The following is a 57671-nucleotide window of genomic DNA, read 5'->3' as shown; positions in this document are numbered from 1 at the left end:
CGTCGCCGGGCGACGGCTCAGGCTGGAGCGGCTCGGTGAGCGGCAGGCCGGCCGGGTGAAGCTCATCCAGGGCTCCCTCGCGTACACCGACAAGCGGCTGACGGGTTACGACGCGGCGGTGCTCAGCGAGGTCATCGAGCATCTCGACCTGCCGCGGCTGCCCGCGCTCGAGTACGCGGTGTTCGGCTCGGCCCGCCCCCGCACGGTCCTCGTCACCACGCCCAACGTCGAGTACAACGTCCGCTGGGACTCCCTCCCGGCCGGGCACGTCCGGCACGGCGACCACCGTTTCGAGTGGACCCGTGAGGAGTTCCGCGGCTGGGCGGCGCGCGTCGCCGAACAGTACGGATACGGCGTCGAGTTCACTCCGATCGGCCCCGACGACCCCGAGGTCGGCCCGCCCACCCAGATGGCCGTCTTCACTCAGAACGCCCCGACCGCGAAGGAGGGCACGGCATGACCGACACGACCCGCAAGCTGCCCGTCACCGACCTGTCCCTCGTCGTCCTGATCGGTGCGAGCGGCTCCGGCAAGTCCACCTTCGCCCGGCGCCACTTCAAGCCGACCGAGGTCATCTCCTCCGACTTCTGCCGCGGCCTCGTCGCCGACGACGAGAACGACCAGAGCGCCAGCCGGGACGCCTTCGACGTGCTGCACTACATCGCCGGCAAGCGCCTGGAGGCGGGCCGGCTGACCGTCGTCGACGCCACCAATGTGCAGCAGGAGGCCCGGCGCCAGCTGGTCCGGCTCGCCCGCGAGTACGACGTCCTGCCCATCGCGATCGTCCTCGACCTGCCGGAGCAGGTGTGCCAGGAGCGCAACGCCGCCCGACCCGACCGGGCGGACCTGCCCCGCCACGTCGTCCAGCGCCACCGCCGCGAACTGCGCCGCTCGCTGCGCGGCCTGGAGCGCGAGGGCTTCCGCAAGGTGCATGTGCTGCGCAGCGTCGAGGAGGTGGACGCGGCCGAGGTCGTCCTGGAGAAGCGGTTCAACGACCTGCGTCACCTCACCGGACCCTTCGACATCATCGGTGACATCCACGGCTGCCGCTCCGAGCTGGAGACCCTGCTCGCCAAGCTGGGCTATGTGGACGGCCACCACCCCGAGGGCCGTACGGCGGTCTTCGTCGGCGACCTCGTCGACCGGGGCCCCGACAGCCCGGGCGTCCTGCGCCGTGTGATGGGCATGGTCGCGGCCGGCGACGCGCTCTGCGTGCCCGGGAACCACGAGAACAAGCTCGGCCGCTGGCTCAAGGGCCGCAAGGTCCAGGAGACCCACGGGCTCGCCGAGACCATCGAACAGTTGGGGCACGAGAGCGAGGAGTTCCGCGCGGAGGTGAGCCGGTTCATCGACGGGCTCGTCAGCCACTACGTCCTCGACGAGGGCAAGCTGGTGGTCTGCCACGCCGGTCTGCCGGAGAAGTACCACGGCCGGACCTCCGGCCGGGTGCGTTCGCACGCGCTGTACGGCGACACCACCGGCGAGACCGACGAGTTCGGGCTGCCGGTGCGCTACCCCTGGGCCGAGGAGTACCGGGGCCGGGCGACCGTCGTCTACGGACACACGCCCGTACCGAACACCTCCTGGATCAACAACACCATCTGCCTCGACACCGGTGCCGTCTTCGGCGGGAAGATGACCGCTCTGCGCTGGCCGGAGCGTGAACTCGTCGACGTGCCGGCGGAGAAGGTCTGGTACGAGCCGGCCCGGCCGCTGGCGACCGAGGCGCCCGGCGGGCACCAGGGACGGCCGCTGGACCTCGCCGACGTGCACGGCCGCCGGGTCGTGGAGACCCGTCGGATGGGCAATGTCAGCGTGCGGGAGGAGAACGCGGCGGCGGCCCTGGAGGTCATGAGCCGGTTCGCGATCGACCCGCGCCTGCTCGCCTATCTGCCGCCGACGATGGCACCGACGGCGACCTCGAAGGTCGAGGGCTATCTGGAACACCCGGCCGAGGCGTTCGCCCAGTACGCGGCCGACGGCGTCGGGCAGGTCGTGTGCGAGGAGAAGCACATGGGCTCGCGGGCCGTCGCCCTCGTCTGCCGTGACGAGGGCGCGGCGCGCGAGCGGTTCGGCGTGGCGGGCCCGACGGGCTCACTGCACACCCGTACGGGACGGCCCTTCTTCGACGATTCCGCCGTCACCGAGCAGGTACTGGAGCGGCTGCGGACGGCGATCACGGCCGCCGGACTGTGGGAGGAGCTCGACACGGACTGGGTGCTGCTCGACGGCGAGCTGATGCCGTGGTCGCTGAAGTCGGCCGGGCTGCTGCGCTCGCAGTACGCGGCGGTCGGCGCCGCCTCCAGGGCCGTCTTCCCCGGTGCGCTCGGCGCGCTGGAGCGCGCGGCGGCGCGGGGCGTGGGCGGTGGTGTCGACGCGCTCCTCACCAAGCAGCGGGAACGGGCGGCGGACGCGGCCGCGTTCACGGAGGCCTACCGGCGCTACTGCTGGCCGACGGAGGGCCTTGAGGGCGTGCGGTTCGCGCCGTTCCAGGTCCTCGCGGCCCGGGGCCGCTCGCTGGCGGCCGTACCGCACGACGAGCAGCTCGCATGGCTGGACCGGCTGGTCGAACACGATCCGACGGGGCTGCTTCAGGTCACGCGCCGGCTGGTCGTCGACACGGGCGACGAGGCGTCGGTGCGGGCCGGTGTCGACTGGTGGCTGGAGCTGACGGCGGCCGGTGGCGAGGGCATGGTCGTGAAGCCGCTGGCGGCGCTGGTCCGCGGCGGCGACGGCCGGCTCGTCCAGCCCGGTGTGAAGGTCCGGGGCCGCGAGTACCTGCGGATCATCTACGGTCCGGAGTACACCCGCCCGGAGAACCTGGAGCGCCTGCGGGGCCGCTTCCTCGGCCACAAGCGCTCACTGGCCCTGCGGGAGTACGCCCTCGGCCTGGAGGCGCTGGACCGGCTGGCGGAGGGGGAGCCGCTGTGGCGGGTGCACGAGGCGGTCTTCGCCGTACTCGCCCTGGAGTCGGAGCCGGTGGATCCGCGGTTGTGAGAGGGCCGGGGCCCGGCGGGGGGAACCGGGGGCCGGCCTGGCCTGGGGTTGCTCCCGCCGGGGGTCCCGGTCAGGCCCGCCGGACACGTCCCGCCCGGGGGACCGGCCCCGCCCCGGGAATCGGACACGCCCCGCCCACGGCGACCGGACACGCCCCGCCCACGGCGACCGGACACGCCCCGCCCACGGCGACCGGACACGCCCCGTTCCCGGGGACGGGCCAGGCCCCGTCCCCGGGGCGGGCCGGTTCACCGGTCAGGGGCGTCATCTCGTCGCGGAGCACGGCACGCGGCGCTCCGCTCCGTCAGGATGGGCGCATGGGATTCCATGTCGACTCCGAGACCGGGCGGCTGCGCCGCGTCATACTGCACCGGCCCGATCTGGAACTGAAGCGGCTCACACCCACCAACAAGGACGCTCTGCTCTTCGACGACGTGCTCTGGGTACGCCGGGCGCGGCAGGAGCACGACGGTTTCGCGGACGTGCTGCGCGACCGCGGCGTCGAGGTCCATCTCTTCGGAGACCTGCTGCGAGAGTCCCTGGAGCTGCCCGCGGCCCGCGCGCTCGTGCTCGACCGGGTCTTCCACGAGAAGGAGTACGGGCCGCTCGCCGCCGACCACCTGCGCGCCGCCTTCGACTCCCTGGACGCCGCCACGCTCGCCGAGGCGCTGGTCGGCGGAATGACCAAGCGGGAATTCCTGGCCTCGCACCGGGAGCCGACCTCGGTGCGTTTCCACGTGATGGATCTGGACGACTTCGTCCTCAGGCCGCTGCCGAACCATCTCTTCACCCGGGACACCTCCGCCTGGATCTACGACGGCGTCTGCATCAACGCCATGCGGTGGCCCGCCCGCCAGCGCGAGACGGTCCACTTCGAGGCGATCTACAAGCACCACCCGGTCTTCACGGGCCCCGAGGCCGGGGCCTTCCACCACTGGTCGGAAGGGCAGTCGGACTACCCGTCGACGATCGAGGGCGGGGACGTCCTCGTCATCGGCAACGGTGCCGTCCTGATCGGGATGAGCGAGCGGACCACCCCGCAGGCGGTGGAGATGCTGGCACGCGGGCTCTTCGCGGCCGGCTCGGCGCGGACGATCATCGCCCTCGACATGCCGAAGCGGCGCGCGTTCATGCACCTCGACACGGTGATGACGATGGTCGACCACGACACCTTCACGCAGTACGCGGGGCTCGGCATGCTCCGCTCGTACACGATCGAGCCGGGTGACGCGGGCCAGTCGCTCCGGGTCACCGACCATCCGCCGGAGCACATGCACAGCGCGATCGCCGCGGCGCTCGGGCTGCAGGACATCCGAGTCCTGACGGCGACGCAGGACGTCCACGCGGCGGAGCGCGAGCAGTGGGACGACGGCTGCAACGTCCTCGCGGTGGAGCCAGGCGTGGTGGTGGCGTACGAGCGCAATGTCACCACCAACACGCATCTGCGCAAGCAGGGCATCGAGGTGATCGAGATCCCGGGCAGCGAGCTCGGCCGGGGGAGGGGCGGCCCACGCTGCATGAGCTGTCCGGTGGAGCGCGACGCGGTCTGACGGGTCCCGGGCGCCGGGCGCTCACCCACCTCCGGGCCCGGGGTCCCGGCCGCGCCCGGGACCCCGGCCCGCCAGGGCTCCGACGGCCTCAGTGGTCCGTATCACCGTATAGGAATACTGATCTACGTATAGACTTCCAGTGTTCATCGCCGTCGTCCCCTCATCCGCGAATACAGGAGCGCCCCATGGCCACTGACCTCATCGGCCGCCACTTCCTCAAGGAGCTGGACTTCACCGCCGAGGAGTTCCGCGGTCTGATCGACCTGGCCGCCGAGCTCAAGGCGGCCAAGAAGGCCGGTACCGAGGTCCAGCGGCTGCGCGGCAAGAACATCGCGCTCATCTTCGAGAAGACCTCGACCAGGACCCGCTGCGCCTTCGAGGTCGCCGCCGCCGACCAGGGCGCCTCCACCACCTACCTCGACCCGTCCGGTTCGCAGATCGGGCACAAGGAGTCGGTCAAGGACACCGCCCGCGTGCTGGGCCGGATGTTCGACGGCATCGAGTACCGGGGCGACAGTCAGGCGAGCGTCGAGGAGCTCGCGGCCTTCGCCGGGGTTCCCGTCTTCAACGGGCTGACGGACGACTGGCACCCGACCCAGATGCTCGCCGACGTCCTCACCATGACCGAGCACACGGACAAGCCCCTGGAGGAGCTGGCCTTCGCCTACCTCGGCGACGCCCGCTTCAACATGGGCAACTCGTACCTGATCACCGGCGCCCTGCTCGGGATGGACGTCCGGATCGTGGCGCCCGAGTCCTATTGGCCGGCCAAGGAGATCGTCGCCCGCGCCCGCGAGCTCGCCGAGACGAGCGGTGCCACGGTCACCCTCACCGAGGACGTCACCGAGGGCGTCCGCGGCGCCGACTTCGTCGCCACCGACGTCTGGGTCTCCATGGGTGAGCCCAAGGAGGTCTGGGACGAGCGGATCGAGGCCCTCTCCCCGTACTCCGTCACCATGGACGTGCTGCGCGCCACCGCCAACCCGGACGTGAAGTTCCTGCACTGCCTGCCCGCCTTCCACGACCTCGGCACGGCCGTCGGGCGGGACATCCACGCCCGTCACGGTCTGACCGAGCTCGAGGTCTCCGACGAGGTCTTCGAGTCCGCCCACTCCGTCGTCTTCGACGAGGCCGAGAACCGGATGCACACCATCAAGGCCCTGCTCGTCGCCACGATGGCGGGTTCCGCCGCGTAGGCGTTGTGGGGCCGTGGAGCGTGGGGCGTAGGGGTGTGAGGGCCGTTACGCCTCGTGGGGGCGGCGCTGCCGGGGCACCGCGGGGAGCGTGAACCAGACCGCCTTGCCCCGCGCGGTGGGACGGTGGCCGCAGTCGCTGCTGAGGGCCCGGATCAGCAGCAGTCCGCGGCCGTGCTCCTGCCAGGGGTCCGGCTCCTCGCCCGGTCCCGGACAGTCCAGCTCTCCGGGGCTCGGCGGACGGCGGTCGTGCACCTCGACCTGGCAGCCGCCCGGCCCCATCTCCACGAGCAGCTCGATGGGGTCCTCGCCGTCGGTGTGCTCGACGGCGTTGGCGACGAGTTCCGCTGTCAGGAGTTCCGCCGTGTCGCTGTCGGCAGGCGTGTCGAGGTCCGCCAGCGCGGTACGGATCAGCGCGCGGGCGATCGGTACGGCCGCGGTGGTGTGCGGCAGCCGCACGTGCCAGGAGGCGGGGCCGGGGCCGGGGACTTCGAACACGGCAGGTCCGTTCGGGCTCGGATGTGGGGCGAAGGCGGATGCGGGGCGAAGGGCGAAGGCGGAGCCGGCGGCGGCCGGACGGGTCCGCCGCAGGCCATGGAGTCTATAACGTCCTACTTTCAACCTTACGGAGTCAAAAAAGCATGGACAGGGCCGGGCGGCCCGGGTTCGGGCGGACCTGTGTCGGGGTGCCCGGGACCTTTGCCGGCTGCCGGGACCTTCGCGGGGTCGGTCATGGCGAACGCGAGGCTTATCGCGTCCTCGTGACGATGGTCACGTATCAGTGATAAGCTGCCCCCAGGTGATGCCGTGTACACGCACGCTGAGGGAGGCCGTCCCGCATGAGCCCCTTTACCGGCTCCGCGCCCCGCACCGAGCAATGGCGGCATCTGCGCCTGGATGTCGACGACGGTGTCGCCACCGTCACCCTCGCCCGCCCCGAGAAACTCAACGCGCTCACCTTCGGTGCCTACGCCGACCTGCGCGATCTCCTCGCCGAACTCTCGCGGGAGCGTGCCGTACGGGCGCTCGTCCTCGGCGGTGAAGGGCGAGGTTTCTGCTCGGGCGGCGACGTGGACGAGATCATCGGCGCGACGCTCTCCATGGACACGGCCCAGCTCCTCGACTTCAACCGGATGACCGGGCAGGTCGTCCGCGCGATCCGCGAATGCCCCTTCCCCGTGATCGCGGCCGTTCACGGCGTCGCGGCGGGTGCGGGCGCCGTCCTCGCCCTCGCGGCCGACTTCCGGATCGCCGACCCCAGCGCCCGCTTCTCCTTCCTCTTCACCCGTGTCGGGCTCTCCGGCGGCGACATGGGCGCGGCGTATCTGCTGCCCCGGGTCGTCGGCCTCGGCCACGCGACCCGGCTGCTCATGCTCGGCGATCCCGTCCGCGCGCCCGAGGCCGAACGGATCGGCCTGCTCAGCGAGGTCACCGAGGAGGGCGGCGCCGACGCCCGGGCCGCCGAACTCGCCCGGCGCCTCGCCGACGGCCCGGCCCTGGCCCACGCCCAGACGAAGGCCCTGCTCACGGCCGAGCTGGACATGCCTCTCGCCGCCTCCGTCGAACTCGACGCGGCCACCCAGGCGCTGCTCATGAACGGCGAGGACTACGCCGAGTTCCACGCGGCCTTCACCGAGAAGCGCCCGCCGAAGTGGCAGGGGCGCTGACCGTGGCCACCCCCACCCCACCGCCGGCCCCCCGGGGCGCGCCCGCCCACCCCGCGCCCCAGGACGCCGGCCCGCCGTCATCGGGCCAGGGCCCCGACCCCGGGGGCCCCGACCCCCGCACCGCGCCGGGCGGCAACGGCGCGGTGCGGGCGCGGGGCGGCCGGGGCCGCCCGCTCCGTATCGCCGTCATCGGCGGCGGACCCGGCGGGCTCTACGCCGCCGCGCTCCTCAAGCGGCTCGACCCGGCCCGCGAGATCACCGTCTGGGAGCGGAACGCCCCCGACGACACCTTCGGCTTCGGCGTCGTCCTCTCCGACGAGACCCTCGGCGGCATCGAACACGCCGACCCCACCGTCTACCGGGCCCTGCAGAACGAGTTCGTCCGGTGGGACGACATCGACATCGCCCACCGAGGGCACCTGCTCACCTCCTCCGGCCACGGCTTCGCCGCGCTCGGCCGCCGACGGCTCCTGGAGATCCTGCACGCGCGCTGCGCCGAGCTGGGCGTACGCCTCCGGTTCCGCACCCAGGCCCCTCCCGCCGCCGAACTCGCGGCCACCCATGACCTGGTCGTGGCCGCCGACGGAGTCCACAGCGCGACCCGCGACGCCCACGCGGACGTCTTCCGGCCCCGGCTCACCACCCACCGCTGCCGCTACATCTGGCTCGCCGCCGACTTCGCCTTCGACGCCTTCCGCTTCGAGATCGCCGAGACCGAGTACGGCGTGATGCAGCTCCACGGCTACCCGTACTCCCGCCCCTCGCCCGACCACCAACCCGCGCCCGACCTCCACGCCGACGCTTCCGGCGCCTCCACCGTCATCGTCGAGATGCGCGAGGAGGTCTGGCGGGCCGCCGGGTTCGACGAGCTCGACGAGACGGAGTCCGTCGCCCGCTGCGCCAAGATCTTCGCCGAGACGCTCGGCGGCCGGGCCCTGCGCTCCAACAACTCCTCCTGGACCGCCTTCCGTACCGTCGTCAACGCGCGCTGGTCCCACGGCAACACCGTGCTGCTCGGCGACGCCGCCCACACCGCGCACTTCTCGATCGGTTCCGGCACCAAACTCGCCGTCGAGGACGCCCTCGCGCTCGCCGCCTGCGTCGAGGAACAGCCCACCCTGACGGAGGCGCTCGCGGCGTACGAGAGCGAGCGCCGGCCCGTCGTCGAGTCCACCCAGCGCGCGGCCGCCGCCAGCCTGCGCTGGTTCGAGGAGGTCGACCGGTACCTCGACCAGCCGCCCCGGCAGTTCGCCTTCAACCTGCTCACCCGCAGCCGCCGCGTCACCCACGACAACCTGCGGCTGCGCGACCCCGGATTCACCGACTCCGTGGAGCGCGAGTTCGGCTGCCCGCCCGGCGCACCGCCGATGTTCACCCCTTTCCGGTTGCGCGGACTGACCCTGCGCAACCGCGTCGTCGTCTCACCCATGGACCTGTACGTCGCCGAGGACGGCGTCCCCGGCGACTTCCACCTCGTCCACCTCGGAGCCAGGGCCCTCGGCGGCGCCGGGCTCGTCATGACCGAGATGGTCTGCGTCAGCGCGCAGGGCCGCATCACCCCTGCCTGCACCGGCCTCTGGACCGACGAGCAGGCCGAAGCCTGGCGCCGGATCAACGACTTCGTGCACACGGCGGCGCCCGGCACCGCGATCGGCGTCCAGCTCGGCCACTCCGGCCGCAAGGGCTCCACCCGCCGGATGTGGGAGGGCATCGACCAACCGCTCCCCGAAGGCAACTGGCCCCTGACGGCCGCCTCTCCGCTCCCCTACCGCCCCGGTGTCAACCAGGTCCCGCACGCCTTGGACCGGGCCGGGATGAGAGCCGTACGGGAGGAGTTCACGGCGGCCGCCCGGCGGGCGGCGCGGTGCGACTTCGACCTGCTCGAACTCCACTGCGGCCACGGTTACCTGCTCTCCGGCTTCCTCTCCCCGCTGACCAACACCCGTGAGGACGCCTACGGCGGACCGCTCGCGAACCGGCTGCGCTTCCCCCTCGAAGTCTTCGACGCCGTACGGGAGGTGTGGCCCGAGGAGCGCCCGATGACGGTCCGGATCTCCGCCACCGACTGGGCGGACGGCGGCACGACCGACGAGGACGCGGTCGGCATCGCCCGGGCCTTCGCCGACCACGGAGCCGACGCGATCGACGTCTCGACCGGCCAGGTCGTCCCCGACCAGCAGCCCGAGTACGGGCGCTCCTACCAGACCCCCTACGCCGACCGGATCCGTGGCGCCGTCGGCGTCCCGGTCATCGCCGTCGGCGCGATCTCCTCCTGGGACGACGTCAACTCCCTGCTCCTGGCCGGCCGTGCCGACCTCTGCGCGCTCGCCCGCCCGCACCTGTACGACCCCCACTGGACCCTGCACGCGGCCGTCGAACAGAACTACCAGGGCCCGGCGGCCCCGTGGCCGGACCCGTACCGCGCGGGCAGCCGCAAACCCCCGACGGGCCGCACCGACGCGCCGAAACCCCGGCTCAGCCTGCTCCCTCGCGCGTGAGTCGGACGTGGCGCGTACACGCGTCGGGGCGCGAGCACCCTCGACACCGAGACGGCGAGGCGCGCTGGGATCAGCCGGACCGGCCGGAGCCGTTCCTCACCCGGTCGCGCCCTTGGCCACGAACTCCGCCCCCAGGTCCCGCAGGAGCTCGTGCAGCGCCGCGAACACCTCCGCCGAGCGGCCCCCCGGCCAGTCCTCCGGCAGCAGCTCGGGCGGAAGGCCCGGGTCCGCGTACGGGAGGCGACGCCAGGAGTCGAGGGCGAAGAGGTAGTCCCGGTAGGCGTCCTCCGGAGTCCCCGGGGAGGCCGTCCAGGCCCGCAGGACCGGCTCGTGGGCGGCCAGGAACTCCTCGTGCAGCCGGGCGATCGACGCCAGGTCCCACCAGCGGGCCACCGCCTCCGCCGTCGCCGCGTACCCCAGGTGCTCGCCGCGGAAGAGGTCCACGTACGGCGAGAGCTCCAGCCGTTCCAGGGTGTGCCGGGTCTCCTCGTGGAGCCGTGCCGGGGCGATCCAGACGCCCGGCGCCGCCGTGCCGAAGCCCAGCCGGGCCAGCCGGGAGCGGAGCAGATGGCGCTTGTGGCGCTCGGCCTCGGGGACCGAGAAGACGGCGAGGACCCAGCCCTCGGACAGCTTGGGTTCCGTACGGGAGTAGATCCGGCGGTCGCCGTCGTCCAGGAGCTGGCGCGCGTCGTCCGAGAGGGCGTATCCGGCCGAGCCGTCCGCCGTCCGCCGCGGCAGCAGCAGACCGCGCCGCTTCAGCCGTGACACGGACGACCGTACCGACGGCGCGTCCACGCCCAGCGCCGCGAGGAGGCGGATGAGTTCGGCCACCGGCGTCGGCGCCCCGCCGCGCGCGGGGCCGCGGCCGTACGCGCCGTACAGCGAGACGATCAGGGACCGGGGAGTGTGCTGCTCGACCACGTGATCACTCTAGGGGGTGGCTGTGGGGTCCTGACCGCGTGCCGCCGGGCCCGGCCCTGCCGCCGCCTCCTCGGCGCGCAGCCGGAAGCGCTGCAGCTTCCCCGTCGCCGTCCGCGGCAGGGCGTCCAGGAAGACGATCTTCCGGGGGCACTTGTACGGCACGAGACGGGCCCGGACGAAGGCGCGCAGCGCGGCCGCCGTGTCCGCGTCGCGCGGTACGCCGTCGCGTACCACCGTGTACGCGACCGCGATCTGGCCGCGCAGTTCGTCCGGATGGCCGACCACCGCCGCCTCCAGCACGTCCGGGTGGGCGAGGAGCGCCTCCTCGACCTGGGGGCCGGCGATGTTGTAGCCGGCCGAGATGATCATGTCGTCGGCGCGGGCGACGTAACGGAAATAGCCGTCCGCGTCGCGTACGTAGGTGTCGCCGGTGACGTTCCACCCGTCGAGGACGTACTCGCTCTGGCGCGGATCGGCCAGATACCGGCAGCCCACCGGGCCGCGCACGGCGAGCAGGCCCTCCTCGCCGTCCGGGACCTCGGCGCCCGTGCGGTCCACCACTCGCGCCTGCCAGCCCGGGACGGGCCGCCCGGTCGTGCCCGGCCGGATGTCGCCGTCCGCCGCGGAGATGAAGATGTGGAGCAGCTCGGTCGCGCCGATGCCGTTGATCAGCTTCAGGCCGGTGCGCGCGTGCCAGGCCTCCCAGGTGGCTGCCGGCAGGTTCTCGCCGGCGGAGACGCACCGGCGCAGCGAGGCGGTGGCATGGCGGCCTTGACCGTCCAGCTCGTCCAGCATCAGCCGGTACGCGGTCGGCGCCGTGAACAGCACCGACACCCGGTGTTCGGCGACGGCCGCGAGGAGCTGGGCGGGGCCGGCCTGTTCCAGGAGGAGGGCGCTCGCCCCCGCCCGCAGCGGGAAGACGACCAGGCCGCCGAGGCCGAAGGTGAAGCCGAGCGGCGGGGAGCCGGCGAAGACGTCATCCGGTTCCGGGCGCAGGACGTGGGCGGAGAAGGTGTCGGCGACGGCCAGCACGTCGCGGTGGAAGTGCATGCATCCCTTGGGCCGTCCGGTGGTGCCGGAGGTGAAGGCGATCAGGGCCACGTCGTCGGCGGCCGTGTCCACGGCCTCGTAGACGGCCGGCTTGCCGATGGCGAGCGAAAGCAGGTCGTCGGGGGAGTCCCCGCCGTACGTAGTGATCCGCAGGCCGGTGACCTCGGCCTTGACCAGGTCGTCGGCCGACCGGATGTCGCAGAGCGCGTGTGTGCACCTGGCCATCTCGCACATCACGGCGAGTTCCTGGGCACGCTGCTGGGCCAGTACGGTGACGGCGACCGCGCCCGCCTTCATCACGGCGAGCCAGCAGGCGGCCAGCCAGGGGGTCGTGGGGCCGCGCAGGAGGACCCGGTGGCCGGGCCGTACTCCCAGGTCGGATGTCAGGACATGCGCGATCCGGTTCACCCGTTCGCGAAGTTGTCCATATGTCCAGACATGACCCTCGCCGTTACGGAACGCCGGCCGTCCCGCGCCGAATCGTTCCACCGTACGGTCGAGCAGTTCCGCCCCGCAGTTGAGTCGCTCCGGGTAGCGCAAGCCGGGCAGATCGAAGAGCAACTGCGGCCACTGCTCGGCGGGCGGCAGATGGTCGCGCGCGAAGGTGTCGTGGTGGGCCGAGGGGGTCAGCTCCATGAGTTCGTCCCCTTGTCGTGGTGGGGTCGCGCATCGAGCGTATCGTGATGGTGACGACAGTCAACGGTGCGCGATAGAACGGTTCGACGGCCACGAGGCGGCATCCCCGCCGCGCAGGACGATGGACGACGACGACGAACGGCCAAGACGAACGACGACGAACGGCGACGACGAACGGCCACGAACGGCGACGACGGAGGCAGGAGTCCGAATGTCCGCATTCTCGCTCGATCCCGCGCAGACCGCCCGGTGTGCGGAGCTCCGCACCCTCGCGGCCGAACACCTGCGGCCCCTCGCCGACAAGGGCGAACCCGGCCGCGTCAACCGCCCCCTCGTCGCGGCGCTCGGCGAACTCGGCCTCCTCGCCCGCCTCTTCCGGGCGGGAGCCCTCGACCTCTGCCTGATGCGCGAATCCCTCGCCCACTCCTGCACCGAGGCCGAGACCGCGCTCGCCCTCCAAGGGCTCGGCGCCCACCCCGTCGCCGCCGCCGGCACCCCCGAGCAGCGCGACCGCTGGCTCCCGGAGGTCATGGCCGGACGGGCGGTCGCCGCCTTCGCGCTCAGCGAGCCGGACGCGGGATCCGACGCCGCCGCCCTCGCCCTCCAAGCCCGGCCCGACGGCGCCGGAGGCTGGCTGCTGTACGGCGAGAAGCGCTGGATCTCCAACGCCCCCGAGGCCGACTTCGCCACCGTCTTCGCCCGGACCACCCCGGGCGCCGGCGCCCGCGGCGTCACCGCCTTCCTCGTCCCCGCCGACCGGCCCGGTCTCACCGGAAAGCCCCTGGACATGCTCTCCCCGCACGCCATCGGCACCCTCGTCTTCGACGGGGTCCCCGTCGGCGCGGCCGATGTCCTCGACGAGGTCGACCGCGGCTTCCGTGTCGCCATGAACACCCTCAACCTGTTCCGGCCCAGCGTCGGCGCCTTCGCCGTCGGCATGGCCCAGGCGGCCCTCGACGCCACCCTCGCGCACACCGCCGCCCGCCCCGCCTTCGGCGGTGTCCTGCGCGACCTCCAGGCCGTCGCCCACCAGGTCGCCGAGATGGCCACCCGCACCGAGGCCGCCCGGCTGCTCGTCTACGCGGCGGCGGCGGCGTACGACGCGGGGGCGGCGGACGTCCCCAAACGCGCGGCGATGGCGAAACTCCTCGCCACCGAGACCGCGCAGTACGTCGTCGACGCCGCCGTCCAGCTCCACGGCGCACGGGCCCTGCAACGCGGCCATCTGCTCGAACACCTCTACCGCGAGGTGCGTGCGCCGCGCATCTACGAAGGGGCCACGGAGGTCCAGCGCACGATCATCGCGAAGGAGCTGTACGGATGACCAGGGAACGGATCACGAAGGAACGGATCACGACCGAACGGATGGCCAAGGAGCTGTACGGATGACGCCTCTCCACCGGCACAACCCGGCCGAACTGTCCCCACCCACCGGCTTCTCCCACGCCGTCACCGCCACCGGCACCCGCCTCGTCTTCCTGGCCGGCCAGACGAGCCTCGACCGCGACGGCAAGGTGGTGGGGGAGACCCTGCCCGAGCAGTTCGAGACCGCGCTCGCCAACCTCCTCGCCGCCCTCCGCCACGCCGGCGGTTCCCCCGCCGACCTGGCGCGCGTCACCGTGTACGCCACCGACGTCGCCGACTACCGCCGTCACGCCCATGAACTCGGGCGGATCTGGCGGCGGTTGGCCGGCCGCGACTATCCGGCGATGGCCGTGATCGGTGTCGTACGGCTGTGGGACGATCAGGCCCGGGTGGAGCTGGACGGCTTCGCGGTACTGGATTGACGGGAACGGCCTGAGCAGGGGGGAGTCATGCCGGAGATCGAGCTGACGGCCGGGACGCTCGCGTACGAGGACACCGGCGGTCCCGGCCCCGTGGTCGTACTCCTGCACGGTCTCGTCCACGACGCCACCGTGTGGCGCAAGGTCACCGCCCGGCTCGCCGCCGACCACCGGGTCCTCGCGCCGACCCTTCCGTACGGCTCCCACCGCACCCCGATGAAGCCGGACGTGCCGCTCTCGCCCGACACCGTCGTCGAGCTGATCGCGGAGTTCCTCGACCGGCTCGGCCTCACCGACGTCACCCTCGTAGAGAGCGACTGCGGGCGCGCCCAGAGCGTCGCCGTGCGCCACCCCGAGCGGCTCGCCCGGCTCGTCCTCATCTCCTGCGAGGCCTTCGACAACTACCCGCCCGGGGCGCCCGGCAAGATGATCGCCCTGGCCTGCCGTACGCCCGGCGGCGTCGCCCTGATGGCCCGCGTCCTCGGCCTGAAGCCGCTGCGCCGCCTCCCCGTCGGCATCGGGGCGCTCACCAAGCGGCCCGTCCCCGACGAGATCGTGGACGGCTGGCTGCGTCCGCTCCGCACCGATCCCGCCGTCCGCCACGACTTCCGCCGCTACAACCTGGCCGTACGACGGGAGGAACTCCTCCAAGCGGCCGAAGGACTACGGAAGTTCGACCGGCCGGCACTCGTCGTCTGGGCCGTCGACGACCTGATGATGCCGCGGGAGCACGGCCGCCGCCTCGCCGAACTCCTGCCGCAGGGGCGTCTTGTCGAGATCGAGGACAGCCGTACGCTCGTCAGCGAGGACCAGCCCGAGCGGCTGGTGGAGGCCCTGCGGACGTTCATCGCCAGGATGCCGGACACCGGTACTCCCGGGACCGCTTGATCAATTGGTCTCCCGCCGGAGGCGGGCTTACGGTCGAAAGGTGGACTGACCGGCCCACGGCTCCCTCACCACGCGAGGGCGCGATGCGCCATGAGTACCCCCAAGCCGACGACGCCAGCACGAACCGCCGCCCCCAAGCGCCGGGGCGACGGCAACGGGATCGCTCTCCTCGTCATCGCATCCTGCCAGCTGATGGTCGTCCTCGACATCACGATCGTGAACATCGCGCTGCCGCAGATCCAGCGCTCCCTGGAGTTCTCCACGACCACCCTGTCCTGGGTGGTCAACGCCTACACGCTGACCTTCGGCGGTCTGCTGCTGCTCGGCGGCCGGGCCGGTGACATCCTCGGCCGCCGCCGGGTCTTCGTCTTCGGCGTGCTGCTCTTCGGACTCGCCTCCCTGCTCGGCGGCCTGGCCCAGAACTCCTGGCAGCTCCTCGCCGCCCGCGCCCTGCAGGGTGTCGGCGGCGCCATCGCCTCCCCGACCTCGCTCGCCCTGATCTCCACGACCTTCACCGAAGGCCCGGCACGCAACCGGGCGTTCGGCGTCTTCGCGGCCGTCTCGGCCGGCGGCGGCGCGATCGGTCTGCTCGCGGGCGGTGTGCTGGTCGAATGGCTCGACTGGCGCTGGGTGTTCTTCGTCAACGTCCCGATCGCCGTGCTCATCGCGTTCGCCGCGCCCCGCCACATCAAGGAGTCCGAGCGGCACGCGGGCCACTTCGACCTCGCCGGAGCGCTCACCGCCACCGTCGGCATGGTGGCGCTGGTGTACGGGTTCATCCGTGCCGCCCAGGAGGGCTGGCGCGACCCGCTCACCCTCGCCTCCTTCGGCGCCGCGATCGTGCTGCTCGGCGTGTTCATCCTGGTGGAACGGCGCTCCCGGCAGCCGATCACGCCGCTGCACATGTTCGCCGACCGCAACCGGGCGGGCACGTACGCCATCATGCTCTGCCTGGCCGCGGCCATGTTCGGCATGTTCTTCTTCCTGACCCTCTTCGTGCAGAACGTCCTGGACTTCAGCCCCCTGCAGGCCGGGCTGGCGTTCCTGCCGGTCAGCGCGGTGATCGCGGTCGGTGCGGGGCTCGCCTCGCAGCTTCTGCCGAGGTTCGGCCCGAAACCCTTCATGGTGGTGGGTTCGCTGCTCGCCGCCGCCGGCCTGTCCTGGCTGACCCTCACCGATGTCCACTCGACCTATCTGGGCAGCATCCTCGGACCGATGCTGGTCTTCAGCCTCGGCATGGGCATGATGTTCATCTCGCTGACCCTGATGGCGCTCTCCAACGTGGAGGCGGCGGAGACGGGCGCCGCGTCCGGCCTGCTCAACGTCACCCAGCAGGTGGGAGGATCGCTCGGTCTGTCGATCCTCGTCACGGTCTTCGGCACGGCCAGCCGCAACGAGGCGGAGAAGCAGGTGCCCGCCTTCCTCTCCCGGGCGAACCCACTGGAGAAGGCCGAGTTCGCCCGCACGGGCCAGCTGCCACCGCCCTGGGGACACGAGGTGCTGGCCTCGGGCGTCTCGCTTGCCTTCATCGTCGCGGCGGCCTTCACGATCCTCGCCGCCCTGATCGCCCTCTTCGCCATCCAGGTACGCCCCTCGGACATCGAACGCCTCAAGGGCGGGGTGGGCCCCCCGGGCGCGGGCTGACCCGGGTCTCTCCCCCCGTCTCCGCGGCACTCGCTGCCGGCCTCCGGCGATGTGCCAGCCTTGACCCCGGCGCGTCGCGGTAGGAGACCGCAGCGCCGGGGAACGGGGGAGGGCCATGACGGAGCGGGAGATGCCCCAGGGGCACCTGGAGGGGTACACCGAGATCCTTGCGGGCGCCTGCGCCACGGGCAGAAGACTGACGCGGGACGAACTCGACGCGCTGCGGGGCCGGGGCGAGCGCGCCGCCGAGGAGGGTTTCGGCCTGCGGGTCCTGGTGCGGGCGCACCTCTCCGCCGCCCAGGACCTTCAGGCGGAGCTGCCGCGCGCCGCCGCCGACCGCCTGCTCGCCACCGTCGCCCAGGCCGTCGACGCCTTCGCGGAAGGCCATGAGCGCGCCCAGCGTCTGGCGGTCCGTCAGGAGGAGGCGGCGAGGCGGGAGTTCATCGACGACCTGCTCTACGGCCGCAGCGACCTGGGCCGCCTCGCCGAGCGTGCCGAACGCTTCGGGCTGCTGCTCTCCCACGCGCACGCGGTGGCCGTGGCACAGGGCCCGGAGCCGTACGGCGACGGATACGCGGTCACCCGCGGTGTCGAGTCGTCCCTCGTGGCGCGCTTCGGGCACCGCCGCATCCTGCTGACGACGAAGGACGGCCGGCTGATCTGCGTGGCACCGGCGGACGAGCCCGATGTGCTCGCCTTCTTCGCGAAGCAGGCGTACGCGGCGACGGACGGCGGCCAGGTCGCCGTCGGCCGCCCGCACTCCGGCCCCGGAGGCGTCGTCCACTCCTACGAGGAGGCCCTCAACGCCCTCGACCTGGCCGCCCGCATGGACCTGAACGGCCCCGTCCTGTACGCCGCCGACCTCCTCGTCTACCCGGTCCTCACCCGTGACCGTCAGGCCATGGCCGATCTGGTCCTCAGCGTCCTCGGCCCGCTCCAGCAGGCCCGCGGCGGCGCCCAGCCGCTCATCGACACGCTCACCGCGTACTTCGACACCGGCTGCGTCACCGCCCAGGCGGCCCGCCGGCTGCGGCTGAGCGTCCGGGCGATGACGTACCGCCTCGACCGCGTCCACCGCCTGACGGGCGCGGACCCCGGCGACCCGGTCCACCGCTACACCCTGCAGACGGCGGTGATCGGAGCCCGCCTCCTGGGCTGGCCCGACCAGGACCTCTGAGGGCTCGCGGCTACTTGTCGCAGGCGACCCCGTCGCCGTCACGGTCGAGGGCCTTGCGATAGCCCGGCTCGCCGCTCCGGATGGGGGCGGCACCGGCCGCCTTGGCGGCAGAGCAGTTCTTGTAGTAGACGCTGTCGGCACCACCGGAGGACGACCCGCCGCCGGTCGTGTCCGCAGTGTCGTCGCGTCGGTAGTCCGGATCGTTCGCCGGGATCTTGTACGTGGTGCCCTTCGCGCCCGGGCACTTCTGTACGAGATCGGCGTCCGACCACTGCCCCAGGTCGAGCCGGACAGTGGTGCCCGACGCGACCGCGGCCCCCTTGTCCGGGGTCTGGAAGCAGATTTTCCAGTCGCCGTCCTCGGCGGCCTCGGTGTGGGTGGGGGCGTCGATGTCGAGGTAGACGTCATCGAGGGTGACGTCACCCTTGTCGATTCCGGCCTTTTTCAGGGCCTCCATGGCGTCGTCGTACGTGTCACCGACGACGTGGGGCATTTGGGCGTCCCTCGGAGCCTTCGTACTGGGGGAAGGGCTGGGGGACGGCGGCGGAGGTGTGGTCGCGGCCGTCCGAGCGACCGTCGGACGGGCCGCGGGCTTCGCGTCGGCCTCCGTCTTCTTCGGCGGGTCGCCGAGAAAGGGCGCGAGGAACCACAGACCGGCGAGCACGGTGGCGATGATCTTCTTCGTCCCACTCCAACGCCCCAGCCAGGCGAGGGCTATGCCGACGGGCGGCAGTACGACGAGTGCCGTGATGATGAGTGCGGGGTGTTGCCACCAGCGCCGTGCGGGCGCGGACGTGGCCGGAGGGAGGTGCGACGGCGGGTACACGTGCGGCTCTCCTTGGAGGCTCGTGGTGCGTGAGCGAAGCGAGGAGATCGTACACAGGATCTTCACGAATGGCGCCTGTCGTTCCGCGAGTTGAGCCACGACGAACACCGTGCTTCGCTGACCACGGCGTCACCGGCTCTGGCGCCCGCACGTACATGTGTGGAGCCCGTCCGGACCGGATCGCCCGAGCGGCAGCGGATGGACGCGGCTCTGAGCCGCACGCCGACGTGGCGGTGTGCGATGGGGGCCCGGTGGCCGGCGACGGTGACCGGGCGGCATTTGCGAGGAGGATCGCTGTATGCGGATTCTGATCATCACCGCCGGTTCCCGGGGTGATGTCGCGCCCTTCACGGGCCTGGGGCGGCGCCTGCTGGACGTGGGCCATCAGGTCGCCGTGGCCGCTCACCCGTCCTTCGCCGCACTCGTCGGCGGGTGCGGTCTCGACCACCGGCCTGTGCCGGGAGACCCGCAGGAGCTGCTCCGGGCCTGGTCCCGGGCGGCGTCGCGGGAAGAAGCCCGGGCGCTGACAAGGGCGTACGCGGACGGGCTCGCCGACGGGGTGGCGGAGGCCGTGGCAGGCGGAACCGACCTGGTGCTGACCGCCTCCGGCCCGGCACCGCTCAGCCGGGCGGCCGGCGAGGCGTTCGGCGTACCTGTCATCGGCACCTACCTCGTACCGGCGTTCGCCACCAGGCAGTTCCCGCTGCCCGGCGCACGGGACGTCGACGGCCCGGGGCCGGAGAGCAACCTCGCCGCGGGCCGTGCAGTGGAGAAGCGGGCGGAAGGGGTCTTCGCGGGTGCGGTGACCCGGCTGCGCGCCCGCCTCGGGCTGCCCGCCGGCACGCCGCCGGCCCCGGGGGACGTTCGGCCGGTCTTCCACGGCTTCAGCCCGCTGGTGGTGCCGCGCCCTGAAGACTGGCCGTCCCATGTCGAAGTGGCGGGCTACTGGTGGCCCGCGCGGCCGCACCGCTGGCGTCCCCCGGCCGAACTGGTCGACTTCCTCCAGGCCGGCCCGCCCCCGGTGTTCATCGGGTTCGGAAGTATGGCACCAGAGCAGGGGGAACGGCTCAGTGAGCTGGTGGCCGCGGCGGTGGCGCGGGCGGGCGTGCGCGCGGTGGTGCAGGCGGGGTGGGCCGGACTGAGCGGCCGCGGCACCGACGTCCTGGCCGTCGGCGACCTCCCGCACGACTGGCTGTTCCCGCGCACCGCCGCCGTCGTCCACCACGCCGGGGCGGGTACCACCGCAGCCGGACTGCGGGCCGGAGTGCCGGCCCTGCCCGTACCCGTCATGGCCGACCAGCCGTTCTGGGCGTCTCGGCTGTATCAGCTTGGGGTTGCCCCCCGGCCTCTGCCGTTCCAGGACCTCACCGCCGAAGCCCTCGGCGCCGCAATCACCGCCTGCCTGTCCGAGCCGGCCTACCACCACCGCGCGGCCGCACTCGCCCACCGCATCGCCGCAGAGGACGGCGCCGCTCCTGTGCTCGCCCACATCGACTCACGAGGCGCCGGGTGAACCTGGGGGATGCTCAATCACCGCGCTCCTGTGCCAGGCTGTCCGAGGCGCTCTGCCGCATCCGTGCTGCCGAAACTCGCGAACAATTCGCACGTCGCCGCACCCCGGCCGCCTCCGGAAGTCATGAGCAAACGCTGCCCCAAGTCGTGCACGTGGCCAGGTCTCCCACAGGGCGAAATCGCGCGGCAGGTAACGTCAGGCCGGTCCGGTCGAGGGAGAGAACGGCGTCCATGATCCGGCGCAGGTCGTGCTCGGGCTGCCGACCGATGTCCAGGCCCTTCCCGCTGCGTTCGGCCCGCCAGGCTGCCAGAGTCGGATCCAGCAGTTTCCAGCGGGCATCGGACAGGTCACTCGGATACGGTCGCTGCTTGCGAGGCATGTTTCAGTAGTGCAATGAAGCACCCCCCCCGCGGGACGAAACGCTCTTCAAAGCGTGTTGCGGAAGGTTGTCTCCGGGTGTTGACGTCGGCCGCTACGACCCGCGCTTCCCTCGTTCCGGGTCGCCCGTGACCCCTCGAAGGTCGTTCTCGTCCGGGCGAGCTGATCGCGGAGGTGGATACCGACACCGCCGTCGACCGCGGTGGATCCTGGCGCCAACCCCCTGCGGTCCACCCGGCCTCGCCTCGACGTCACCGGTGACGACGTCCTCCGCTTCCGCGAGGGCACCACCCCTGCGGCCTGATGAATCGCCCGCGCTCTCATCGCGTCAAGCCCGTTCGGAACCTTCTGGCGCGCTACGTGATGACGTGATCTTCGTGTTCGAGGGCCTGGCTCAGAACGGCGGAGATCTCGTCGGGAAGCAGGTTCAGGCCGGTGATGGCCTCGGCGGTGAGGGGGTCTCTTCGAGGAGGGAACCGGCCCTGATCTTCGCGTACCGACTCGACAGCACCTTCACGCTGTCAACGGCGGGAGGGCACGAGGGTGAGGCCGAGGACGGGGACCGCCGCGAGGAGGAGCCAGGGGGCGGGCCCGTCACGGTCGAGGAGGGCGCCGATCGGGGCGCCGGCGGCGAGGACGACGAGCCCGGACAGGGAGGAGAGCGCTCCGGTCGCCAGCCCGATGCGTCCCTGGCCCGTGAGGTCCGGCAGGAGCGCCCGGGTGGCGGGCAGCACCAGCATCTGGCCGAGCGTGAGCAGCACGGTGAAGGCGATCGCCGCGGCCGGTCCGTCGAGCGTCCGCAGCCCGGCCGCGGTGGCGAAGGCGGCGGAGATCAGCAGGAGTCCGGTGCGGATCATGGCCGGGCGGCCGAGTCGCGCGGCGGCGGCGAGCCGTTCGACCGGGGAGGAGCCGAACACCACGAGCGCGGAGGAGAGGGCGAAGAGCCAGCCCAGGGCTGCCTGGGAGCCGGTCGCACGGTCCAGTTCGGCCGGGAGGGCCAGGTAGAGCTGGTTGTAGGCGAGGAGATAGGTGGAGTACGCGAGGGCGAGGAGGAGGAATCGGCGGTCACCCAGGACCGTTCGCCAGTTCTGGCGCTGCTCCGCGTCCGCCTCCCGTACCGTGCGGCGCGGCAGCAGCCGGATGTGGGCCGCCAGGACGACGAGGAAGACGCCCGCACCGGCCAGGGACGCGGCACGAAAATGGCCCGCCCCGCCCCCGTACAGCAGGAGTGTGCCCAGGACGGGGCCGAGCAGGGCGCCGGCCTGGCCGCCGGCGGAGAAGCGGGCGAGGGTGCGGGTGCGGCGGGGGCCGCCGGCACGTTCGACGCGCAGGGCCTCGCGGGCGATCTCGGACTCGACTGCGGGCGAGAAGAGCGCGGCGGCGAAGCCGACCGTGACCACCGATCCGATCACGGTCCACGCGCTCGCGGCGAAGGCGAGCCAGACGAACCCGGCCACGCGCAGGGCGCATCCCACGAGGACGACGGGGCGCGGGCCGTACCGGTCGGTGAGTGCGCCGCCGACGACGAAGAGGCCCTGCTGGCTGAAGGTCCGCAGCCCCAGGACGAACCCTACGAATGCGCCGCCGAGTCCGAGGGTGCCGCCCAAGTGGTCGGCGAGGTAGGGCAGGACGGCGAAGAAGCCCACGTTGAAGGCGAACTGGCTGGCGACAAGGAGCCGGGCGAGCGGGGTCATGCGGTGTGCTTTCGGTGGTGCGGCGGCGCCCTCGGGCGGTCGGCGCCAATAGTTGATGCTTCACCCACCCGGATGAAGTTCGGTAAGCCTACCCTTATAGACTTCCTCCCTCTGGGCTGCCCACCCGGCGCCCCTGCGCTGCCCCATGCCCATCTGACAGGACGTCTCCATGCGCAACACCACCCGCGGTCTCCTCACGGCCCTGGCCCTCACCCCCTTGCTGACCGGCTGTTTCGCGCCGAGCCCGAGTGCCGGCGGATCCACCGGTAGCGGGCAGGGGGGTACGGAGGGACGTCTGCGGGTGGCCCTCGCCGTGCCGCCGGTCAAGGCACTGTCCCCGTACAGCAACGACGCCACCGTGCTGAACAAGCTGTCGGTCGCCGAGGGCCTCACCGCCCTCGACGAGAAGGGCGCCGCCGCCCCCGCGCTCGCGACCTCCTGGAAGCGTGACACCGCCACGGCCTGGACCTTCGAGCTACGCAAGGCCACCTTCCAGGACGGCACGCCCGTCACCGCCCAGGCCGTCGTCAACGCCCTCGCCCACGCCGGGCAGGCGTCTCCCAAGCCCCGCGTGCTCAGCGACGTGGACCTGACCGCGCGCGCAGTCGACGCCGACACCGTGAGCCTGACCACCAAGAGTGCGGACCCGGTTCTTCCGCTCCGTCTCGCCAGCCCCGCCCTCGCCGTCCTGTCCGCCAAGGCGTACGCGGCGGACGGGACCGTGAGCCCGGTCGGCACCGGCACCGGCCCGTTCCGGATCACTCGCCTCACCGGCAAGACCAAGGCCACCCTCGACCGTTACGACGGCTACTGGGGCGGCAAGGCGAAATCGGCCGGCATCGATGTGACCTGGATCGCCGACGGAACCGCCCGGGCCAACGCGCTGCGGTCGGGCGACATGGACATCGCCGAGTGGATCCCCACCGCCCAGGCCAAGCTCCTGGACGAGGGGACCCGGCACGAGGTGCCCTCGGTACGCACCGACAGCCTGGTCCTGAACACCGGCAGCGGCCTGTTCACCGACGTCGGCCTGCGCGCGGCCGCCCGGGAAGCCGTGGACGGCTCCGCTCTCGTCGGGTCCGTCTTCGGCGGCTACGCCGACCCGGCCCAGGGCCTGTTCGGGCCTGCCGTCCCCTGGGCCGCCGACCGGCGCGTCGCGGTGACCGGCCGCGCCCAGGCCGCGACGCCCGGCCAGGTGACGGCGAAGACCTCGGGCCGGACGGTGCGTCTGGCCACGTACACCAACCGTGCCGAGCTGCCCGAGGCCGCGAGCGTGCTCCAGCAGCAGCTGGAGAAGGCCGGATTCACGGTGAAGCAGGACGTCCGCGAGTACACGCAGATGGAGTCCGACCTGCTCGCTGGGAAGTACGACGCCCTCGTGTTCTCCCGGGTCACGCTGCTCGACACCGGAGATGCCGTCGCCTACCTCGCCAGCGACTTCACCGGCACCGGCGTCTACAACATCGCCGGGCTGAAGGACCCGGCGGTCGACCGGGCTGTCCGGGCCGCCGCCGCGGAGAGCGACATGACGAAGCGGCAGCGGAAGATCATGGAGGCGGAGGCGGAGGTCCTGCGGACGGACGCGGTCGTGCCGCTCGTCCACGAGAAGGTCGTCCAGGGCATCGCCACGGGTGTCGAGGGTGTGACCCTCGACCCGCGTGAACGTGCACTGATCACCCTCGACACCCGTCGCGAGTAGGGGACATGAGCAGCGTGCACGGCTCCGCGTCCGCCCGCCGGGCACGCCGGGGTACGGGTCTCGGCCGCGCGGCGGCGGGGGCGGCGGTCCTGACCGCCGTGGCCCTGCTGCCCTGGCTGTCCTTGACCGATCCCGCCCTGACCGTGCTGCGCGCCCGTTCCCCCGACCAGGACCCCACCCCGGCCGAACTGGCCGCCGTGCGCGCCCAACTCGGCCTGGAGGATGGACCCTTCGCCCACCTCGCCACGTGGCTCGGCGGCCTGACGCGTGGCGACGCCGGTACCTCATGGGTGACCGGGGAACCGGTCCTGCCGCAGGTGACGGCCGCGTTCGGGGTCTCCGTCACCCTCATGCTGGGCGCGCTCCTCGTCACCGTCCTGGTGGCGGCGGGGATCTGCGCCCGCACTCTGCACCTCGGGGCCGGGCGGCGGCTCCGCGCGGACCGCGCGGGCACTACGGCGGCGGTTCTGGCCGCGCTGCCCAAGTTCCTGCTCGCCTCCCTGCTCGCCCTGCTCGGTGGGGTGTGGCTGGGCTGGTTCCCGTCGAGCGGGTGGGACGGCCCGGCCTCGATGGTGCTCCCCGCCCTCGCCCTCGGCATCCCGTCCGGCGCCATGATCGGCGGGCTGCTCGACCAGGCGCTGCCGGCCGCCTTCCGCGAACCGTGGGCCCGGACCTGGCACGCCGTCGGCTTCCCACCCGGACACATCGCACGCCACGCGCTGCGCCGCGCCCTGCCGGGCGTGCTGCCCCAACTGCTGCCGACCGTCGTCGCCCTGGTCGGCGGCGCGGTCGCCGTGGAGCGGATCTTCAACGTCCCCGGGCTCGGCCGACTCGCCCTCGACGCCGCTCTCGCCCAGGACCTGCCGCCACTTCAGACCGCTACCCTCGCGCTCGTCCTCCTCGGCACGGCCTCCGGCCTCCTGGTACAGGCGCTGCGCCGCGCACTCCTCGGCCGCCCGCTGCGCGACGGCGCCCTGCCCGCCCTTCCCCCGCCCGAGCCGGCCGCAGGGCGCGCCCGGCACCTCCTCGCCGCGGGCTGCGCCCTCACCCTCCTCGCCCTCGTCGTGGCGGGGCTGCTGCGCGACCCCCTGCACGTCGACACGGCGGCCCGGCTCCTGCCACCCGGCCCCGCCCACCCGCTGGGCACCGACTCCCTGGGCCGTGACCTGCTCGCCCGCCTCGGCCACGGCGCCCTGCGCACGGCCGGCGTGGCGCTCGCCGTGACAGCCGTCAGCGCCCTGACGGGACTCCTCCTCGGCCTCCTTCCCCGCGTCAGCGCGGGGCCGACCGACGTCGTCGCGACGATGCCGGCGGTCCTCGCGGGACTGCTGGTCACGGCGGCCACGGGCCCGTCCGTGTGGGGTGCCGCCGGCGCCGTCTGCGCCGTCGGCTGGACCCCGTACGCGGCCCAGACCGCCGCCCTGGCCGAGCAGGAACGGGCGAGCGGCCACCTCGCCGCCGCGGTCTCCCTCGGCGCCGGCCGCCTCCACCTCCTGCGCCGTCACCTGATCCCCGCCCTCGCCCGCCCCCTCCTGCACAACGCCCTGCTGCGCCTGCCCACCACCGTCCTCGTCCTGGCCTCCCTAGGCTTCCTCGGCCTCGGCGAACAACCCCCCACCCCCGAGTGGGGACGCCTGCTCTCCGAGAACCAGCCCTACGCCGAACTCGCCCCCTGGACCGTCCTCGCCCCGGCAGGAGCCCTGATCCTCCTGTCCGTCCTCGCCGTCACCAGCAGCGCACCCGGACAGCGCGGCGGACAGGGGCGGCGCGCGCCCGCCGCAGCGGAGCCCAGGACACGACCTCACCTCCGACACCGGCCTGAAGGTGCCCTGCGACCGGAGCGCCCGGGCCCGGCCGTCGCAGGCCGTAACCCGCCACGAAATGATCCGGAGTCGCCGAGCGTCCGGCCCACCGCCCGTTCCTCTCCGCGTCCTTGACGGTGATGCCGGGGTCCTTCCGACGGCCGTGGCGCAGGCGCTCCGCCAGCGCGCAGTGGCATTCCCGCCCGTGCCGGTCCTCGGAGAAGTCCCACAGACATCGCCGCACCCCTTCCGACTCGCGACTTCGCAGGTCAGAAGGGGTGCGGCGGTGGCGTTCCGTCAGATGTCGCGGAAAAGATTTGACGGTTCTGTGACCTGCCACGATCCATCTCCCTGAGTGACTGACCTGGGCAGATCGTCTTTCGGCTGTTTCACGGTCGTGCCCGTTGACGCGGCCGAAAGTCCCAGAGAAGTCCCAGAAAGCTCCCATCGGGCGTGTTCGTGGGCTCTCGCCCAGCCCCGCTCTACTCCTGCCGCGTCAGCGCGGAGCCCAGGAACGGACTGGGTCGGCCGTGCCAGAAGACGTCCACGCTGTCCCGGGCGCGGGTGGCCGCCACGAACAGCAGCGACCGGGCCCGCTGCATCTCGTGGCGGTACCGCACCGGATCACTCGTGCGCAGCCGGCTCACCGCCTCGCGCGGTACCAGGCCGTCAGACACGCCCGCGATGATCATTCGCTGGTATTCGAGCCCCTTGAACCGGAACATCGTGCCGATGTGCACGCCGCCGTCGCCCTGCGGGCCGTCTGCACGGATCTCCACCGGCCGGATGCCGTGCGTGCCGAGCGTGTAGCCGATCTCGGCGGCCATCTGGTTCGTCGGCACGCAGATGGCGATCTGCTCGTGCGGAATGGCCAGATCGGGGTCGGCGTCCCAGCCCGCGATGAGAGCCGCGATGCCTTCCCGCTCGGCCGCCCAGTCCGGGTAGGAATGCCCTGACGGCTGCCGTCCGCTGAGCACGGACCGGTAGCCCGCCAGCGTCTCCTTGTCGCCGTCGAGATCGTCGTAGTCCGTCTCACCGAGCACGTCGAGCGCCGAGCGGAGGATCTGGCGCGTCGTGCGGTAGCTCAGGCTCAGCTTCGACGACCGACCCCGGATGTTGACGCCCAGGCTGCCCAGCGTCACCTGGTTCTTGTAGATGCGCTGATGGGTGTCGCCGACCAGGAACAGGTCGTCCGCCTCTCGGGGCGCCATCGCGCGCAGCATCTTCCAGTGCGCCGGGCGCAGGTCCTGGGCCTCGTCCACCACGATGTGCCGGTACCGGTAGCGCAGCCAGCCGCCCGAGCCGTCCGCGACATGGATGTTGTCGAGGCCGCCGGCCTCCTCCCGCTGCCGCGCGAGGGAGAGGACGCGCTGTTCGCGGCCCATCTCCAGCCGGGCGGCGCGCTCGGCGACCTGGTCCCAGGTCTGGCGTCCGAGCCGGTCCAGGCGCTGGGTGAAGCGTTCCGCGAGCTGCCAGATCTCGGCGCGCTCCCCCCGGGTGACGTTCCGGCCGCGTCCGGCCCGCCGGGCACGGAAGTAGTCGGTGCGCGTGGCGACGGCCTGCCCCAGGATCACCTGAGTCCATTCGTCGTGCAGGAACTCCGGGTCCCAGCCTTCCTCGCCCAGCTCGTCGAGCAGCGCCCGCCATTCCCGTACGGCCTGGCTGTCGTCCATCACCTGCTTGCCGCTGCCCGGTTCGGCCTCGCGCACGATGCGCAGCGCCAGCTGGTCGACGTGGCTGACCTCGACCCTGGCCAGCAGCTCCTCGCCGCCCAGCTCCAGCAGCCGGGACCGGAGATCCGCGGCGAGGTTCTTGTTGTAGGTGGTGAGGAGGACCGGCTTGTCGCGGCCGGGCGGCAGCTGCCGCACCAGATGACGCACCCGGTGCAGGGCGACGATGGTCTTGCCCGTGCCGGGACCGCCGCCGACCCGGGCCGGACCCGAATAACGCCGTTCCACGAGCTTGGCCTGGGTGGGGTGGAGGAAGACCTTCCAGCGGCTGAAGTCACCGCCCTCCAGGGCCTCGCGGAGGGCCTCGTCGGAGGTGGTGACGACCGTGGCCGGGCGCTGCGCCGCGGCCTGGAAGTCCTCGGGGTCGACCGGTTCGGCGACGGCGACGGGCGTCGTCACCTGGTCGAGGACCTCGTCGTACGCCTTGCCGTCGAAGAGGGCGAGCAGGACCTCGCCGGTGAGCTGGGGCGCGTACTCGACGAGGCCGAGGAGCTGGTCCTCGGTGGTGAGCGTTCGGATGACCGGGAGCAGCGGCTCGGCGACGCCGAGCTCCGACAGCTGGGCGTCGGTCCAGGCCGCGAACAGCTCCTGCGGCTTGGCCGCTTCGGGCGCGGAAGCCTCGGGCGCGGTGGCTTCGGGTACGGCCGGCGCCGGGGCGGGCGGGGCGGGCGGGGCGGGAACCCGGCGGAGGACGCTCTCCTCCACGACTTCCAGGTCGACGTACTCGATGCCACCGGTGACCTGGTTGACCTGCGCCGACAGCCGGTCGTAGACATCCTTGCGGTGCTTGACGGAGACGATCAGCCAGTCGTCCTCGGCGAGCCGGATCAGCAGGGCCCGGTAGTCGTCGCTGACGCGCGCCGACCACAGGCGGCTGTCTCCCTTGAGCTGCTGGAGCTTGAGGCCGGTGGTGTGCGGGTTCGTCTTGAACTTGTGCTGGAAGTCGAAGAAGGCGCCCTTGACCGTGCGCGGGAGCTTGAGGATCTCCTTGTCGGCCTTGTCGAGCAGGCGCAGCGTCACGCCCGAGGCGGTCATCGTGTGTGCTCCCCGTCACTGGTGCTGTCGTGGTTCGTGCCCCGGCCCCGTCCGAGCAGCCGAGCCAGTTCGGCGGCGTCCCAGGCCGTCGCCGTACGGACGTCCCAGCCGGCCGCCGCGAAGGCCTCGTCCCGGTCCGCGGCCTCGTGGTCGGGTTCCGGGCCGTCGTCGTGGGCGGCGAGGACCACGCCGACGCGGTCCGCGGGCCAGGCCAGTTCGGCCTGCCAGCCCCGCTCGTCGAGCTCGTAACCGTCCTCGGGCGCCGGCGCACCGGCCTCCGCCAGGGCCAGGGCCAGCTCGGCCAGGCCCGCCTCGTCGGGATCGAGGAATTCGAGCACAGGGTCCCAGCCCGGGTCCCGGCCGGTCGCCGGTGCCGCGACCGGCGCGGCGGCTGCTGCCGTCACTTCGGCAGAGGCCGCGGCAGCGGCGACCGCGGCCGCCGGTGCGCCGTCCCGGACGGCGCCGACCTCGACCGCCGCCGCCTCGGCCGCGACCGGTGCCGACTCCTCCCGGGGAGTCTCGGTCCGGGCGGACTGCAGCCATCCCTCGCCGCCGGTCACGGTCAGCGCTTCGGTGGCGAAGCCGTCCACGAGGCTTGTGGTGAGCTGGGCGCTGTCGCCGCCCCCGTGATCCAGGAACTGCAGCACGTTGCTCCAGTACAACCAGGCCCGCCAGCGCCTCCGGTGGGCCCGTGCGTCGTCCATGGCCTCGGCGCTGTCGTCGAGCACGGTCAGACCCGTCCACACCGGCGGGGTGCGCCGGCCGTCCGCGGCCAGGACGAGCCGGCAGCCGGAGGCGTCGGGCCCGTACACGAGCCGGACCGGTCCCGCCGGGCCCGTGACCGTCCCACCGCCCAGCGCCGACAGCAGGGCCGGCCCGAGGCCGTCCGTCCCGAGGGCGGCGGCGCGGACGCCCGCCGCGCCGATGAGCCCCGCGGCGGCGGCTTCGGCCCGCCGCTGCCAGCGTGCGGCGTCGGGCGTCCGTAGATAGGCGAGCAGGAGCCGGGCGGGGTTGACCCAGACGGCGTCGGACAGCTCGCCGGGCAGCCCTCCGCCGATACGGCTGTAGTAGTCGCGTGCGCGGTTCTGCGCGTCCGCCGGGTAGGGCTGCCAGACCGGGTCGGCCGGGCCCGCCGCCGCGTATCCGGTGTCCCGTACGCGCTCGCGCCATTCCTTGACGTCGTCGTACGACAGCTGGAACACCCGCAGTCCCTCGCTGCGCAGACCGGTGCGCTTCGTGGCGTCGTCGGCCAGCCGGTTGTGCTCGGGGGTCGCGTGGTAGGCGAAGCCGTCGAGGTACACCGCGACGCGGGGGCCGGGCGCGTCGAGGCGTTCGAGGAGTATGTCGGGCCGGGTGCCGTCCAGCGCGCGCTGCTGCGAGACCCGCCAGCTCACGGTCGCCCCGTCGTCGCCCGTCAGCCGCAGGTCGAGCGCGTACGTGCCGGCCGACGTGGTGTACGCGTCGGCGGTGGCCCCGGAATCGGCGAGCCTCGCCCACTCCTGGAGCGTCTCGATGAACAGGATCTCCAGATCGCTTTCGGCCTGCCGCTCCAGCGGGATGTGCCGGGTCGTCGCGACGGGTGAGGTCCGCCAGCGCGAACCGTCCTCGCCGAGGAGGTCCTCCAGCATCTGCCGCACCTCGTTGCGGCTGACCTTGTCGTAGTCGGCCGCCGGCACGCGCCGCAGCAGGCACTGGTGGCAGCCGTCGAGACCCTTCTCGCGGCACCCGCAGTCCTCAATGACGTCCCGCGCCTTGAGCAGCACGTCCCGGAAGCCGTCGGCGGACGCGAGCCGGTGCAGATAGCCGGTGCCTCCGGGGAGGCGGTCGTAGACCACGAGGAAGCGCCGCGGCCAGTCGGAGCCGTCGGCGCCCAGGTGGTCGGGCATCGTCGCCTCGGCGATGTCGATGTGGTCGGGATCGCCGCCGTACTGCGCCGCGATGCCCGCGAACAGCGCCGCCGTGAACGACGCGAGGCGCTCCTTGGCGCGGGCCACGGAGGCGGGCAGCAGGATGCGCACCGCCTCCGTGGTGAGCTCGTGCGCGAGCAGCAGCGGCACGTCCTCACCCTTGCCCTGTTCCTCGGCCGGTCCGACCGCCGGGGTTTCCCTGGTCCGGCGGCGCGGACACCACAGCAGGTGGTGGGCGGCGGCCGCGGTGCTCGCCGCGCCGGAGTCCGTCAGCGCGTGCTGGGGCACGTCCACGACCGGACGGCCCTCCGCCGTCGCGCCGCCGCAACTGGTGCACACGTAGAAGGGGTTGAGCCGCACGTCGGCGCCGGCGAGCGGAACGGTGCTGCTGCCCTCCTCCCGGTCCAGACCCAGGTTGAGTGTGCGGATCTTCGCGTGCCGGGTGAAGTCCACGCCGAAGACGGCCGTCTCGTGCCGCCACGACCCGGGGGTGATCCGCTCCGGGTCGACGTCGACCGTCGTCAGCACCGCATAGTGCCGGCGGTCCCGCTCGTCGCGGTCGTCCCGCACCCGGGCGTCGTCCCGTTTGTCACGGGAGACGACGCGCCGCGGCTGGAGCACGTACTGCACACAGCCCGCGTCGGCGATCTCCCGCCCTCCGCAGCGGGGACACGGGCTGGTGTCCTTCCTGGCGTCATGCGTACGGACGTACCCGCACGCCGGGCAGAGCCGCCACTCGGCCCAGGCGCGGCGGTCCGGGGTGCCGACGTCGAGCGCGCGCACCACGTGCCGGTAGCCGTTGACGTAGAAGCTGTTCCCCGGCGCCAGCTCGGTCAGGGCGAGTTTGCGGGAGCGCTCGTAGTCCCGCGTCTCGCTGCGGTACACCCGCTTGGCCGGGTCCCCCGCAGGGTTCGCCGGCCGGGTGTCCTCCTCGTCGTCCGGGGTCTCCGTCCAGTACAGCGTCGCTTCCAGCTGCGTGGTGGTGTCGGTGAGGCTGTAGTTCGGCAGCAGTCCGAGCTCCACCAGCGTCCCGTGCGCACTCGACTGGCTCAGTTCCCGCAGCAGGTCCCCCGCACCGCGCCGTTCGGCGAGCAGTTCCCGGCGTTCGCGGTCCTGAACGACGTCCGTGCGGACCAGGTGCTCGGCGGCCTCGTCGATCGCGGCGATCCTGCGCCGGAGCTCCTCGCGCCGGCCGGTCCAGTCCTCCTCCGCCTCCTGCAGCGCCCGGACGATGCCGCGGGTGGCGTACGCCCGGAGCTCGTCCGCCGCGTACGGCGACACGCCACCGTCGGCATCGTCGCCGCCCCCCGGGAACAGGGCGAGGAACTCCTCCACCAGCGTGGCGCCGTGGGTCTGCGCGGCGTCCGCCAGGTCCTGACACCAGCCCGTGGTGCCGAACAACGCGGAGGACAACCGGGGCACCGGCGGCAGGAGTTCGCCGTCGGACGTCCGCAGCCCGCCGCTCGCCGCGAGATCGAGGAGCCGGGCCGTGTACTGGCGGCGCAGGATCTCCACGGCCGACAGGTAGCAGCCGGGAGGAAGGATCGTCCCCGCGATCATCTCCGACGGCTCGTCCAGGTAGTACAGGTCGCGGGCGCGACGCCCACCGAAGGCGACCACCAGCGCGTTGCCCGTACGGCGTCCCGCACGGCCGGCCCGCTGCACGTAGTTGGCGGGGCCCTTGGGCAGGGACCCGAGCAGCACGGCCGACAACTCACCGATGTCGATGCCGAGTTCCAGCGTGGGCGTGCACGACAGCACGTTCGGGTCGGTGTAGTGCGTGCCCGCCTTGAAGCTGCGCTCGACGCGCTCGCGCTCCGGCCTGGTGAGCATGCCCGTGTGCTCCGCGGTGACCACGCGGAACGTCCCGCCGGTCAGATAGAGCCGGCGGTAGTAGTCGCCGGTGTAGTCCCGCTCGCGGACCGTCGAGCCGAACCCGGAGGTGCTGGAACCGCTGCGCGGCATGCCGGGCTGGGGCGGGGTCAGCAGTCCCTTGCACCGGTAGCGCGGGCACGGGTGCCCGTACCAGCGGGTGCGGCGCTCCGGCGCCACGACCTGCTGCCAGCCGCAGTCCTCGCAGCTGACGAACGCCTTGTTGACGACGGCGTCGTCGAGCAGCCGTGCCTCGATGTGCCCCGGCTGCAGTCCGTAGAGCCGTGTCTGCCGGTCCCGGGCGGTGCGCACCGCGAGCACCCGCTCGTCGGCGAGGGCGGGCAGCAGCCGCCGCAGGTACTCGGTGGCACCGGCGGCGTCCAGGCCGAGACAGCGGCGGGTCCAGTCCTGGTACCAGCCCAGCCGGCCGGTGATCGCGTCGAACTCCGACCTGTCCTTCTGTCCGTCCAGCAGGAAGCGCGGCGGCGCGACGCCTTCGGGGAACGCGGGCATGCCTTCCGGCCTGCGGCCGGAGATGAGGTACCGGTTGGTGCCGGCTTCCTTCATCCAGGTGTCGAGCCACCGGTGGTGCACCGCGCCCCGCAGCCGCAGGCGTTCCAGCAGGCCGCGGACGTAGGCGAGGTAGCGGTCGGGCGTGGGCAGCCCGTCGGTGACGAGGAGTTGGCCCGGCAGGGACAGATGGATGTCGCGGGCGAGCGCCGTGACGCGCTCGGGCTCCGCGACGAGCACTTCGGCCGCGGCGGTCCGCGTGAGCTCCAGGGTGCGGCCCATGCGGCTGCGCAGCCCGAACTCCATGACGGTGGCGAAGGCGAGACGCTCGCCGATCAGCTTCCACGTCCGCGCGTCACCGGTACCGCGTCCCGACAGGAGTCGGTCGACGCCGGGCTCGTCGTGCAGGTCGGGCGGCACGACGGCGGCCAGCGCCTCGGGGTCGTCCACCGACTCCAGGACGTGCCCGATCAGGTCGTTGAGCGCGGTCGGCGCGCCCGCCTCGTCCAGGTTGTGGGCGAGCAGCGAGCGTAGCGAGAACTTGTACGAGGCGTTCGCGACGTATCCGGCCCGGTGGGCCGCGTCCTGCGTGGAGTCGTTGAAGAGCAGCGTCTTGCGCTCCTCCGGTACGAGCGCGATGTCGCCGCCCGTGAACAGCTGGGTGACGGTCGCCGAGGCGAGCGCCGCCTGCGCGGTGCCGAGGAAACGGATGCTGTTGTCGGTGTGGCAGGCCGGGCAGCGGTCGTCCTTGGCGGCCCGGTCGGCCGACTTCTTGTCGAGCATGGCCATCGCGAACCAGGCGTCGATCAGGTCGCCCGCGTCCGACGGCGTCGGCAGCCGGTAGGTGCCCTGCCCGCCGTCGAGCACCACCACCGACAGCGGGTCGACGCCACCGCCGTCCGACGGCCGCGCACCGGTCAGCGCGTCCAGTGTCTGCTGCCGCTCGCCCTGCGTGGCGGCGATGAAGTAGCGCAGGCGCCGCTTGTCCCGGCCCACGGACGCCCGCCAGATCCGGTCCTGCGCCATGACCAGCCGCTGCGGGTCCGCCTCGGGCGACAGCGCGGCCCAGCCGGAACGGCCGCAGTTGCGGCAGTACACCGCGGGCAGATGCACCTCGGCGGGCCGGACGGCGGTGTCCGCCCCGGGCAGCGGCTGCGGCCGTGCAGAAGCCGACGGCCAGCCGTCGGACGGGCCGTCGGACTCCTCGTCGGTGACCGGGGCGGCGTGCAGCGAGGCCCGGCGCGCCGCGGTGCGGTCGTCCTCGTACCACCGGAACTCCGGCGCCGCCCCCACACCGCGCAGCACCCGGGTGACGGGCCGGATCCACAGGTGGGCCTCGATGTGCAGCAGCGGCCGGGGCCGGCGCTCGTCGGACTCCGGGTCGCGCGCCGCCGACAGCAGGGCGACGAACCGGGACAGTGCCTGGAGCACCAGCTGCGGGTTCTCCCGCGCGGTGCGCCCCCACGCATACCCGAAGCGGGCCAGCCGGTCGCGCAGCCCCCACTCGTCCAGCGGCTCTCCGCCGAGCAGCGACAGCACGCCGTGGGTGAAGTCGTGGCGCTTGAGCAGCCGTCCGATGCGGAAGGCGTCGAGGCCGGTGCGGCCGAGCAGCCGCTGCGCCAGCCCGTCCAGGTCCAGCAGATCGGGCTGGGCATCCACCCCCGGACCGCCCGAACAGGCGATGACCTCCTGCGGCGTCGGCGGCTCAGGCAGCTCGTAGTCCACGGCACCCGTGAACTCCTCGGCCGTCATCCGCTCCTCGCCGACCACCGCGTCCGCCGGGAACGGCATCCCGAACACCCGCGACGCCACGTCGAGGATGCCGCCCGCCTCCTTGCCCGCGGCGTCCGCCGGGCCCTCGCCCAGGGTCGCCGACGTCGCCACCGGACAGATCGACCCGAGCGGCCGGCCCGGCCGTGACGCACCGGTCGCCGCGGCCAGCCGCCGCAGCAGCATGGCCACGTCGGTGCCCTGCGCCCCGTCGTACGTGTGGAACTCGTCCAGCACGACGTACGTCAGGTCGGCGCCCTCCCACAGGGAGCGGTCCTCGCCGCGCTGGAGCAGCAGGTCGAGCATCTTGTAGTTGGTGATCAGCACGTCCGGCGGCGACACGCGCATCTCCTCGCGCCGCGTCATCACCCGGCGGAAGTCCGTGTCGGGCCGGTCGCCGATGTACAGACCGGCCGTCACCTGCGCCAGTTCGGCCCGCGCCAGGTAGTCGCCGATGCGGCCGGCCTGGTCGGTGGCGAGCGCGTTCATCGGGTACAGCAGGACGGCCTTGACGCCCCGGTTGCCGCGCGCCCGCTCGCGGCGGCAGTGGTCGAGCACCGGGATCAGGAACGACTCCGTCTTGCCGGAGCCCGTCCCGGTGGTCACCAGCGTCGGCCGGGCCGGGCCGTGCAGCGTGGACAGCCGCGCCCATGCCCGGGCCTGGTGCCGGTACGGGGCGAAGCCGGGGAACCCGGCCGTCCACTCCAGCTCCCGCTGCCAGCCGTCGTCGGCCACGTGGAACGGTGTCCGGATCCGGAGGTAGGGGCCCCGGAAGATCCCCGTCTCGGGATGCCCGAGGAAGCGTTCCAGGGCACGCCGGGTGCCCTCGTCGGCGAGGGCGTACGTCGTCGTGAGGTACTGCGTCAGACTGCCGCGCAACTGGGCGGCGGCCATGGTGGGCTTCACGACGGTCCCTTTCGCCTCTCCGATACCGCTGCCGAGCCTCACGAACAGTACCTCGGTGATCACAGCGCTTCCAGATTCATTGAAGTTTCAGTCATGAAGGCTGAAAAGACGCCATTTCGTGCGGCGGTGACGCGGCGGATCCTGGAACGGACAACGGGATGGACGAGGACAGGCGCGGCGAAGAGGACGCGGGCAGAGCCGAGGGGGAGCCGCCATGTCCGGACCGCTGTACGTTCCCGTCCTGCCGGCCAAGCAGCACGCCTGCCAGGCGTACCGGCAGCTGGTCCCGGCGGTGCAGGCGGCCGTCGTGCCGCTGTGGAACCTTCCGCCCCGCGCGGGTGAACATCCCGACGCACTCGCCGTGGGCGTACGGGACGACCTGTGGCGCGTCCGGAAGGCCCATCGCCATCATCCGGCCTGGGTCGACTCCCCGTTCGCCGACGAGGCACAGCAGTCGGCGCTGGCCGAGGCGCTGTCCGCGGACGCCGGCGTGAGTCCGCTGCGCCCGGTGACGGGCCCCGACCGCTCCGAGGCTCACCAGGCCGCGATGCTGGAGCACGCCCGGTCCAGGGGGAACGGACTCGGCATACGCGTCATGCTGCCCGGCGAGTGGGACGACGTCGTCGGCCAGGGCGTCCGCGAACTCGTCGCCCGCGCCGGTCCCGCCGTGGAGACGGACCTCCTGCTGGACCTGGACGCCGTCCGGGCCGACCGGACCGACACGGCGAAGGAGTCGCTGCGCGCACTCGAAGCCCTGATGCCACTGACTCCCTGGCGAACGGCCGCCGTCCTGGGCGGCGCCTTCCCCGCCGGGCTTCCGGAACACGGCACGGCCGTGGTGCCCCGCTGGGACTGGCGCGTGTGGCGTGATCTGCACTGCGCCGGACGGGACTTCGTCCGCGCCCTCGCGTACGGCGACTACGGCATCGACTCCACCAAGGCGATCGCCCGCGGACCCTCCTCCGACAACGGCGGCGGCCCGCCCTGGGGCGTGCTGCGGTACACCACCGACGAGTCGTACGTCCTCGTGAAGGTGCCGACGCGCGGCCCCGACCGGGCCGCCTCCGTCCGGGCCGCCGCGCGGGACATCCTCGCCCTGCCGGACTTCCGGGGTCCGGCGGCGAGCGCGGGCGAGACCTGGCTCCGCGACTGCGCACACGGGCACGGCCCCGAAGGCACCGGAAACGTCGGCGTCTGGCTGCGCGTCGGCAACATCCAGCACATCACGCACGTCGTCCGGAGCCTGCGGCCCTGACCCCGCCGGGGCGCGCGCTCAGGCGAAGAGCGGCTCCAGCGTCACGGCACCCGCCAGGATCCGCCACGCCGGTACCCGGACCGTCCGCGCCACCGGTCCGGGCTTCGCGCCGGAGCCGCCGGACGGCAGCCCGGGCAGCAGGTCGCCGCGCGCGTGCGCCAGACGCAGATGGCGGGCCGGGTCCTGCCCGTGCTCGGGCCCGGTGTCGACGAGGACGGCGGTGTTGGCGCCGTCCACCGTGAACAGCAGGTCGACGACGTGCCCGCCGACCACCGCCTCGCGCTCCAGGTCGATCACACCACGGCGCCCGAGGAAGTCCTGGAGCCGGTCCGTGAGCTCCTCACGGAAGGCGCTCCGCGACCTCGCGCCCAAGGCCGCGCCGGGCCGGTCCGCCGACGATCCCGCCCCCAGTACCTCCGACCTTCCCGCGAGGAGCGCCGGAAGCCCCGCCTGCCCCTGCCAGAAGGCATGGCTGCCCACCGTGATCAGCTGCGACTTCGCCCGGGTGACGGCCACGTTCCACAGGTTGACCTGGGTCGACACCCAGTGCGTCGTACGGGGCGGGGTGTTGCCGGTGGCCACCGGGCTGAGGACCATGACGTCCCGCTGGCCGCCCTGGAAGGCGTGCACCGTGCCGACCCGCACCCGGTCTTCGTCCGCCCACACCCGCGCCAGGGCGTCCTTCTGCGCGCGGAACGGCGTCACGACGCCCACCGTCGCGTCCTCGGGAAGCCGCGCGAGCAGCTCGTCCACCGTCTCCCGCACCCGGGCGCCCTCCGCTGCGTTCCGCCAGGACCGGCCACCCGCGCCCAGCGCGGACGCGCCGTCCGGCACGTCGACCCAGCCGAGGGCGGGAGCCGGACCGCCCGACCCGACCGGATCGAGCGCCGGAACCTGCCTCCTGACGTCGGTGAGGACCTGCAACTGCCCCGCGTAGCAGTGACCGTTGACGACATCGGCGATCGCCGGATGGCACCGGTAGTGCTCGTCGAGCAGCAGCGTCTCCTCGCCGTGCTGCGCCGCGGCGTGGTACGCGGAGTACACGTGGTAGGCGAGCCGGTGATCCTCCAGCTGCGCCGCGCTCAGCCCGGCCCGCACGCGGGCCTGCCGCTCCTGCTGCACCGTGATCCCGGGAATGTGCCCGAGCTGCATCGGGTCCCCGATGATCAGCGCCCGCTTGGCCCGGAACAGCAGCGGCAGCACCGCCGGGATCGAGCACTGGCTGGCCTCGTCGATCACGACGAGGTCGAAGAGTTCCGGGACCAGTTCGAGCTGACGCACCGAGTGCGTGCTGATGGCCCAGCCCTTCAGGTGCGCCATCAGATTGCGCTGACTCTTCCAGAAGCCGGAGCGCCGGCGCAGGGCCTGGAGCCGCTGGGCCATCAGCGACCGCCCCCGCGTCATCGCCTCGGCGGACACGGCCCGGGCCAGCTCGCCCGACACCTCCGACAGACCCGCCCGGCTCTCCAGCCGCGCCCGCTTCAGCGCCTCCTCGTCCAGGGCGAGATGCCCCGGTACGAGGCTCCTCAGCGCGCCCTCCACTCCGGCGGCCTCGGCGAGGGAGAGCAGCAGCTCAGGCGGTACGGGCCGTTCTGCGGCCCACGCTGGCCACGCGCCCGCACCGCCTTCCCCGGCGGAGGCGACGAACGCGGACAGTGCCCGCCCCCTGCGCCACCGGCCGAAGGAGTACCAGCGGGCGGCGGCGGCCCTGCGCGCCCGGTCCTCCCAGGCGGCGAGCGCCGCGCTCCCGCCCTCCGACCACGCCCGCTCCAGCAGCTCCACCGGCAGCCCGAGCTCGCCCGCGCGGCGCTCACGCTCCCGCAGCAGCTCCAGCAGCCGCGCCTCCTCCCCGACCAGCCGCGCCGCCTCGGCCTCGTGCACGGCGGCCCGGGCGTGCCGGTTCCTCAGGTCACCCGCGACGGTCGCCGCGCCCCGCGCCGGGGCCTCGACGGGCTCGGTGAGCAGCCGCTCCAGCTTCGCGGCCTCGGCCTCCAGGGCCTCGGAGTTCCCCGTCCGCATGAGCAGCCCGGGGGAGATGGCGTCGCAGCGCTCGGCCACCACGTTCACGGCCTCATTGTTCGTGGAAGCGACGAGGACAGACTGTCCGGCGGCCACCGCGGTGGCGACCACCGCCGCCACCACCTCGCTCTTCCCGGTTCCCGGCGGCCCGGTCGACACCGTGAGCGGCCGGGTCATCGCCGACGTGATCACCCGCGCCTGGCTCTCGTTGCACGGCCCGGGGGAGACCAGGACCGGCGGCGCGTCGAGCCCGCCCGGCCCGCCGTCGCCACCACCGGTGAGCAGCGCGTCCAGGGCGGTGCCGGGGATCCGGTCGGCGCGCGTGGACATCTGGAGCAGGTTCTCCACGAGGCCCTCGGTCGCGGTCCGTTCCAGACCCGAGGGCGCGAGGAGGACGGCGGCGTTGTGGGCGCCCGGACGCAGCGAGTCCATGACGGAACGCTCGCTGAGCGCGGACAGGTCGAGCGGCTCCAGCTCCGGGAGTTTGAGCCGCGTCAGGAGCTCCCGCACCGCCTTCACCATCTGGGCGGCGTTGCCCTCCTGCCAGGTCGGCTGCCAGCGGCCGAGCAACTCGGCCGCCTCCTCGTCCTCCAGCAGCTCCGTGAGCACACCGCTGTGCAGCGACGGCACCCCGCTCGGCCGCAGCCGGTCCCGCCCGCTCTCGTCAGGCGCCAGCTCCATCGGCTGGACCAGCAGAGGCGCGATGCGCACCGCGGCCCGCCGGCCGCCGTTCCCACCGCGCTCGGGCAGCGTCACGGCCGGGTACCCGTACCAGTACTCCTGCAGCCCGGCCTCGTCGACCTTCGCCCCGGTGCTCTTCGCCCTGGGCAGCCCACCGGGCGCGGGAAGACCGGACCCCAGTCCCGACTGGATCGTCTCCGCCCCCTGCCCCAGCAGGAAGTAGTCGGAGCCCCGGCCACTGTCCCGGTCGGGCAGCATCTTCGACTCGGCCTGCGCCCGCAGGCAGTGCGCGTAGTAGCGCAGCAGACGCTCCCGGTCGACGCCGTCCCGCGCGTCCTGCGCGACAAGGCCCCGGGCCTTCGACAGCGCCGAGGAGACCGGCAGACCGCCACCGGCCTCCGGCGGCGGCTCGGGAAGCCGGACGGACCGCGCCACCGAACGGGCCAGCGGCAGGGAACGCGTCGCACGGATGGTGGACTTCGTGGGCCGCTGCTCCTCGGGCACGCCGATGCGGACCATCTGCGCGGTCAGGTACTCGAACAGGTCGTCCGGCGTGATCCAGCCACTGTCCTTGATCCGCCCGCTGCGCAGCCCCTCGACGATCTCCCCGGTGAACCGCGACGTGCCGAGCGAGGAACCGGCCGGAGCCAGTGCCGAGGCGGCCTGGAGGGCGTCCGAGGCGGTGATGAAGTACACGCCGGTCGGCCGCAGCAGCGTGCTGGGCGCGGGCCGTTCACCGCCGTCGGCCGCTCCCTTGGCCGTCCAGCCCTGGACGACGGAGCCACTGGAGCAGCAGTCGAGCAGCACGACCTTCGACGAGGCCCGGCAGGACGTGAGCATCCGCTCCAGGAACTCGGCCGGCACGGCAGTACCCGGCAGGTCGTCCGGATCGGCGTCCCGGGTCAGGAAGTACAGCTGCCCGTCCGCCTCGCAGAACTCCCCGTGCCCGCTGAAGTAGAGCAGCGCCGTCTCGCTGGCCTGCCGCTCCTCCAGGAACGTCTCCACGGCGTGCAGCATCTCGGCGCGCGTCGGCTCCGCGACCATCGCGCAGTCGTTGTACATGCCGATCTCGGTGCTCTCCAGGACCGCCTGCATGTAGTGCAGGTCCGCCCGCACCGCCGGCAGATCGTGGTACCGCTCGCTGTCGTACGTGGATACGCCGATCAGCATGGCGTACCGGTCGTTGTCACTCACGCCGCGCCCGGCCCGCCCTGCGCGCCGTCGCCCTCCGTGGGGCCGGAGTCTCCGTTGAGGAACCGCTCGATCTGCGCGTCGTCCGCACGGGCCTGCTTCCCGGAAATGGTCAGCGTCGCCCCGTCGGGCCGCGTGACGACGATCGTCCGCTGCGGCACGCGCGCCAGCCACAGCTGAAGCGCGGCGGCGACCAGAGAGCCGCCGCCGAACACCAGACTGAGGAGGTCGGCGACCGGTCCGCCCTTGTCGGTGGTGGTGCCGGTGGTCGCGGGGCCGGCCGGAACGTCGAGCGCGGCCTGCGGGTCCGCCTCGGCGAGGGCGGCGAGCAACTCGCGGGCCTCACGCCGGGCGCGCAGCGGATCCTCGTCGACGATGGAGATGCGGTAACCGGCGGCCGGGTCGGTGTGGGTGGTGCTGCTCACGTGCGCTGTTCTCCTTTGGGCTCCCCCGTGCAGTGCACACACGGACGAACGACGCTAGCGGCAGGCACTGACAGGCCGTCGACTTGTTTCCAAAACCTGCTGATCATTGGCGGGAAAGGCACAGTTCGGCCCATACGGTCTTCCCCGGAGCGCCCACGCGCGGCGCCACCGCCCACCGACTCGCCAACCGCGCCACGAGGAGCAGCCCGCGCCCTGACTCGGCGTCTCCGGGCGGCTCGTGGGAGGAGAGCAGGGGGACGCGCTCGGTACGGGTGTCGGTGACCTCGATACGCAGGGTGTCCGCCGAGTCGGTGAGCCGGAGGTGGAAGTCTCGCCCGGGAACGTGCCCGTGACGCACGGCGTTACCGGTCAGCTCGGCGGCGATCAGCGTCATGGTCTCGTTGGCGGTCGAGGTGTACGGGTGCCCCCAGCTGTCCAGACGGTGGGAGACGAGCCGCCGGGCGAGGCGGGCGCCGCGCGGCGAGGACGTGAAGCGCATCGCGAACTCAAGGGCAAGGGATGCGGGGGAAGTTTCGCTGTTCATGGGACACAGGCTGGCGTGCGCCGCTTACGCTGAGTAAGGCCCGACGCGCGTACAGGGGGCAGCGGTAGGCGCGGTGTCGGTGCCTGTAGGCGGCGCGGAGCGTGACGGCCGACGCGGAGCGGCGTTGGCCGGTGGAGGTGATGGCGGGCATGAATGAATCCACCCAGCGGGCAGAGGACGACGACCCGGCCGGCGACGCCGCCGCACCGGACCCGGGCTCGGGCATCCTGCGCGTCTTCGGCCGCCAGCTGAAACGGTTCCGGGTACGGGCCGGGATGGAGCGGTCCGAATTCGGGGCGCGGCTGGGGTACTCGGCGTCGACGATCGCGGCGTACGAGCAAGGGCGGCGGGTCCCGCCGCCTCGCTTCATCGACCAGGCGGACGAGCTGCTGGACGCGGGCGAGGTCCTGAAGGAGATGAAGGAGGAGGTGGCGCGGGCGCAGTACCCGGCGTTCTTCCGGGACGCGGCGAAGCTGGAGGCGGAGGCGGTTGAGCTGCATGCCTATGACGCCCATTTGGTGAAGGGCTTGATGCAAACGGAGGACTACGCCCGCGCTGTGTTCAAGATGTGGCGTCCTCTGTTGGACGACGAGACCATCGAGCAGCGGATCGCTGCCCGACTGGCCCGCCAGGCGATCTTCACCAGGCGCCCGCAGCCTCACATGAGCTTCGTGATCGAAGAGGCCGCCCTTCACAAGCGCCTTGGGGGCCGGAATGTCTGGCGAGGCCAACTGGAACAGATCCTGCTGATCAGCCAGACGCGCAACGTCGATGTGCAGGTGATGCCGCTCGACCGTGAGGAACATGCCGGACTGGCGGGACCGTTCACCTTGATGGAGCTGAGGGACGGGCGGAGGATCGCCTACACGGAGGTCCAGAGCGACAGCCGCCTACACACAGAGCGGGGCAGGGTGCGAGGGTTGGAAGCCACGTATGGGACGCTGCGTGCTCAGGCTCTCACCCCACGGGAGTCGCAGGCTCTGATCGAGAAGTTGCTGGGAGACGGATGATCGTGAAGCAGTCGGAGCATGGCAACGAGGGACTTGCCTGGTTCAAGAGCAGCTACAGCGCCGGAGACGGTGGTGACTGCGTCGAGGTAGCTGCACGCGTGAGCAGCGTCCACGTGCGCGACTCCAAGAACACGACCCGCCCCGGGCTGGTGGTCGACGCATCTGCCTGGACTGCGTTCGTCGGCTTCGCAAGCCGGTAGCGGCGCAAGCGGTTGCCCCGGACCTCGAAGGGGCCGGGGCAGCCGCATGTCAAGCCGCGCTCTCCACGGCCGCCTTGCGCGCCGGAGGCGTCCATCGCCCGAGCTCGATCTCCTTGTCGAGCCGTGCCTGGAAGTGCGCGTGCGCGGCCCGCATCTCGGCTTCACGGTCGGCCTTGTAGAAGGGCCCGACGTAGCCGGCGGGGGGCGGGGTGTTGCCGGGGTCGGCGAGGTGGGCTTCGAAGTCGAGCCAGTCCTGCTTGGTCTGGCCGTGCCCGTAAGTGTTGTAGTTGGCGGCGATCTTGCGACCGTTTACGTCGAAGTAGGTTTGTTCCTCGTAATCGCGGAGGATCGGGAATCGCGTCCTGTAAATAGCAGCCATCTGGTCAGCAGTGATGCCAAGCCACACTGAGACGAGCGCGTCGAGCTCAACGAGGGCAGCGCGCCGTTCACACTCGGTCCGGAGCGGCGTGTCGTACTTCCAAGTGGCCGCCAGGCCCGATGCGAGGGGAGTGAGCCGCGGCCAGTCAGGGTTGGCCCAGTCTTCGTAGCCTGCCCAACGAGGGTCGTAAAGCTCTTCCCAGAGGGGGGCGTAGTGGTTAGTGAGGGCGTTGAGACGGAGAGTCCGCAGAAGTAGGGCAGGGGCCAGAGGGTGTCGAGGGTCAGGGGCGGGCATCTTGCGAGCCTCGGCTACCTGGAGGTGAGAGCGACCCGTGATGCGCAAGAGGTAGTCAAGGGGGAGTGCCGCCCAGAATCCAGCGTTAAGGGCAGTGAGAAGATTGTCTGTCATGGCCATGGTCTGCACTGTGTGAACGTGTGCGGGGCCAGGGGGGATCAGGGCGGCGAAGAGGCTACGCTCAGTGATAAAAGGAATCATGGCGCGCCATGCCAGCCGGAAGTATGACGAAGAGGGCTCGCCGTGCCAGGAGCTCTGTGACGTGAGGTAGGTGTCTCGATCGGTGGCGACGTTGTAATTGGTTGCCGGAATGTGGTCGGCTGCCATTTGATGCGCTGCGATCGTGTTCCAATCGCGATGACTCCTGCAGGGGATTCTGGGTTCCTTCGCGAAAGGATGGGCTACCGAGATGTGAGGCCCCTGGATGATCACATCAGACAGATCTTGCACCGCTTGGCTGTTCCAGCGGATCAGGCCATCTTGCTTGGCTGTGGTTTCGAGGAAACCAATTGTGATCATAGGGTCAAAGGTGGATAGGCGTGGAGTGTGGGCGGCGATAGCCTCAATTGCGCCCTCTTCGCTCACCAGAACCGGATACAGCAGCGGGGTTCGAAGTAGGGGCCCGTTGAAGTCAGTGAGCCTCTGCCATGCAGCAAGAAGCGTGATGTCAACGTGCACGACGCGACTGAGGTGCGGGCGAATGTCCCAAGTGCCGTTGTGCTTGATCCCAGGAACCGGTCCATGGCCGTCGTGGGTGAGTGAAGCTGGCAGGGTTTCAGCGCTGCGCAATTCGCTGAGATGGAGGAAGTCTGGTTCTCTTTCCGATCCGTAGATGTGAACGCCGAACTCTTGCGTTCGGCCTAGATCTTCGAAGGCCCAGTTTGCAGAGTTCATGAAATGGGCGTGTACGCGCAGGTGTCGGTATGCGGCCTCGCGAATGGCCCCTTCGTGAACTCCCCCGAAATGAGTGTCTGGGTGAATAAGGCCGCCTCGTCCAGTGTGGCCCAGGTGGCGCAAAACCTGCGCCATGAATGCGCGGTAGAGATCTCCGCGAGTTCCTACTAGAAGCGGGTAGGTGGCAGGGCTTCCCATCATTGCGACCATTCCGGTAATCATGGCCAGCTCGCGGAGCATGAACGACGCATGACTTTGCTCGCGAGCCAATGCCTCCGCTTTCCTCAGTCGCCACTCTGCCGTGCTTGGCTTCTCGGCGAGCTTGAACCAAGGGTCTAGCTCCGCCAGAACCGCATCCTCTTGCCAGTCCGGCCTCACCCAAGGTGGATTCCCCACCTGCAGATCAAACCCGCCCCGCTCCGCAAACACCTGGGCGTACTCCAACTCCCAATGGAAGAAGCCCTGCCGCTTGGCTACGTCACCCGCAACACCGGACCACGGGAACCGGCTCTCCAGCCAATGCGACCGGTCCATGCCCATCCAGCCTGGCAACTCGTCCTCGTACCGCTCCAGAACGTCGAGCGAGTCGAAGGTGGGAACCAGCGACTCCGCCGGCACGTCGTGCGTGCCGAGCAGGGCCTCGGCGAAGTCCAGCCAGTCGTCCAGGTTCGCCAGCGGGATGACTTCGCGGCGCTGGCCCGCGAACGCCTGCTCGCCCTGCCGCTTCCCCTTGCGCCGCTTGTCGATGTCGCCGCGCTTGACCTCCTTCACGGTGACGTTGCCGAGGAGGTCGACCTCCTCGTACGTACGGATGACGTCGGACGCCGCCACCCCCGCGTCACCCTGCGCGGGCACGACCTCCGCCCGCTCGTACCGCGCGTCGGTCCCGTCCAGCAGCGCGGCCTCCTGCACGGGCCAGAACCACAGCGCGCACCACGTGTCCATGAGCTTCTTCAGCCGCCAGTACGGGGTGTCCACCGCCGTGAGATCGGCCAGCACCTTCTCCCGGGGCACGGCTTCCTTCGGCCGGCGCAGCCACTCCGGCTCCGCCTCCCACACGTCCACCCGCCGGGAGATCTCCCGCTCGGAGATCGTCAGCCGCTGGACGACTAGGTCCCACAGGTACTCGGCGCGCCGGGCGAGGCCCTGCAAGCGGGCCGTCTGCTTGGCCGTCGGGGACTTGGTGACCGCCTTGCGCCACGCGCCGAGCGCCTTCGCAGCCTCCGGCGCCAGCGCTTTGGCCTCCTTCTCGGCAGCGACCGCGCCCCACTCCTTCGCGGGAAGCAGGAAGTGGTGCACCGCGCCTTCCGGCAGCGGCACACCCGCCTGCGCGTCGGCCAGCGGGTAGCGCTCCGGGGTCGTGCCCAGCCAGCCGCCCTTCTTCAGTCGTTCGGGGCCGTACACCTCGCGCCGGCCGCCGATGAGGGAGTTGCCGCGCCGCAGGTGGAGGCCGAACCAGGGGGCCTCCATGCCGGGGTGCATGGTGTTGAGCCACAACGACACCTCGGCGAGCTCGACCGCCGTCTCGTTGAGGTCGACGCCGTACGAGTTGTGGAGGGCGATGTACGCCTTGGCCTTCTGGAGTTCGACGGCGTACTGCTCGGTGTCGATGGAGCGGCCGAGTTCCTTCTGGCGGCGGCGGAGGTACTCGGCGGCGACCTGGTTGATGGCCTCGTTGAGGAACGCGCCCGAGCCGAGGGCCGGTTCGCAGATCTTCCAGTCGAGCAGCTCGCGCGCCTCGGTGACCGTGCCGTCCTGGTCCAGGCGGTGCTGGAGGGCGAGCTGCACGGTGACCTTGGTGAGGGACTCCGGGGTGTAGTAGGAGGCCGAGGTCTGGCGGTCGCGGCCGGAGAGCCGGTAGACGAACGAACCGGGGGCGTACCGGACGCGCAGCTCCTCGCCCGTGTCGCGGTCGGGCCGCCGGACGAAGACCGTGTCCGGGTACTCGTCGGCCTTCGACTTGGGCACCAGCCAGGAGCCGTCCTTCGGGTCGCCGCCCTTGGCGACCTCGTACAGCTCCTCGCCGGCGATGAAGCCGGAGTACGACATCAGGCCTTCGTACACGGCGCCGAGCTGGTTGATGCCCAGCTGGGCGTACGAGATGAAGCCGCCGCGCTCGCCCTTCTTGCCCTTGGTGAGCATGAGCTTGTGCAGGACCTCGTACAGGGTGGCGTTGCGGAGCCGGGTGTCGAGGTAGCGGACGCGCTCCCCGCGGGCGAGGGCCTCGTCGGCGTCGTGACGGGGGTCGACGACGGCGTCCGCGCCGATCAGCTTGATCGAGTCCCGCTCGAAGAGCGTGGAGTGCAGGGGTTCGAAGCGCAGGCCCAGGTCCTCGCTGGCCTTCGCGCCGACCGAGCCGACCGCGTCGGCGGTCTCCGCCGTCTCCGCCGTCTCCGCCGTCTCCGCCGTCTCGCCGTGGGTGCGGCGCGGCCGGTAGCCGTCCTGGACCTTGCGGAACAGCAGGTCCAGGGACTCGTACAGGTAGAAGCCGCGACGGGACTTCTCGTCGACGAGGTCGCGCTCCGCGACGAGTTCGCCGAGCCGCCCGAGGCCGTAGCCGAGCTGGTACTCGGGATAGTCGGACGGCAGGATGCCCAGCTCGGGGCGGGCCTCGGCGTACAGCAGGAACAGGATGCGGTAGAGGTAGCGAAGCGACTCGCGGGTCAGCTGGCGTCCGAGTGCGGGGAGTTCGCCGATGTCCTGGGGGCGTACGCCCTGCTCGCGGAGGCGTTCCAGGACCTCGTTGGCGATCAGCTCGACGCTCAGCCGCAGGCCGTCGCGCAGCTCGCTGGAGACCCCCACCGCGTGCTTGGTGGACTTGCCGACGAGTTCGGCGAGTGGGTTCTCGCCGCCTTCCTCGGGGGTGCGGAGCGAGTCGGCTCCGAACAGCGCGGCGACGGTATCGAGTTCGCCGCCCGGGCGGGTGTCGTTGCGCTGGAGCGCGAGGTCGAGGGAGACGGCGAGGTAGCGGCCCTCGCCCCAGACCATCCGGTCGGCGAGGACGACGACGCCGCCGACGAGCAGCAGGACATAGCGCGGGGCCTCGTCGCAGGCGAACAGGAACGAGGCCAGCTTGGAGCCGGTGGTCAGGCTGTTCGAGCCGTCGAGGACGACGGGGTCGAGAAGGCGGCCCGGGCCGTCGGGGTCCAGAGCGGCGTCCGCTTCGGCGGCCCAGCCGCAGTCGACGGCGACGAGGCCCTTCTCGGCGTGCGCGACCGTGATCTCGTGGCTCTGGCCCGCCCGCCAGACGGTGAGGTTGCCGGGCTTCGCGTCGTAGCCCAGTGCGCGCAGGACCTCGGCGTTCAGCGCGTGTACCCGCTCCCGCCAGGCGGGGGCGTCGTACGTCAGCGCGTCGTCGCCGGTATCGGGCGTGGACGCGGTGCCCTCGGCGTCCTCGGGGAGGGCGAAGAACGAGCGGGCCCGGAAGTAGTCGCGGCGCAGTGCCCGGAGACCGGCCCGCGGAGTGACGGGCAGGGCCTGCTTGGTGTCCTCGCGCAGGATGTCGGGGCCCTCGGAGGGCGCCGCCTCTCCCGTACCGGCCGGGGGCTTGGCGGCCTCCTCCCGCTCCTTCCAGGTCTGGAGCAGGCCCGTCTTGAGGTCCTTGGGCAGCACCTCGGCGAGGTAGTGGGCCGAGAAGTAGTCGCCGCGGTTGACCAGGGAGTCGTACGTCATGACAGTGGCTCTCTCAGAGGGCAGCGGGCGTGGCGGACGGGGAGGAGGACGCGGCCGGTGGTGCGTCGGGGTCGGGCAGCAGCACCGCGAGGACGCGCAGCATCGGGCGCTGCCCGGTGGTCAGCAGGTCATCGGCGAGGTCGGTGAGCCGCCGCTTGGTGTGCTCGCCCGCCAGCGTGGGCTGCTCCCAGTCGCCGAGGCGCAGCTTGTGGCGCTCGATCGACTCGCGCAGCGGCCGGTCCCAGGCGTCCCGGTGCCGCTCCATGAAGGCCTCGGCGGCCTCCAGTACGGCGGGAATGGCGGCGGCCAGCGGGGCGGGGTCCCGGTGGCGGAGCTTGTTCGCCATCGTCGGGCCGACCCCGGAGCGGCGCAGCAGCGACACCATGTCGTCGTCCACGGCCCCGCTGCGCGTCACGCCCATCCACTTGACGACCGTCGGCCGGCCCAGGGCGTTCGAGTACACGCCCTGGACGAGATAGGTGGGCTCCGCCACCTCCGCCGTGATCATCGGCGCCTCCTGGCGCCCGAGCCGGACGAGGACCTTGTCCGTCAGCCACTCGACCACCGGGTGCAGGTCCGTCAGCAGCGAGATCTCCGGCCAGCTGGAGGTGGAACCCGCCTCGTGGGCCCGCTGGAGCGAGTGCTGGGCGAGCCGCCGGTTGAAGGTGACCAACAGCCGCTCGCGCAGTCGCTGTTCGCGCAGGTAGTCCACGGGCAGCGCCTTGAGGCGGTGGAGGAGGTCGGCCGGGGGACGGAAGGACAGCAGGCCCGACTGCTCGTCACGGTCGAGGTCCAGGCGGTCGCGGGCGTCCGGATACACCTCGCGCAGCGCCTCGTCCAGGAAGTGGGCGGTCGAGTCGAAGAGGCGGGGGAGGACGGAGCCCGTGGCCACTTCCGTACCGGTGGCGCCTCCGGCCGTCTCGTGGGCGGACTCCTCGGCCGCGGTGCCGTCCCCCGCCTGCGGCTCGTCACCGACCGCGCCGAAGAAGTCCGCCAGGAAGTCGTCCATGGCATCCGTTCCGGCGTCCTCGCCGGACCGGCGCCCGTCGAGGGACTCGTCCACGGTCCTGCCGCGCAGCAGATCCTGGATGAGGGATTTCTCCTCGGCCTCCGCGCGGTAGAGGCCGGTGACGGCCTCCGCCGTGCCGAGCGAACGGTGCGCCTGGTCCTCGCGCTCCAGGAGCCGTTCGGAGACCAGGGTGTCGTCCTTCGCGCCCTCGGTGCCGCTGGTGAGGATCAGGGCGCGGAACTGCGGCGGGCGGGCCTGCCCGTAGCGGTCGATGCGGCCGTTGCGCTGCTCGATGCGGATCAGCGACCACGGCACGTCGTAGTGGACCAGCTGGTGGCACTGGCGGTGCAGGTTGACGCCTTCGGAGGCCACGTCGCCCGTCAGCAGGATCCGTACCGGAGCGCCGGCCAGTCCGAACTCCTCCACGACGCGCATCTGCTGCTCGTCGGAGAGACCGCCGTGCATGACGCGCAGGCAGTCCTTCGCGGTCCGGCCCCGGAAGCCGAGGGCGGCGGGCAGGACGGTGGCGAGCCACTCCAGCGTCTGGACGCGCTCCGAGAAGACCACGACGCGGGTGTCGGAGGACGGGCCGACGCCGATGCCCTTCAGCTGTTCCACCAGCGCGGCGAACTTCGCCGAGTCCGCCTCGGTCAGGTCGGCGGTCAGTTCCGCGAGCCGGCGCAGTGCGGCGAGCTCCGCGCCCGTGGCGCGGGGGTCGTCCTTCTTCTCCAGGGTCTTGATGCGGGCGCTCACGGTGGCCTTGAGCGCCGCGTGAGAGGAGAGGAAGGACTTGAGGAGCGTGTACGGGAAGAGCGGGACGGAGCTCACGGACGGGCTGCCGTCGCGCGGCAGCCAGACGGCCGCCAGCTCCTCGAAGATCCGCTCCTCGGCCGGGGTGGCCGGACAGTGCACGGCCTGGGACGGTCCGCGGTCCGCCCACTGGCCCTTCATCTGCTCGCGGACCTCGGTGCTGACCTTCGTACGGCGGATGAAGAGGTGCTCGATGTCCTCGGCCCGGTAGTTCTCCGGGTCGCGGATCGCCGCCGGGTCCAGCAGGGCGATCAGCTCGGCGAACGACCTGGCGTCGCCGTTGTGCGGCGTGGCCGACGCGAGGATCAGGGCGTCGGTGCGCGGCGCCAGGGTCTGGGCGAGCTGGTTGCGCAGGGAGCCGCGGTTGATCAGGTTGTGCGACTCGTCGATGACGACCGCGTCCCAGCGGATCTGCTCCAGGTGGTGGCGGTACTGGTCGGTGTTCTTCAGCGTGTCGATCGAGACGATCACGCGCTTGAAGAAGGTGAACGGGTTCCGTCCCGCGGGGATCTCGCGCTGGATCCGCTCGATGCCCACCGAGTCCAGGCGGACCAGCGGAATGGCGAACCGCGTCCACAGCTCGTGCTGGAACTGCTCCAGGACGTGCTGGGGCGTGACGACGAGGATGCGCTCGCCCCGGCCGCGCCGGATGAGCTCCGCGAGCGTCAGACCGATCTCCAGCGTCTTGCCCAGACCCACCACGTCCGCGATCAGCAGCCGGGGACGCAGATTGGCACCGGAGAGCGCGAGCTCGGCGGGGCGGCGCTGGTAGGGGAGCGGGTCCAGGAGGAAGGAGTCCGCGAGCGCGAGCCGCCGCTCGGACTGGGGCAGCGCCGTGCGGCGGAGCACGGCCTCCAAGAACAGCCGGGAGCGCCGGTAGGTGGGGGAGTCGTCCGCGATCAGCCGGGTGTCGCGCGGGTCGATGAGCTCGACGGTGTCCAGGCCGGTGAAGAACACGGCCTCCTGGTCTCGTACGAAGTCGGACACCCCGACCACCTCGACCCGGGTGCCGTCGTCGGTGGTCGGCACCGCGTTCCTGACCAGCCACACCTCGTCGCGTACGAGGACCTGCGCGCCTGCCGGGAACTGCTCCTGCCCCGCCGCGACCGACGCGTCGCCGTGCTGCTCGGGGCTGGTCTGGACGGCGGTCACCCGTGTCCTCCTGTGGTGTTTCGTGACGGTTGTGGCAGACCCCTCAGTATCGCGGGTCCGTCGGCATCGGGAGACCGCCGGTGTCAGAACGCCGCCTGGGCCGCGTACACCTCGCGGAGCCGCTGTGCGGTGATCCGGGCCTGGGCGGAATGGAGCCGCTGCCCGGAGCGGCCGCGAGGAGCGCGGGGAGCGGTCGGCGGCGTGGACGACGGATTGTCCGTGCCCATGGCGGGTTCCGGGACGGCGGGTGCGGACGAGGGCGCGGCGGTTCCGGACCGCGGCCCGGGACGGTCGACGAGCGTAGGGGTCGGCTCGGGGGCGGCCTGCTCGTCTGCGTCAGGCGCGGGGGCGGCCGGCGGGGCGGCGTCCGGGGAGAGCACCTCGGTCGGTCCTGTCGTCGGCGACGTGCTCGGCCCGGGGACCGCCGGGACGGTGGGCGGCAGCGGGAGGACGACCGTCGGCGGCAGGCTGTCCAGCGGATGCGAGGGAGCCGCCGTGTGCGTCGTGAGCCGGCGCCGCGCCTGGGCGACCTTGAAGCCCTGCGCCTCGATGACCGCCCGGCACTGCTGGACGACGTCGCTCAGCGCCGGCCGGTCCTCGGCCCGGTGCGCGAGCATCGCCGTCAGCAGGGGCACCAGCTCGTCGGGGACCCCCGACAGGTCAGGAGCCGTCTCCGGGTCCGTGACCTGGTGGAAGAGGACGTGGATGTTCGCGGCCTGGTACGGGAGGTGACCGGAGGCGGCGAACAGCATCACGGCGCCGAGCGCGTGCACGTCGACCGCAGAGGTCAGCGGCCGGTCGCCTCGCGCCTGTTCGGGCGCCATACAGGCCGGGGTGCCGACCACGGCGTTGGGCGCGGTCAGGGACACGCTCGACTCGGCGAACACCGCGAGGCCGAAGTCGATGACCTTCGGCCCGTTGGGGCCGAGTAGCACGTTCGCGGGCTTGAGGTCACGGTGCAGCAGACCCTGCTTGTGCACGGTGGCGAGCGCTTCGGCGAGCGTCGCCCCGAGGGAGGCGGCGAGCAGCGAGGGAAGCGGGCCGTGCAAGGCCACGTGCCGGCTCAGGTCGGGGCCCTCGATGTACTCGGTGGCCAGCCACGGCGGATCGGCCTCCGCGTCGGCGTCGAGCAGCGCCGCGATCCGCGCACCCCAGATCGTCTTGAGGATCTCCACTTCCTGGGCGAAGCGCTGCCGGGTCTCGGAGTCCACGACCGACGGCTTGATCACCTTGACGGCCGCGGGCTCCCCGCCGGGTGACTCGCCCAGGTACACCTGCCCCATGCCACCGTGCCCGATGCGGCCGAGCAGCTCGTAGCCGCCCAGCTCGACGGGGTCACGCGGGCTGAGGGGAGCGATGTGCACGAGGGGCCTTTCTGCTCGTGAGCGTGAGGACGGAGCTGTGACGTGTCCGGTCGCACCGCACACGGTATCCGGCTGGAGACCGGTGCCATACGGGCGCGGAGGCGGCCGGCTATCCGAGGTCCCGCCTGCGCTCCGCGAGGCACCGGACCCAGAGTTCGTGGGCCCGTCGTGCCTCGTGCATCGAAGTCCGGGCGAAGGCCTCGTCGGCGAAACCCACGGCCGCGACCTGCTCCACCACGTGGACGAGGTGCGCGGCCACCTCGCGGAGGCGTTCGGCGTGCGCCTCACGCAGCCGTGGCGCCAGCTCCTCCTCGCGGGCGGCAAAGGCCATCAGGTCGTCGAAACCGGCGTCGTCCGCGTACGCGGAAGGGAGTGCGGGCAGGTCCGCCCCGGTGAGAGGGCGCACGGCCGGCAGGGCGCGCTCGGCGGCCTCCTCCCGCCCGAGGACACGGTGCAGCAGCTCCCGGGCGCGGTCCGTGCCGCGGACGCGAGCGGAGACCGCGTCCAGGGCGTCCAGCTCCAGGCCGACACCCGGCTCGTCCTCCGCCGCGAGCAGGGCGCTCAGCCGGACGGCGATCGCCTGGCCCGTGGCCGACGCGTCGTCGATGACCTCGTAGCAGGCGTCGAGCTCCTCGAAGGCGCGCTCCGCCGTGCGGATGGCGGCCGTCACCATGGCCGGGGTGTCACCGTCGAACCGGCCTACCGCCTGGGCGAGCTGCGCGGACGTCATGGACACCGCCGCCAGCAGGTCCTCGGTGTGCCGCTGCCTGGTCGGTCCGCTCGTCGTTCCGGTGCCCACCGTTCCCCCTCGCCGTGCCGGTGCTCCGCTCCCCGATCATGGACGTCGGCCGCCGTGCACGGCAACGCGCGGCCGGATCTGTGCCGGCCGAGGCGTCGGAGTTGGCCGGAAATACGCGAAACGACGCCGAAGTGGATCACGAGCGCCCCACAATGCACCCGGCCGTACCCTCCGACCCAAGGACACCGATGCTCGATTCGTACCCGGAGTTCCAGCTGCGCCTGCCGTACGGCGGGCCCACGGCCAGAGGCCGGCTGCTGACCGAGAGCGGGACCAACGGCAGCCAGAAGATGGTGGTGCTCGCGGGCTCCCCGGCGCGACCCGTCGTCGTCCCGTCGTTCCCGGAGAAGACGCCTTCCTCGTACCGCCTGCGCGAACGGCTCATCGCGGAAGGGGTGATACGCGAAACGTCCACGCGGCCGGGCTGGCTCGAAGTGGTCGAGGACGTGGAGTGCAACTCGCCCTCCGCGGCGGGGGAGATCCTCCTGGGCCGCAGCAGCAACGGATGGATGGAGTGGAAGACCGAGGACGGCCGGCCGCTCGCCGACTTCCTCGGCCAGGTGTGGTCGGGTCCGAGCCGCGCCTGGCTGGTGCGGGGGCCGCACTCGGCCGGCCCCGACCTGTTCCGGCGCGCGTGGCTCCCCGAAGGCAGGGTGTCCCTGACCGCCGCCCACCTGCGCCCCGCCGCCACCCAGGGCATCAGCAAGGAACAGCTGCGCACCTTCGTCGACGAGGACTACGGGGCGACGGCGACGTACACCGAGAAGCCGCAGCTCGTCGAGGAGCTGCACGCCTTCCTCTCCCGGATGCGGCCCGGCGACACGGTGTGCGCACTCTCCGACGGCCGGCTCCACACCGGGAAGATCACCGGCAACGTCGAGCACCTCGTCGCCGACGACGGAAGCCACGTTCTCTGGCGTCCCGTGGAGTGGGGAGGCGACGGCTTCCCCGTGGACGAACTGCCGCAGGAACTACGCCAGAAGCTCTCGTCGCGCCACGACGTGGTCGACCTCACCACCGTCAAGGCCATCGTCGACGGTCTCGGGGTCAGCGACGAGGAGCTGGTGGAGGAGGCCCTGGCCGATGGCTCCATGATCAGCGCCGAGCCCCTGGCCGTCACCGCCCGCCGCGACGTGGAGCTGCCCGAGCCCACCGAGGAGCTGCGGAAGGAGCTCCACGTGCACCGCCTCGAATGGCTGCGGGAGATCAGGCAACTGCTCCACGACGAGAAGCAGCTGATCTTCTACGGGCCTCCCGGGACGGGCAAGACCTTCCTGGCGCAGGAGCTCGCCGAGTTCTTCGGCGGCGGGCCGGAACAGGTCGAACTGGTCCAGTTCCACCCGTCGTACTCCTACGAGGACTTCTTCGAGGGCTTCCGCCCCCGCGAGGACCCCGGCACGCGCGAGGTCGCCTTCCGGCTCACGGCCGGCCCCTTGCGCGAGTTCGCCGAACTGGCCCGCAGGGAGGGCAACCGGCACATCCCGCACTTCCTGGTCATCGACGAGATCAACCGGGCCAACCTCGCCAAGGTCTTCGGCGAGCTGTACTTCCTCCTCGAATACCGCGACCGGTCAGTGCGGCTGACCTACTCGGACGAGGACTTCTCCCTGCCCCGCAACCTCTTCGTCATCGGCACCATGAACACGGCCGACCGCTCGATCGCCCTCGTCGACGCGGCGATGCGTCGGCGCTTCGCGTTCGTCGAGCTGTCCCCGCGCATCGATCCCACCCGAGGGCTGCTGCGCTCCTGGCTGGAGTCAAAGGAGAAGGAACCCGAACCCGCGGACCTGCTCGATGCCCTCAACGCCCGTATCGACGAACCCGACTTCAAGATCGGGCCCTCGTACCTGATGAAGCCCGGCGTGTACCGCGAGGGCGGACTGGAACGGACCTGGCGGACCAAGATCCTCCCGCTCCTGGAGGAGCACCACTACGGCGAAGGCGTGGACATCGAGGGTCGCTACGGCCTGCCGGCACTGCGCAGGGCGCTCGCCTCACGCACCACCTCGCCCGAACCGGGCGACGGGACCGACGCGCAGTGACCTCCGACGTCCCGCTCGTCGAACACGGACCCGCGCGCTCGGTCCGGCTCCCCGACGCCGTGGGCCGCGCACTGGCCGCGTCCAGGATCCTGGAAGAGGCCGGTCCGGACCCTTACGACCCGGGCGCCTGGCGACTGCGCGCCGGCAGCAGGGTAGGCGCCGTCACACTCACCGTGCCCGGCGGTGAAGGCGTCACGGTGCGGATCACCCCCAAGGTGCCGATCGCCCGCCTGCTCTTCCTGCTCGGCTACAGCAGCGACCCCCGGGGCTGGAAGGACGGCACTGTGGACCTGGCTGCGCACGAAGACCTCCTCCCGGCGTTCGCGCACGCCGTCGAGCGCCAGATCGACCGCGCACTGCGGCAGGGCCGGCTCCAGGGCTACCAGACGGCCGAGGAGTCGTCCCCCGTCGTACGCGGCCGGCTCCGCGAGTCCGAACAGATCCGCCGCCGGTTCGGCATGCCCGTGCCCGCGGAGGTGACGTACGACGAATTCACCACGGACATTGCCGAGAACCGCATCCTCCGCACGGCTGTCGACCGCCTCCTGCGCCTCCCCGGTGTCCCCCGGACCGTACGTACGCGCCTGATGCACCAGCGGTCCCGGCTGGTGGACATCACACCGCTCACCCGGGGGCAGACACCACTCGGCTGGCATCCGACGCGGCTCAACACCCGTTATCACCCGGCGCTCCACCTCTCCGAGGTGGTGCTGAGGGGATGGTCGGCCGAGCACCTGCCCGGGCAGCTGCGCATGAACGGCTTCCTGTTCGACATGAACGGCATCTACGAGGACTTCGTCTGTACGGCACTACGGGAGGCCATGCGTCCCTACGGTGGGAGGAGTGTCCTCCAGGCCCGGAACATCCACATGGACGAAGGGGATGCGATCCGTCTGCGACCCGATTTCGTCTGGTACGGAGAGTCCGGCACCCCACTGATCGTCGCGGACGCCAAGTACAAGGCCCGCAGAAAACCCGGCCTTCCGAATGAGGACCTGTACCAAATGCTGGCCTACTGCACTGCCCTGGGGCTGCCGGAGGGGCACCTGGTGTACGCGAAGGGCAACGCTCCACACATCAGCCACCGTGTGCGACATGCCGGTACCGTCCTCCACCAGCACGCCATCGACTTGGACCAGCAGGCCGCGGGGTTGCTTGCCGAGGTCGACGCACTGGCTCGGCACATGCTTCGCGGCTCAGCAATATCGCGTCAGGGCGGGGCACCCTCTGGGCGGTCCTTGCGTACTTGAGCCGGCGCACATGACGCACGGCCGCGCATCCCGAGTCGCTGACGGCCGTTGAACCGGAGCTTCTCCGATTGGGCGGCTGCTCTGCATGATTCTGATGGCATCACGCAGAGCACCGACCACGACGCCCCCAGGCTCCAGAGGTCGGCAGTTTCTCGGCCCCGGCCCACAGAGTCCCAGACAAGTCCCACAGGCGCTGGCGAATCCCCTCCTGGCTCGCATACCTGCAGGTCAGGAAGGGATCAGCGGCATTGCTTCTGAAGGCGGTCAGATGTCGCGGAAGATCTCGATCTGCGCGCCGACCGAGTTCAGGCGCTCCGCCAGGTCCTCGTACCCGCGGTTGATGACGTACACGTTCCGCAGGACCGACGTGCCCTCGGCCGCCATCATCGCCAGCAGGACGACCACCGCCGGGCGCAGGGCCGGCGGGCACATCATCTCCGCGGCGCGCCAGCGGGTCGGGCCCTCGACGAGGACGCGGTGGGGGTCCAGGAGTTGGAGGCGGCCGCCGAGGCGGTTGAGGTCGGTGAGGTAGATCGCGCGGTTGTCGTAGACCCAGTCGTGGATGAGGGTCTTGCCCTGGGCCGTGGCCGCGATGGCCGCGAAGAAGGGGACGTTGTCGATGTTCAGGCCCGGGAAGGGCATCGGGTGGATCTTGTCGATCGGCGCCTCCAGCTTGGAGGGCCGGACCGTCAGGTCGACCAGGCGGGTGCGGCCGTTGTCGGCGGGGTACTCCGCCGAGCGGTCGTGGTCCAGGCCCATCTCCTCCAGGACCGCGAGCTCGATCTCCATGAACTCGATCGGCACCCGACGGATCGTCAGCTCCGACTCGGTGACGACGGCCGCGGCCAGCAGGCTCATCGCCTCGACCGGGTCCTCCGAGGGGGAGTAGTCCACGTCCACGTCGATCTGGGGCACGCCGTGCACGGTCAGCGTGGTCGTGCCGATGCCGTCCACCCGTACGCCCAGGGCTTCGAGGAAGAAGCACAGGTCCTGGACCATGTAGTTGGACGAGGCGTTGCGGATGACGGTGACGC

At 72.0% G+C, this 57671-nt stretch carries 34 protein-coding genes and 1 pseudogene (2 of these 35 cut by a window edge); 19 read left to right on the top strand and 16 right to left on the bottom strand.

Going from position 1 to position 57671, the window contains the following annotated elements; all coding sequences use genetic code 11:
- The 4 genes from ABZY12_RS15560 to argF all read left to right on the top strand — a co-directional run.
- Positions 1–460 carry the end of a 3' terminal RNA ribose 2'-O-methyltransferase Hen1 gene (locus ABZY12_RS15560; protein WP_356890373.1) on the top strand. The gene continues 1007 nt to the left of window position 1, outside the view, so 460 of the gene's 1467 nt are visible here — the last part of the coding sequence; its start codon lies off the left edge, out of view; its stop codon occupies positions 458–460.
- Positions 457–2997: a polynucleotide kinase-phosphatase gene (locus ABZY12_RS15555; RefSeq protein WP_356890371.1), complete on the top strand. Its 2541-nt coding sequence runs from the start codon at positions 457–459 to the stop codon at positions 2995–2997. The genes ABZY12_RS15560 and ABZY12_RS15555 overlap by 4 nt, the downstream gene beginning before the upstream one ends.
- Positions 2998–3314: 317 nt before the next feature.
- Positions 3315–4547 (top strand): arginine deiminase, encoded by a 1233-nt coding sequence (locus ABZY12_RS15550; protein WP_356890369.1) that lies wholly within the window; start codon positions 3315–3317, stop codon positions 4545–4547.
- 185 nt (positions 4548–4732) lie between these two features.
- On the top strand, positions 4733–5743 hold the full coding sequence (argF, locus tag ABZY12_RS15545) for an ornithine carbamoyltransferase (RefSeq protein ID WP_356890367.1): 1011 nt from the start codon (positions 4733–4735) through the stop codon (positions 5741–5743).
- A gap of 45 nt (positions 5744–5788) precedes the next feature.
- Here the strand turns inward: argF and ABZY12_RS15540 are convergent, their stop codons facing one another.
- Positions 5789–6238 carry an ATP-binding protein gene (locus ABZY12_RS15540; protein WP_356890365.1) on the bottom strand — a complete coding sequence of 150 codons (450 nt, stop codon included), beginning with the start codon at positions 6236–6238 and terminating at the stop codon, positions 5789–5791.
- 341 nt (positions 6239–6579) lie between these two features.
- Between ABZY12_RS15540 and ABZY12_RS15535 the strand changes: the two genes are divergently transcribed.
- Positions 6580–7407 carry an enoyl-CoA hydratase family protein gene (locus tag ABZY12_RS15535; RefSeq protein ID WP_356890363.1) on the top strand — a complete coding sequence of 276 codons (828 nt, stop codon included), beginning with the start codon at positions 6580–6582 and terminating at the stop codon, positions 7405–7407.
- Positions 7408–7550: 143 nt separating this feature from the next.
- Positions 7551–9905 (top strand): bifunctional salicylyl-CoA 5-hydroxylase/oxidoreductase, encoded by a 2355-nt coding sequence (locus tag ABZY12_RS15530; protein WP_356890423.1) that lies wholly within the window; start codon positions 7551–7553, stop codon positions 9903–9905.
- A gap of 96 nt (positions 9906–10001) precedes the next feature.
- Here the strand turns inward: ABZY12_RS15530 and ABZY12_RS15525 are convergent, their stop codons facing one another.
- Both ABZY12_RS15525 and ABZY12_RS15520 read right to left on the bottom strand, forming a co-directional pair.
- The gene (locus tag ABZY12_RS15525; RefSeq protein ID WP_356890361.1) at positions 10002–10826 is read right to left on the bottom strand and encodes a PaaX family transcriptional regulator C-terminal domain-containing protein; all 825 of its coding nucleotides are present in this window, start codon (positions 10824–10826) and stop codon (positions 10002–10004) included.
- A 9-nt stretch (positions 10827–10835) separates the two neighbouring features.
- The gene (locus ABZY12_RS15520) at positions 10836–12512 is read right to left on the bottom strand and encodes an AMP-binding protein (RefSeq protein ID WP_356890359.1); all 1677 of its coding nucleotides are present in this window, start codon (positions 12510–12512) and stop codon (positions 10836–10838) included.
- Between the two features lie 211 nt (positions 12513–12723).
- On the opposite strand from ABZY12_RS15520, the gene ABZY12_RS15515 reads away from it, so the two are divergent.
- The 5 genes from ABZY12_RS15515 (at position 12724) to ABZY12_RS15495 (ending at position 18005) form a co-directional block, all read left to right on the top strand.
- Positions 12724–13836 carry an acyl-CoA dehydrogenase gene (locus ABZY12_RS15515; RefSeq protein ID WP_356890357.1) on the top strand — a complete coding sequence of 371 codons (1113 nt, stop codon included), beginning with the start codon at positions 12724–12726 and terminating at the stop codon, positions 13834–13836.
- A gap of 61 nt (positions 13837–13897) precedes the next feature.
- A complete protein-coding gene (locus ABZY12_RS15510) occupies positions 13898–14299 on the top strand; it encodes a RidA family protein (protein WP_356890355.1) in 402 nt (133 codons plus the stop codon).
- A gap of 27 nt (positions 14300–14326) precedes the next feature.
- On the top strand, positions 14327–15184 hold the full coding sequence (locus tag ABZY12_RS15505) for an alpha/beta hydrolase (protein ID WP_356890353.1): 858 nt from the start codon (positions 14327–14329) through the stop codon (positions 15182–15184).
- Positions 15185–15274: 90 nt separating this feature from the next.
- Entirely contained in the window at positions 15275–16828 is a 1554-nt protein-coding gene (locus ABZY12_RS15500) for an MFS transporter (RefSeq protein WP_356890351.1), read from the top strand.
- 115 nt (positions 16829–16943) lie between these two features.
- On the top strand, positions 16944–18005 hold the full coding sequence (locus ABZY12_RS15495) for a helix-turn-helix domain-containing protein (RefSeq protein ID WP_356890349.1): 1062 nt from the start codon (positions 16944–16946) through the stop codon (positions 18003–18005).
- A 10-nt stretch (positions 18006–18015) separates the two neighbouring features.
- On the opposite strand, the gene ABZY12_RS15490 is transcribed toward ABZY12_RS15495, so the two are convergent.
- On the bottom strand, positions 18016–18831 hold the full coding sequence (locus ABZY12_RS15490) for an excalibur calcium-binding domain-containing protein (RefSeq protein ID WP_356890347.1): 816 nt from the start codon (positions 18829–18831) through the stop codon (positions 18016–18018).
- Positions 18832–19129: 298 nt separating this feature from the next.
- Here ABZY12_RS15490 and ABZY12_RS15485 point away from each other — a divergent pair, with 298 nt between their 5' ends.
- Complete coding sequence (locus ABZY12_RS15485; RefSeq protein ID WP_356890345.1) at positions 19130–20344, top strand: glycosyltransferase; 1215 nt, start codon at positions 19130–19132, stop codon at positions 20342–20344.
- Between the two features lie 174 nt (positions 20345–20518).
- On the opposite strand, the pseudogene ABZY12_RS15480 reads toward ABZY12_RS15485, so the two are convergent.
- Together ABZY12_RS15480 and ABZY12_RS15475 are read right to left on the bottom strand one after the other, a co-directional pair.
- Positions 20519–20723, bottom strand: a pseudogene (locus tag ABZY12_RS15480) (transposase); the annotation flags it as partial.
- Positions 20724–21243: 520 nt separating this feature from the next.
- Complete coding sequence (locus ABZY12_RS15475) at positions 21244–22416, bottom strand: MFS transporter (RefSeq protein WP_356890343.1); 1173 nt, start codon at positions 22414–22416, stop codon at positions 21244–21246.
- 169 nt (positions 22417–22585) lie between these two features.
- On the opposite strand from ABZY12_RS15475, the gene ABZY12_RS15470 reads away from it, so the two are divergent.
- Positions 22586–24115, top strand: coding sequence for an ABC transporter substrate-binding protein (locus tag ABZY12_RS15470; RefSeq protein ID WP_356890341.1), 1530 nt, complete (start codon positions 22586–22588; stop codon positions 24113–24115).
- 5 nt (positions 24116–24120) lie between these two features.
- The gene (locus tag ABZY12_RS15465; protein WP_356890339.1) at positions 24121–26052 is read left to right on the top strand and encodes an ABC transporter permease subunit; all 1932 of its coding nucleotides are present in this window, start codon (positions 24121–24123) and stop codon (positions 26050–26052) included.
- Positions 26053–26399: 347 nt separating this feature from the next.
- Here the strand turns inward: ABZY12_RS15465 and ABZY12_RS15460 are convergent, their stop codons facing one another.
- On the bottom strand, positions 26400–28682 hold the full coding sequence (locus tag ABZY12_RS15460) for a UvrD-helicase domain-containing protein (protein ID WP_356890337.1): 2283 nt from the start codon (positions 28680–28682) through the stop codon (positions 26400–26402).
- Positions 28679–35710 (bottom strand): DEAD/DEAH box helicase, encoded by a 7032-nt coding sequence (locus tag ABZY12_RS15455; protein WP_356890335.1) that lies wholly within the window; start codon positions 35708–35710, stop codon positions 28679–28681. Before ABZY12_RS15455 ends, ABZY12_RS15460 begins: the two co-directional genes overlap by 4 nt.
- A gap of 151 nt (positions 35711–35861) precedes the next feature.
- Between ABZY12_RS15455 and ABZY12_RS15450 the strand changes: the two genes are divergently transcribed.
- Positions 35862–36902 (top strand): beta family protein, encoded by a 1041-nt coding sequence (locus tag ABZY12_RS15450; RefSeq protein ID WP_356890333.1) that lies wholly within the window; start codon positions 35862–35864, stop codon positions 36900–36902.
- A gap of 18 nt (positions 36903–36920) precedes the next feature.
- On the opposite strand, the gene ABZY12_RS15445 is transcribed toward ABZY12_RS15450, so the two are convergent.
- From ABZY12_RS15445 to ABZY12_RS15435, 3 genes are all read right to left on the bottom strand, one after another.
- A complete protein-coding gene (locus ABZY12_RS15445) occupies positions 36921–40796 on the bottom strand; it encodes an AAA domain-containing protein (RefSeq protein ID WP_356890331.1) in 3876 nt (1291 codons plus the stop codon).
- On the bottom strand, positions 40793–41218 hold the full coding sequence (locus tag ABZY12_RS15440; RefSeq protein WP_356890329.1) for a hypothetical protein: 426 nt from the start codon (positions 41216–41218) through the stop codon (positions 40793–40795). The genes ABZY12_RS15445 and ABZY12_RS15440 overlap by 4 nt, the downstream gene beginning before the upstream one ends.
- 103 nt (positions 41219–41321) lie before the next feature.
- Positions 41322–41762, bottom strand: a complete 441-nt coding sequence (locus ABZY12_RS15435; protein ID WP_356890327.1) for an ATP-binding protein — start codon at positions 41760–41762, stop codon at positions 41322–41324.
- Between the two features lie 149 nt (positions 41763–41911).
- On the opposite strand from ABZY12_RS15435, the gene ABZY12_RS15430 reads away from it, so the two are divergent.
- Together ABZY12_RS15430 and ABZY12_RS15425 are read left to right on the top strand one after the other, a co-directional pair.
- Positions 41912–42772 carry a helix-turn-helix transcriptional regulator gene (locus tag ABZY12_RS15430; protein WP_356890421.1) on the top strand — a complete coding sequence of 287 codons (861 nt, stop codon included), beginning with the start codon at positions 41912–41914 and terminating at the stop codon, positions 42770–42772.
- Positions 42769–42972: a DUF397 domain-containing protein gene (locus ABZY12_RS15425; RefSeq protein WP_356890325.1), complete on the top strand. Its 204-nt coding sequence runs from the start codon at positions 42769–42771 to the stop codon at positions 42970–42972. The genes ABZY12_RS15430 and ABZY12_RS15425 overlap by 4 nt, the downstream gene beginning before the upstream one ends.
- 49 nt (positions 42973–43021) lie before the next feature.
- Here the strand turns inward: ABZY12_RS15425 and ABZY12_RS15420 are convergent, their stop codons facing one another.
- The 4 genes from ABZY12_RS15420 to ABZY12_RS15405 form a co-directional block, all read right to left on the bottom strand.
- Entirely contained in the window at positions 43022–48211 is a 5190-nt protein-coding gene (locus tag ABZY12_RS15420; RefSeq protein ID WP_356890323.1) for a class I SAM-dependent DNA methyltransferase, read from the bottom strand.
- A gap of 13 nt (positions 48212–48224) precedes the next feature.
- On the bottom strand, positions 48225–51182 hold the full coding sequence (locus tag ABZY12_RS15415; protein ID WP_356890321.1) for a DEAD/DEAH box helicase: 2958 nt from the start codon (positions 51180–51182) through the stop codon (positions 48225–48227).
- Between the two features lie 83 nt (positions 51183–51265).
- On the bottom strand, positions 51266–52546 hold the full coding sequence (locus tag ABZY12_RS15410) for a protein kinase (RefSeq protein WP_356890319.1): 1281 nt from the start codon (positions 52544–52546) through the stop codon (positions 51266–51268).
- A 109-nt stretch (positions 52547–52655) separates the two neighbouring features.
- Entirely contained in the window at positions 52656–53345 is a 690-nt protein-coding gene (locus tag ABZY12_RS15405; RefSeq protein ID WP_356890317.1) for a hypothetical protein, read from the bottom strand.
- 188 nt (positions 53346–53533) lie between these two features.
- Here ABZY12_RS15405 and ABZY12_RS15400 point away from each other — a divergent pair, with 188 nt between their 5' ends.
- The gene (locus ABZY12_RS15400; RefSeq protein ID WP_356890315.1) at positions 53534–55387 is read left to right on the top strand and encodes a DUF4357 domain-containing protein; all 1854 of its coding nucleotides are present in this window, start codon (positions 53534–53536) and stop codon (positions 55385–55387) included.
- Positions 55384–56637, top strand: coding sequence for a restriction endonuclease (locus tag ABZY12_RS15395; RefSeq protein ID WP_356890313.1), 1254 nt, complete (start codon positions 55384–55386; stop codon positions 56635–56637). Before ABZY12_RS15400 ends, ABZY12_RS15395 begins: the two co-directional genes overlap by 4 nt.
- Before the next feature lie 264 nt (positions 56638–56901).
- Here the strand turns inward: ABZY12_RS15395 and ABZY12_RS15390 are convergent, their stop codons facing one another.
- A protein-coding gene (locus tag ABZY12_RS15390; protein ID WP_356890311.1) for a UDP-N-acetylglucosamine 1-carboxyvinyltransferase crosses the window boundary here: on the bottom strand, positions 56902–57671 show its 3' portion. Its footprint extends 760 nt past the window's final position; the window shows 770 of its 1530 coding nt (coding positions 761–1530); the start codon falls outside the window, past its right edge; it ends in the stop codon at positions 56902–56904.

This window comes from Streptomyces sp. NPDC006551 (genome assembly GCF_040611675.1).
GTDB lineage: Bacteria > Actinomycetota > Actinomycetes > Streptomycetales > Streptomycetaceae > Streptomyces.
This window is presented reverse-complemented; position numbering and strand designations above follow the sequence as displayed.

Bases quoted from the DNA above. Each gene is read 5' to 3' on its own strand.
- ABZY12_RS15420 (WP_356890323.1), bottom strand. From the start codon at position 48,211: ATGACGTACGACTCCCTGGTCAACCGCGGCGACTACTTCTCGGCCCAC.
- ABZY12_RS15485 (WP_356890345.1), top strand. From the start codon at position 19,130: ATGCGGATTCTGATCATCACCGCCGGTTCCCGGGGTGATGTCGCGCCC.
- ABZY12_RS15430 (WP_356890421.1), top strand. From the start codon at position 41,912: ATGAATGAATCCACCCAGCGGGCAGAGGACGACGACCCGGCCGGCGAC.
- ABZY12_RS15465 (WP_356890339.1), top strand. From the start codon at position 24,121: ATGAGCAGCGTGCACGGCTCCGCGTCCGCCCGCCGGGCACGCCGGGGT.
- ABZY12_RS15435 (WP_356890327.1), bottom strand. From the start codon at position 41,762: ATGAACAGCGAAACTTCCCCCGCATCCCTTGCCCTTGAGTTCGCGATG.
- ABZY12_RS15520 (WP_356890359.1), bottom strand. From the start codon at position 12,512: ATGGAGCTGACCCCCTCGGCCCACCACGACACCTTCGCGCGCGACCAT.
- ABZY12_RS15550 (WP_356890369.1), top strand. From the start codon at position 3,315: ATGGGATTCCATGTCGACTCCGAGACCGGGCGGCTGCGCCGCGTCATA.
- argF (WP_356890367.1), top strand. From the start codon at position 4,733: ATGGCCACTGACCTCATCGGCCGCCACTTCCTCAAGGAGCTGGACTTC.
- ABZY12_RS15535 (WP_356890363.1), top strand. From the start codon at position 6,580: ATGAGCCCCTTTACCGGCTCCGCGCCCCGCACCGAGCAATGGCGGCAT.
- ABZY12_RS15510 (WP_356890355.1), top strand. From the start codon at position 13,898: ATGACGCCTCTCCACCGGCACAACCCGGCCGAACTGTCCCCACCCACC.
- ABZY12_RS15555 (WP_356890371.1), top strand. From the start codon at position 457: ATGACCGACACGACCCGCAAGCTGCCCGTCACCGACCTGTCCCTCGTC.
- ABZY12_RS15425 (WP_356890325.1), top strand. From the start codon at position 42,769: ATGATCGTGAAGCAGTCGGAGCATGGCAACGAGGGACTTGCCTGGTTC.
- ABZY12_RS15515 (WP_356890357.1), top strand. From the start codon at position 12,724: ATGTCCGCATTCTCGCTCGATCCCGCGCAGACCGCCCGGTGTGCGGAG.
- ABZY12_RS15505 (WP_356890353.1), top strand. From the start codon at position 14,327: ATGCCGGAGATCGAGCTGACGGCCGGGACGCTCGCGTACGAGGACACC.
- ABZY12_RS15450 (WP_356890333.1), top strand. From the start codon at position 35,862: ATGTCCGGACCGCTGTACGTTCCCGTCCTGCCGGCCAAGCAGCACGCC.
- ABZY12_RS15460 (WP_356890337.1), bottom strand. From the start codon at position 28,682: ATGACCGCCTCGGGCGTGACGCTGCGCCTGCTCGACAAGGCCGACAAG.
- ABZY12_RS15500 (WP_356890351.1), top strand. From the start codon at position 15,275: ATGAGTACCCCCAAGCCGACGACGCCAGCACGAACCGCCGCCCCCAAG.
- ABZY12_RS15470 (WP_356890341.1), top strand. From the start codon at position 22,586: ATGCGCAACACCACCCGCGGTCTCCTCACGGCCCTGGCCCTCACCCCC.
- ABZY12_RS15495 (WP_356890349.1), top strand. From the start codon at position 16,944: ATGACGGAGCGGGAGATGCCCCAGGGGCACCTGGAGGGGTACACCGAG.
- ABZY12_RS15400 (WP_356890315.1), top strand. From the start codon at position 53,534: ATGCTCGATTCGTACCCGGAGTTCCAGCTGCGCCTGCCGTACGGCGGG.
- ABZY12_RS15475 (WP_356890343.1), bottom strand. From the start codon at position 22,416: ATGACCCCGCTCGCCCGGCTCCTTGTCGCCAGCCAGTTCGCCTTCAAC.